Here is a 57,671-nt window from a genome sequence, read left to right on the forward strand (position 1 = left end):
ATAATAACTTTTTCCACTTTCTCATATACCTAGGATAGCGAAACAAGAAGAGGTGGATCAATTGGACAAATTAAAAGAAGCACTTGAATATGAGCAACAATTCTGGCTGCATATCCTTCGCGATCATTGTCAGTTTATTTTGGAGGCACTTGCTCCTAATGAAGAAAAGGAAATAAACAAGGCTCAAAAGTTATATGCATTATTTGATGATTTGTATCAACATCGGCAATATGATTTTGATGCTGTTTATGATGCCGTAAGTAAGTTGAGGAAGTTTAAGCTCCATTTATTAAAACGATTATTGACGGAACAAATCTCCTTTCATCTGACTCCAACTTTTCTCAATCATATGTTAAATGAACTCGAAGAATATATGCGCATACTGGATTGTTTTCAGCAAAACCAACTCCCGCCTAATCTTCATTCTCTGCATCATCACCTCCTATGGCTGCCTGATGCAGCAGGGCACGCTACAGCACTAAATGAAAATACAGATGGTGTGGAGAAAGAATGGCTGGAAAAGACCATTTTTTTTACGGATCGATTTGAGGCTTTTTATTTAAAAGCGATTGAATTAGCTGGCTATTTACGCACTAACTGTATGCAATTTCCTGCTCTTAGCCGTTTTAATCGAGATGTGGAGTTACAGATAAAGATTTTCCAAAATTTTTTGAAAGAAATAGAAGAAATGACTTCAAACAAAACATTACTTGGAACGATTGCCCCGTTAATGGCTGATCATATGTATCGTGAGGAGAAATATTACTTGGATAAATTAGCACAAGTATCAGATGGTAAAGACGTACAAAAGGGTAAAGATAATATAGATGAAAAAAGCAAAGCGACTTGATTTTAAGCCGTTTTGCTTTTTTAAGGAAAAGTGTAAAGTTTAGACGACAGTACTCAATAACAGCGTAAACACCAATCCAGATACAGAGATAATCGTTTCCAGCAATGTCCAAGTGGCAAATGTTTCTTTCATACTCAAACCAAAGTACTCTTTAAACATCCAGAAGCCTGCATCGTTAACATGGGAGGCGATCAAGCTGCCTGCACCTGTAGCAAGTACAACTAGAGCGAGATTGACATCGGTTTGTCCTAACATCGGAATGACAAGTCCTGCGGTGGTTAAAGCAGCAACGGTAGCAGACCCCAGGGAAATCCGTAAGATTGCAGCGATGATCCACGCGAGCAAGATAGGGGAAATCGCAGTGCCTTTAAATAACTCTGCTACATAGTCACCTACGCCGCCATCGATCAGTACTTGTTTGAATGCTCCACCACCACCGATGATCAAGAGCATCATGCCGATTTGGGTAATAGCGGTTGTACAGGAGTCCATCACGGATTTCATCGGAATCTTCCGAGCCAGTCCCATGGTATAAATGGCAACTAATATGGAAATCAGCATGGCAGGAGCTGCACTGCCGATAAAGCGGATACTTGCTAACAATACATTATCTTTTATTCCCATTGTTTCTTGGAGCAAGGTAATAATTGTGGCTATCGCCATTAAAATAACAGGAAGAATAGCAGTGAGTACACTGACTCCAAAACCAGGTGTATCTTCTAATTTAAATACTTTTTGTTCGCCCAAAGAGGCGATGTTACCAGTCTTGTTAAAGGAATCAGGTACGAGTTTTTTAGCGAGTTTGGTGAATAGAGGTCCTGCAATAATGACGGTTGGAATAGCAACGATGAATCCATAAAGTAATACTTGTCCAAGATCGGCTTTAAATTCACCAGCGATAGCTGTTGGGCCTGGATGTGGGGGCAGAAAACCATGTGTGACAGATAGTGCTGTTGCCATCGGTATCCCTAGATACAAAATAGATACTTTTAATTCTTTTGAAATGGCAAATACAATCGGGATTAACAATACAAGTCCAACTTCAAAGAATAAAGCGATACCGATAATAAAAGATGCGAAGACTACTGCCCATTGAATATTTCGTTCGCCAAATTTGTTGACAAGGGTCATCGCAATTCGTTGTGCGCCACCGGAATCTGCTAGTAATTTTCCAAGCATTGCACCAAGCCCAAAGATCAATGCCAAATGGCCAAGTGTGCCGCCTAATCCTTTCTCGATTGAGGCTACTACATCATCCATCGGCATTCCTAGGGTTAAGGCAACACCAAATGACACAATGATGAGGGAAATAAATGTATTTAATTTTAAGCCCATGATCAGTAGTAATAAGACTAAAATTCCAACTGCGACAATGAGTAGTGGCATGATAAGTCCTCCCTATTTCTCTAGTTGTGTAGAAAGCTCCTTTGATATTTTGCGATTTGTGTATAATTTTCTTCTAGTACTCGAGAAAGATGAATGAAGATCGGTAATAGTTGTCGATATTCCTTAACGGCGTTTTCTTGTGGTGTGTGTTGATACGTATTGCCGATCATTTGGGAAACGACTTCAAAGGACTCGATTTTATCGGTGGCATATAGTCCTAAAATGCATGCTCCTAAACAAGAACTTTCGTAGCTTTCCGGTACAACCACAATGGATTCAAATATATCGGACATCATCTGGCGCCAAATATTCGAGCGGGCAAATCCGCCAGTTGCTTTGATGTGGGTCACAGGAGAATCCATGCATTCGATCAATGCTAGAAACACCGTATATAAATTGTAAATAACGCCTTCCAATGCTGCTCGAATCATATGCTCTTTCTTATGTGACATCGTTAGTCCAAAAAAGGAGCCTCGAACGTCTGGATTCCACAATGGGGCACGTTCTCCAGCGAGATAAGGGTGGAATAATAATCCCTCTGCACCTGGTCTAACCCGTTCAGCGATCTTTGTTAAAACATCATAGGGATCAATCCCCAATCTCTTTGCCGTCTCCACTTCAGAAGAAGCGAGCTCATCGCGAATCCAGCGAAGAACCATTCCTCCATTATTCACAGGACCGCCAATCACCCAATGATTTTCTGTTAAGGCATAGCAAAATATCCGACCTTTTTCATCCGTTCGTGGTTGTTCGATAATCGTGCGAATAGCACCGCTTGTCCCGATGGTGACGGCTATTTCTCCTCGGTTTATCGCATTTACTCCTAAATTGGAAAGGACACCATCACTAGCTCCGATAACAAATGGGATAGCAGGGTCAATTCCGATCTGCTCTGCTAAATCAGGACAACAGTTACGATATATTGTGGTTGTCGGTACGAGCTCTGAGAGTTGGTCGGAAGTGATGCCAGCAACTTCTAAAGCCTCTGTATCCCAGTCCAGTGTCTGGAGATTCATCATCCCCATCGCAGAAGCTAGAGAATGGTCGACTACATAGCGATCAAAAAAACGTTTGAAGATATATTCTTTGATGCCAATATATTTTTTTGTCTTGATTGCTATTTCGGGATGTTCGTGTACAAGCCATGCGATTTTGGCGAAGGGGGACATTGGATGAATCGGTGTTCCCGTTCGTCTGTAGATTTCATGACCATGAAACTCATGTTTAATTTTATGCGCCCATTCCTCACTTCGATTGTCTGCCCATGTGATACATGGTGTCAGGGCTTTATCTTTTTCATCGATGGCAATGACACTGTGCATTGCACTACTAAAGGAGAGGAATGCAGGTTTTTTATCTGCATGTTTTCTCGTTATATTGGAAATAACCTGTAACACTGCCTGGAAAATCTCTTCAGGATTTTGCTCCGCTGTGGACATATCTGGTGTATACAAAGGATAGCCAATATTTTCTTTTTGGATCACTTCTCCTTTTTCGGTAAACAAAACAGCTTTTGTACTTGTTGTACCGATATCGATTCCTAACATATAGCTAGTCATTTTCTTGCTCTTCTCCTTTTGCAAGCAATTGCTGTGATCTCCATAAGTCTTCCACTTTACCTTGAACATCATCAAAGTTTTTATGCAGAGACTTTATCATCAGGGCTCTATCTTTTGATTTTATCGCTTCAATATAAAGCTCATGATTTTTTATAATTCGTGTAAAATCGTCGTATTTCTCCTTTATACGGACACGCATCGATAAAAGAATGAAACTTTCCATCACAGGTTTTAAATTATTCCAGATCATGAGCATATAAGAATGGTTAATAGCACGAATAATAGTTTCATGGAATAGGACATCCTGATAGGAAAATTCATCTGCATCTTGATACTTGATCGCTACTTTCATCATTTCTAGTATTTTACTAAGTTCGTTTACTAAAACATGTACATTCATCTGTGCGAGTCTTTCAAAGACAAATGTCTCTATCAATAGGCGGACATCATAAATTTCTTCTATTTCTTTTTCCGTTAAACCGATAACAACTGCACCCATTCTCTCTAAGCGGATGATATTTTCCGCAGCAAGTGTTTTTAACGCCTCACGAACAGGAGAGCGACTCACAGCAAAATCTGCTGCGATTTTATTTTCAGATAGAATGGTACCGCTTTCAATTGTGCCAGAGATAACACGCATTCTAAGCTCACTCGCTACTCGATCACCAGCAGAAGCTTTGGCAAGCCATTTAACAGGGTATAAATGCTCTTTCGTTTCATCCATGTAAGCACCTCCCAACACTCAAGTATACTTGTATACAAGTATTATAACGAAGAATATTCATTATGCAAGCGCTTTCTTTATTTCTTAACCAAACGAATTGTATGTATTTTATGATTATTGCTAAAGCACTTTAGAGATATAAATAATAAAACCTCCATATAAATGAAGGCTCTTAATCTGCGGAATACGGCCGTAGTACAGCTCGAACAGGACTGCCATCCCCGCCGACAATGGGAAGGGGTAAAGCAGAAAGTTCATATTCACCTGCCGGTACTTCTGTTAGAACAACCCTTTCTAATATGTGAATACCTGATTGATGCAAGGCGTGGTGAGCAGGCAGTGTCTCACTGTCGGCAGGATCTACGGAAGGGACATCTACTCCTATGAGTCTTATATCTAGAGATTGCAAATAAGCTGCTGCTTCAGTCTCAAGGTAGGTGAATGTTTTTGGAAAAGAAGTTCTATCTTTCCATGAATCAGTACGAATGAGAAGACGCTGCGTGTGATGCAGATGGAAGAATTGTAAATCTTCTATTGTGATGGACTGCTTTCCAAATAGGTGAATTACTTTACATGGCCCAAAGTACAAAGAGAGGTCTAATTCATGCACCTGTTTTCCGTTATTATCAAAATGATAGGGGGCATCAATATGAGTCCCGGTATGGGTGCTAAAAGAGACCTGTCCAACATTGGCACAGCTGTCACTTCCTATGACAGAAGTGAGTTTAAAGTGGTATGTTTTATCACCAGGCCAGACCGTCATTTCATTATATAAGGGTTCACTAATATCATAGATTTTCATCGTTTTCCTCTTTTTTTTCCTTGTCAAAAAATTCAGGCTGGGTTTCTAGCTCTTGTTGTTTCTGTTCTAATTCATGTAACTTAGCTAAAACCCGGCGCTTTTGATATAACATTTCACCAGCTTCCGCAACATCTTGAATGGTATACCGATTGATAATCGCACCAAAAATCATCCCCAAAACGGGAACCATTTGAAATAGCTTCTTCCAGCCATAATTGTCACGATAGGAAAGAATAACTTCTCTCCAACCTTGGAGCCTTGAAATGGCTTCTTGTTCAGTAGCTGTTTCTGTTAATTCCTTCAATATGGCTTTTTTTCCTACAAAATCCGAATTAGAAAACTGTAGACATTTTACGATGAAAATGCGTTCTTCTTTTTTCCGTGGATCATAACCATATGTGATCGCCATCTCTTGTAAAACTTTTAACGATGTTCCAAGGAGTAGGGGGATATCGATAGCCAAAGTGAAAATTCCACCAAATCCAGTTGTGGCTCCTTGAACAGTTGCAAAATTGGTATGGTTATCTTTGTTATCTTTGGCTACTTGGTTCATGAAAGAAAGAGGGACTTCGGAAACTCTCTCGATCGTAACCTCTGAAGATGATTGTAAAAACAAATGTGGTTTGTATTTTTGTAAGATTTTATCCTGTGCAATCAAGTATTGCCCGCCTGTTTGAATGTAGCTTCCTAGTTCATCCAAGGCGATGCCAATATATTTTTGGATTAGTTTCGGTGTTAACTTGTCGAGGATAGCAAAAGGGATCCGACCAATCTTTTCCCAAAACCAGAGGTCAGATTGATCGTTTTCCCATTTTTTTATTTGTTGTAATGCTTCTTGTAAAGATTCTAAAGTGTCTGCTTGATATGCGTTCAGAATGTTTCACCTCAAATGTTATTCTTACTTAATAAGGCGAAGGTGTTTTCCTTTTCTCGTATTACGATCGATAAATTCTGCTAACGTAATTGGAGACTTTGCCCACTGACGCAATTGTGCTTGGATCTGCCACGCTTTACCAGTAAGTTTTATACTTTTATTCAACTTAATTGTCCTCCATTCGTCGCTTTTCGTCCAGTGTTGCCAGAAAAAAGATATAATAAAAAATATGTTGAACGAGGAGGATACATAACTATGAAAAATTTAGAGGAAAAAACAATCTCAACAGAGCAAATATATGAAGGAAAAATCATTCGTGTTCAATTGGATAAGGTGAATTTACCAAATGGAGGAACATCCAATAGAGAGATTGTGAAACATCCGGGAGCCGTAGCTATCATGGCTATTACTGATGAAAACAAATTGATATTGGTTCGGCAATTTCGTAAGGCTTTAGAAAAAACTATTTATGAGATTCCAGCAGGAAAATTAGATGCAGGTGAAGAAGCTGAAGTTTGTGCTCGCAGGGAACTAAAAGAAGAAACAGGGTATAGTGCAAAAAACTGGGAGAAACTCATAGGATTCTATACATCGCCTGGTTTTGCTGATGAATACATTCATTTGTTTGAAGCTAGTCAGTTGACAGCAGGGGAAACATCTTTTGATGAGGATGAATTTGTGGAATGTGTGGAATTAACATTGATGGAATGCAGGGAGAAGATCGCTTCCGGAGAGATATGTGATGCTAAAACCTTGCACGCTATCACATTATGGCAATTAAAACAGTTGTAGAATTGAAAGTTTTGTGAAAAAACATCTTTTATGGTATAATGGAAGTATTCTGTTTATTACTTCGGGGTGATGGAAGTGACTCAAGAGACACAAAACAGAAACATTTCCCTCACAGCAGCACGCTACACACTTAGGCTATGGGTATTATATGTATTGCCTTTTGTATCAGGATTAATCATTACCAATTTCTTTGAGTGGTCCTATTTATGGCCGATGCTACTACTTCTAACAACATTAATGGTGATTGTCTTTAATCTAGTAGTAGTGTTAAATGATTGGTATCGAAAGCCAATTGCTCGTTATCCCATTATCTTTCAGCTCTATGCTGCTTGTTTTTTTGGGATTATGATACTTGGCAAGGCTTTAGGTGATGCCCTGCTTTACGGATTACTCACCTTTGTATTCCTTGTCAACACACTACTTGGTTATTACTATCGGAGGAATATAACAGCATGCGGGATTGTCTCTCGTATTATATTGGTATTGAATACGATCTTTCCCATTACATATGCCTTGCTGTATCTTTCTTATCACTCTGATATATCCATGTTTTTAGAAGCACCTGGGATGATTAGTTCTATTTGTCTAGGTTTAACGTACTTCTGTGGTGTTATCGTAGAGAGTATATACCGATTTTAATGTATTTTTCATTTACAGGTAGCGGGGTTTTAGCTACTTGTTTTTTTTGTTAATAAAAAAGTAACAATTTTCGTAATTTATATATTGATTTATTTGCAGTTTTCTCGGAAAATAATCGTAGCTATTCAGCATGTATTTTTTTGAAATAATTGCTCTATTTGGAGGTCCAAACATGCAGCGTATTTCTTATATGATCATGGCAGTAACTCTTTTTTTTATTCTCCCGGGTTGTGGTTTGGTAACGTTTCCATCAAAAGAAGTATCACAAGAAAACCAATCGACATCACAGAAAAATAATCAGCCACCTCAGAAGAATATGTTGCGTTTTTCTAATAAATCAACCAACGGGCAGACACAAATGGTCATGAAAAAGGATGATAAGACGTATATTCATCCTATTCAAGAGAGGATTACCACTATAACCAAGAAGGACAAGCCTAGTATACCCATTAAAGTTGACGTTCCTGTAAAAGTTGTCCGAGCATCAGATCCCTCAAAAAATAATCCTCCAACAGATTCTCCAACACCAACACAAGAAGAAACACCGCCAAAAGATGGAGAAGGACAACCAGTTCAACAAGATGAAAAACATCAAGCAGCAGTGAAAAAAGCAGAAGAACTTAAGGGTACGGATCAACAGGTGACGGTTGACCAAGGAAATGTATATGAAAATCCTGATGAGAAATCGAACATCATCCAGCAGGTTATCAAGGGGCAAAAACTGCATATTGACAATACAAAAGTAGATGATGAAGATTCGGATATCTGGTGTTTCGTAAGTGGAAATGATGGACAAAAAGATATTACTGGCTGGGTAACTTATCAAATTATGGAACAAAAATAAAGTTTTTTGTTCTAGTTTCTTCTTTGTTTTCTTCCTATCATATCTGCTCATTTAGATTCATAGAATAGGAGGGAATAGAAAGGCGGGGATTCAAAAATGAAGCGAAAAAAACATTTTGTTCGTATGCTTGCGGAACACATTCTAGCACAGAAATCTATCTATTTGTTTGTAGGTGTACTATTTCTAGTTGGTGTAGTGTTTGGTGCTGTGATTGTTAACACACTGGATGCAAACAAAAAAGGGGAGTTACTGCAATATTTACATTACTTTTTTCGTGGTTTAGCTCAAGATGATATTGCAGACCCAAGTGTGGCATTTCAACATTCTATTGGAGATTACTTGAAAATGCTCGCTTTGATGTGGATCCTTGGACTTTCTGTCATTGGTATTCCTATCATGTTGGTTTATTTATTTTTCAAAGGTTTGGTCACTGGGTTTACAATTGGTTTTTTGATTAATCAACTATCGTGGAAAGGTTTTTGGTTTGCAATTGCTGCAGTGGTTCCCATCAATATAATTGTAATTCCAATTTTACTCGTGCTATCTGTCGCAGGAATTCAGTTTTCTATCACACTTGTTAAAAATCGATTTATCCACAACAGGGGACCAATATATCCTCAATTTGTTCGATATTCTTTACTTGCAACAGCATTGACTATTTGTTTGGTATTGGTTGCAGCAACGGAAGCGTACATTTCTCCATCCTTGATGAAAAATGTTATTCCCTTATAATGATTCTTATTTGATAGTTCTTTTCATTTAGTTTGACTTCCCCCTAATTTCTCACCTATAATAAACATATGGCATAGGGGGTGTGTCTGTGGAAAAACGGGTGAATCAAATAAAACAACAACTATCTGCCCATAACTACAAGTTAACCCCCCAACGGGAAGCAACTGTCCGCGTTCTGATCGAGAATGAAGAAGCACACCTCAGTGCAGAGGATGTCTACCTGTTGGTGAAGGAGAAGGCACCAGAGATTGGATTAGCTACTGTATATCGTACTCTGGAGTTGTTAAGTGACCTCTCTGTCATTCATAAACTTAACTTTGGCGATGGTGTTACTCGATATGAATTTCGGGCTGAAGGGGCAGAACATCATCATCATCACTTGATTTGCTTAAACTGTGGAGAAGTAGACGAAATTATGGAAGATTTGTTGACACCGATTGAAGCGAAAGTAGAAGAAGAATATCAATTTCAGATAGTAGACCATCGACTAACTTTTCATGGTGTCTGTAGACGTTGTAAAGAAGTCGTTGCAGATCCTAAAAAATTAGTAGGTGCACGGGTTACGTGATGAAGAAGAGATCATTAAAAGATCTCTTTTTTTATCGACTAAATTAATTTAAAAAGTGGTAATATATACTTTGTAATGCAAAGGAGGAAAAGTCATGATAGTTGGTATTCCAAAAGAGATTAAAAACAATGAAAACCGTGTTGCCATAACACCTGCCGGTATTGATGCTTTAACGCGTGCTGGTCATAGTATAATCATTGAAACAAACGCCGGCGTTGGAAGCGGTTTCACGGATGAAGAATATGCAGAACATGGGGCAGAAATATTAGGTTCAGCAAAAGAAGTATGGTCGAAAGCAGAAATGATCATGAAAGTAAAAGAGCCCTTAGCCGCTGAATATGAATATTTTCGTGAGAATTTAATTCTCTTTACATATTTACATCTAGCTCCAGAATTGGAGTTAACAAAGGCATTAATGGAGAAAAAAGTAACAGCTATCGCTTATGAGACGATCCAGCTAGATAATGGTGCATTACCTTTGCTTACACCTATGAGTGAAGTCGCAGGGAGAATGTCAGTCCAAATAGGTGCTCAATTTTTGGAGAAGCCACATGGAGGTAAAGGGGTGCTCTTAGGTGGTGTCCCTGGTGTACCAGCAGGTAATGTAGTTATTATCGGTGGAGGAGTAGTAGGAACAAATGCAGCTAAAATGGCGATGGGACTCGGGGCGAATGTAACACTATTAGATGTAAACCCTGAGCGTTTACGTCAATTGGATGATATTTTCGCAGGCCGGCTTAATACAGTTATGTCTAATGCTTACAATATAAGAGAAGCAGTTCGCAAAACGGATTTGCTAATTGGAGCAGTTCTCATACCTGGAAGAAGAGCTCCAAGGCTAGTAACGGAAGATATGGTAGCAGAGATGGAAGCTGGCTCAGTTATTGTTGATGTGGCTATTGATCAAGGAGGATCGATTGAAACCATAGATCGAGTGACAACTCATAGTAATCCAATATATGAAAAATATGGGGTTGTTCATTATTCCGTTGCAAATATGCCAGGTGCAGTTCCGCGTACCTCCACGATTGCGTTGACAAATGTGACGATTCCATATGCAGTTCAGATCGCAACACAAGGTGCCCAAAAGGCGATTGCTTCCAATCGCCCCTTAGCAAAAGGGGTAAATGTAATGAATGGGCATATTACTTATGAAGCTGTTGCTGAGAGTCTTCAACTGTCATACACACCATTAAACGATGTCATGAATCTAGTAATTCTCTAACATATTTTATCACCCTTCTCCATAAAGTGAATTATTAATGGATAAAGGGTGATTTTATGATTCTATCGCTTAGAAAGATAAAGAAAGTTAGTTTGTTTTTTTGTTTATTTTTTTTGTTTCTGTTTATCCTTGTCCAGCTGTTCCAACTATTTTCAAATATATTTCCACTACGATCACCGTATCAAGAGCCATATGGTAATGCAGTAAAAGTATCTACAAATGAAACCATGGAACCGATATTATCTCCTAAAATGAGTTGGCTAGATCGATTAGTTGTTTTTTATGGCATGGGTGAATAAGTTCAAAGCATGGTAACAGGGGATACGGTGCATGCTAAGGCTATGCGTTGAATCCCTTTTTTGATAGATTAGAAAGTGCATGATACATAGAAGAAGGAAGCTTAAAATCTATTTCTGAAAGGAAGAAGCACCAAAGAGGATTTTTTGACTATTGGCTTATAGAGGTGAAAAAAGTGTCCATGTCACGAGTAATACTAATTGTTTTAGATAGTGTTGGAATAGGAGAATTACCAGATGCGGGTAAATTTAATGATGTTGGCTCGCATACATTGCTACATATTTCTCAGCATCAAAACGGGTTACGACTGCCCAATATGCAGGAGATGGGTTTAGGAAACATTGAAGAACTTGTAGGGGTAAAAGCTGTACATCATCCAACAGCCTTTTATGGGAAAATGGTAGAAATATCAAAAGGAAAAGATACGTCTACGGGACACTGGGAGATGATGGGGTTAGAAACAAGTACTCCGTTTCCAAGTTATCCAAATGGGTTTCCTCTTGAACTTATTCAAGCATTAGAAGTAAGAGTTGGTCGTAAAGTCATTGGTAATTGTGTCGCATCCGGTACCCAGATTATTGAAGAACTTGGAGCAGAACATATGGAAACCGGAAATATTATCGTCTACACTTCTGCTGATAGTGTTTTCCAAATTGCTGCCCACGAAGAAGTAGTTCCATTGAAAGAACTGTATCATATCTGTGAAGTTGCCAGAGAGCTTACGTTAGAGGATCGTTGGTCAGTTGTTCGGGTAATTGCCAGACCATTTGTAGGACAACCAGGAAACTTTACAAGAACAGCAAATCGAAAAGATTATAGTGTGAAACCACCATATAAAACAGTTTTAAACTACTTACAAGATGCTGGAATTGAAGTTGTTGCAGTCGGCAAAATATCTGATATCTTTGATGGGGAAGGTATTAGCAAATCTGTCCATACTGAGTCAAACATGGATGGGGTAGATAAACTGTTAACTTGTTGTGATGAAACAAAAGAAGGACTCATTTTTATCAACTTGGTTGATTTTGACGCGAAGTTTGGCCATCGGCGCGATCCAGTAGGATATGGGAAAGCACTCGAAGACTTCGATGCTCGTCTTCCAGAGATTATAGGAAAATTAACCGAGCAAGATTTACTGATTATTACTGCTGACCATGGAAATGATCCGACATTTCATGGAACAGATCATACAAGAGAATATACACCAATATTAGCTTACAATCTAAACCGAACCGATGGGGGAAAAAGTTTAGGAGTTCGTAAAACATTTGCAGATGTCGGTGCTACGATTGCTGATATTTTTCAAGTAAAGTCGCCTCTTGGAGAGAGTTTTTATCAAAAAATAAAGGGATGAGCGAGATGACATCATTACAGGAAGCAGTAGCTTTCATACAGAAAAAGGTGAAGGTTGAGCCAAAAATTGGGTTGATTTTGGGATCAGGATTAGGAATGCTTGCCGATGAAATTCAAGATGCTGTCACCATCACATACGATCAGATTCCCCATTTCCCAGTTTCTACAGTAGAAGGGCATGCTGGAGAATTAGTAGTTGGTGAATTAGAAGGGCAGCAGGTTATTACCATGCGTGGAAGGTTTCATCTCTATGAAGGTCATGCTCTTGACGCGGTTACATTCCCTATTCGGGTGATGAAAGCACTTGGTGTAGAGACTATCTTGGTTACCAATGCTGCCGGAGGAGTAAATACCTCCTTTGAACCTGGTAACTTAATGCTGATTCAAGATCATATCAATCTGATGTACCGCAATCCATTGATTGGGCCAAACGATGCTTCGTTAGGAGAGCGTTTCCCCGATATGTCCACTGCATACGATGTGAAATTACGAGAACTGACAGCCAAATTAGCGGCACAGCAAGGAATAAAGCTTCAATCAGGTGTATATGCAGCTGTCCTTGGTCCATCTTATGAGACTCCAGCAGAAATTCGGATGATTCGGGCAGTTGGGGCAGATGCAGTTGGAATGTCTACCGTGCCGGAAGTAATTGTTGCGCGTCATGCAGGTATTCGGGTATTAGGTATTTCTTGTATCACCAATATGGCGGCAGGTATCTTACCACAACCGCTCAGTCATGCTGAGGTAATGGAGACAGCAGAACGTGTGAAAGGTGACTTTATACAATTGCTTCACAGTATTCTTAAAGAAATACGTTAGGAGTTATAACATGGATAGTTGGAAACAGATAAAAGATGCAGCTGAAGCTATTAAAAGAATAAGTGATATAAAACCGTCAATAGGGTTGATACTTGGGTCAGGGTTAGGAGGTCTAGCAGACCAAATCCAAAATCCTGCTAAGATTACTTATGATCAAATTCCCCATTTCCCCATTTCGACAGTTGAAGGTCATACAGGACAATTGGTCATAGGTGAATTAGAAGGAAAAACAGTAGTAGCCATGCAAGGAAGAATTCATTTTTATGAGGGCTATACCCAACAACAGGTTGTGTTTCCTGTGTTTGTGATGAAATTATTAGGAATTGAAAACCTGATAGTCACCAATGCAGCAGGAGGAATGAATGCAAATTTTCAAGCAGGGGACTTGATGGTGATCACAGATCATCTGAATATGACCGGGTCCAACCCGCTTATTGGAACACATCTCGACGAATTAGGCCCACGCTTTCCAGACATGAGCAGCGCATATACACCTAAACTGATTTCGTTAGCTGAAAAAGTTGCTAAACAGCATGATTTCTTCATTCAAAAAGGAGTATATGCTGGTATTAGTGGACCTACTTATATGACACCAGCTGAACTCATTATGCTTCGTAACTTAGGTGGGGATGCCATAGGGATGTCTACCGTTCCAGAAGTAATCGCAGGAAGTTTTCTTGGATTAGATGTACTTGGAATCTCTTGCATTACAGATATGGCGATTGGAGAAGAATTGGAGCCACTCTCGCATGAACAGGTGATGGAAACAGCCAATCGTACAAAACCTAAGTTTATCAAGTTAGTAAAAGGGATAATAAATGAGGTTTAAGGAATGAAGATAGCGGAAATCATTCGTAAAAACGAATGGGAAGAAGTTAACAATATAGTCGTGGTATGACAATAGAATGATATAGGTTACGAAACAAAACACCAACTGGGCATTGTGAGTCAAGACCTAGTTGGTGTTTTCGTTTATTAGTTTTAGTGAGGTTTTCCAAAGAGAATAACTAAATCAACCGTTATGGTTTTGGAATTTGTGTTTAAAAATTGTTGGAGTTGCATTTCTGTAGCTCTCCAAGACAACGGAGTCATTTGAATGAGCGGTTTTACAAGTGTACTGTTTAATTTTACAGAATATTGTACCTGTTTCACATCTAGAAGTTTAAAATGCTCTCGAAATCGTTGCAAGGTTTTTTGATTTGAATAAATTTGTTTGTCTGTATGTTTGTAAAAAAAGCTTCTCCATTCGTGAAGATAGTTCTTTTCAGGGATTACCTTTATTACCATCCCATCATCCGTTAATATTCTTTTGAATTCTGTATAATTAGATGGCGATAAAATATTCAAAATAAAATGGAATCGATCTTCACCAAATGGAGAATTAGCAATATCAGCAACACACCAGATTAGATTTGTGTAATCTCGTGAAGCTAGATCAATACCTGCTTTGGAAATATCTATGCCTATCCCCAAAAAATCGTTTGTGGTCTGAGCCAAGGTTTTTTCTCGTAGACTGGATAATGTAGATCCTTCCCCACAGCCTGCATCTAAAATAGTCATTCGCTCATTTTTGAAAGGTTCATTTTTGATCTTTACACTAATTTCCTCAATTAATGGTTCAAAAAATCCACCTTTCCAAATCATTCTCCGAGATTCAAACAAAGTTTTTTCGTATTTTGTTTTTTGAGAATGGTTTAAAAAGTTCACATATCCCCTTTTGGATAAATCAAAACAATGATTTTTGGAACATACCAAGCTTTTATTGTAAACCATTTTCATTGGTTGGGAGCATAGTGGGCATTTAAAAATACTTTGATTTCCTAAAAAAAGCTTTTCTTGTAAAGTCTTTTTTTTGTCTGTAGACATAAAGAAACACCTCATCCATTCATAATCAGTATCGGTGAATGAAAAAAGGCACAGAGAAACAAACCCACTCCATTATAAATAAAAAAGGAGTGAGTATTCATTTTCTGTACCTACATTACCGAAATCGAATGAACTGGATGATCATGTCAGTAACCTCTTGATAATAAGATTTCCAAACCTTGTTATTATACCATAAGTTGTTTTCCTTATATCCGCTATTTCATTCTGGCTGGATGATAAAGGAAAATGATTTGATATGTTTTGCACGGTGACATTTTGTACAAGAATATTCTTCCTGTCTGCTGCGCACACTATGGTCGTACGATAGGAGGAATGAAGATAAATGTGGAAAAGATTTAGCATTCTTTTTTCTGTTTTTTGTTTGGGTTTGGCAGGTATTCCTGCGCTCGCTTTTGCAGGTCCAGACAATTCATCTGATTTAGCACCAAACGCTCGATCAGCGGTACTTTTGGATGCTGATACAGGTGCTATCATCTTTGAGAAAAACGGACACGATAAATTACCACCGGCTAGTATTACCAAAGTAATGACCATGCTATTGATCATGGAAACCATCGAACGAGGACAATTGAAGTGGACGGATCAAGTTAGTGTGAGCGAAAATGCAGCTTCTAAAGGTGGTTCACAAATATTTTTGGAACCTGGAGAACAAATGAGTGTTCGTGATATGCTGAAGGGGATCGCAGTAGGTTCTGCAAATGATGCTTCTGCGGCTATGGCGGAAAAATTAGGTGGAACGGAACAACGTTTTGCCCAAATGATGAATGCCCGGGCGAAGGAAATAGGGATGAATGATACGAAATTCCAAAACTCTAATGGACTGCCAATAGCAGATCATTATTCTTCTGCGCATGATATTGCACTTATGTCCCGTGAGTTGTTGAAACATCCGGAAATTACGAAGTTTACAGGTCTATACCAAGATTACTTACGTAAAGGAAGTAAAAAACCATTTTGGTTAGTAAATACTAATAAATTGGTTCGCTTTTATCCTGGTCTCGACGGTCTTAAGACAGGTTTTACGGGTGAAGCACGTTTTTGTCTCACTGCTACTGCAAAACGAGAAAACTTTCGGGTTATAGCGGTTGTCATGGGTGAACCAGATGTAAAAACAAGAAATGCAGAAATATCTCAAATGCTTGACTATGCATTCGCTCAGTTCACCAATCAGGTATTCTACAAAAAAGGTCAAGTAATTGCGAAACTACGGATAGAAAAAGGGGATCCGGAGTATATCTCCATTCGTGCTCGTCATCCAATTAGTATGATGTTAAAAAGAGGAGAAAATCCAAACGGTATACGCAAAGTTATTAAATGGCGCACCTTACAAGTCCCTATCAAAAAGGGACAAGTTTTAGGAACGGTGGAGTTTCATAAAGAGGGAAGAAGAGTTGCCTCACTTGAATTGATAAGTTCGATTGATATCGGAAGAGCTAGTTTTTGGTCTTCTGTCAAACGAGTGTTAGAAGATACATTATTTTAGACAATTTTATAAAGAGTACCCTATTGTGTAGACCCGTAAAAAAATCCTACTCGATAGGGTACTTTTTGTATAAGGAGAGCTGCACATCGGGTTTTTGTTAGCAGGAAATATAAGGGAATAGAGAGAATGTATTCGTTAAAGGATGGAGAGGAGCGTGCTAGGTTTGTCGTTATCTGTAAATATAACTTCCAATCATCGAGTGCTTATTGTTAGACTGAATGGAGATTTGGATCATCATACTGCCTCAGATGTACGAAGAAAAATAGAAGCAGAGTTGGTGAAGGATATCCATACTCATCTTATTTTGAATCTTGAGAACCTTCGATTTATGGATAGTTCAGGTTTAGGGATGATTTTAGGTAGATATAAACAAATGACCAGCAAGGGCGGAAAAATGTATCTCTGTTCTGTTTCAACATCTATTTTTAAATTGATGGAGATGTCAGGATTATTTCAAATTTTGCCTACTTATCAAGATGAGCGTAGTGCTGTTTATGCATGTGAGGTGGCCTCATGAGTAATGCTTATCGAAATGTAATGGAACTTACCTTTTCTAGTCTTTCGGAGAATGAGTCTTTCGCACGAATTGCCGTTGCAGCTTTTGTATCTCAATTAGACCCGAGTTTAGATGAGCTAAATGATATTAAAACGGTAGTTTCTGAAGCAGTAACCAATGCAATCATTCATGGATATGAAGAACATCCGGAAGAACAGGTATATATTCGTGCTGAAATTCAAGGTACCAAAATTTCGATTCAAATCACTGACAAAGGGGTTGGAATTGATGATATAGGGCAGGCTCGTCAGCCGCTCTATACCTCAAAGCCGGAACTTGAAAGATCAGGTATGGGGTTCACCATCATGGAGAATTTCATGGATGAGGTCGCGATTCGTTCAAATCCAGGTCAAGGAACAACCGTTTATCTTGTGAAGCAGTTGAAAAATCATCCTCAAACGATGGCGAATTGAGGGATGGTAAAATGGAAGCTGATGTAAGGAATACAAGGCACCGGTACTTACCAGACAAAGAGGTAAAGCAACTGATTCAAGAAAGCCAGAGTGGAGACAATTCCGCTAGAGATCATTTAATAAAACACAACATTCGATTGGTTTGGTCTGTTGTGCAACGATTTTTAGGTCGAGGTTATGATGCAGAGGATTTGTTTCAAATCGGGTCAATTGGATTACTCAAAGCAATTGATAAATTTGATTTATCCTACGATGTCAAATTTTCTACTTATGCAGTTCCAATGATCATTGGGGAAATTCAGCGTTTTTTGCGTGATGATGGAATGGTAAAAGTGAGTAGATCACTAAAAGAAATAGCTACCAAAGTTAGGAAAAAGAAAGACGAGCTCAGCAAAAAATTAAATAGAATTCCTACACTAAAAGAAGTTGCAGATGAATTAGAGCTGACACCAGAAGAGATCGTATTTGCTCAAGAAGCAAATAGAGCGCCTACTTCTATACATGAAACGGTATATGAAAATGATGGTGATCCAATTACGCTCATGGATCAAATTGCAGATGAATCTGATATAACTTGGTTTGATAAATTAGCTTTAAAGGAAGCGATTGAGCATTTAACAGAGCGAGAAAAATTGATTGTGTATCTGCGTTATTACAAAGATCAGACTCAATCTGATGTGGCGAAAAGGTTAGGGATATCTCAAGTCCAAGTATCAAGGTTGGAGAAGAAAATAATATCGCAAATGAAATCACATCTTTTGTAAGAAAAGAAGACCCCTGTAAGGTCTTCTTTTTTCAATAAAAGGGGATAAAGCCATAACCCATCTAATAAAATGATACGAATAAGAAGAGGGGGAAAAATAGATGGATAAGTGTTATATTTCTCCGTGGGAAGAGCATCAATTCTGGTTAAAAATATTAGATGATCACGCTCATTTTGTTAGAGATTATTTATCCCCAACAGAAAAAGAGTACGTAAGGACTGCAAATCAGTACATTGATCAATTTAGATATTTGAGAAAAAGGCTAACACAAATTGATCCTTATCTAGAAATTTCTTCACCGGAATTGATTCATTTTGCCAGAGAAGTTCATCCTGTAGCATATGGGTATTTTACTTTAGAGTCTAATTTGCAATATTTAAGATTAAGAAATAAGGTAAACCTTAATTTAACTCCTTCTTTTTTAACTGGAACTTTATTGGAAAATCAGGAGTACCTTCGAATTTTAGGTTATTTGTCATGTGGCAAAGAAGCTCCTCCCTTGTCTCTTGTTCAACTACTTGATTTGTGGCTGGAAGATCAAGCGGGACATGCAGAGCTAGTAGCTAACGGACTAGATCCACTGGAAGGGGAGATCATTGCCAAATCACAAGTGTTAGCTAGACAATTTTTATCCTATTTATTTCACAATCGAGTATTAGCACAAATGGAACACTTTACACATGAGGACGTACCCCAACAGGAGAAATTTGTCCATCAAGTAATCGTAGCTGTAAACGAGTTCAACCAATTGGTCATCCGTATTTTGCAGGAATATAAAGATAATCAATTGTTAAATAGATTGACTTACCGGTTTTTGGAGCACCATCTTCCAGAAACGTGTTACTTCTTAAAGAAATTATCTTGTTATGTTCCAAATCAAGCAGATATACCAGATTGTACGCTTGTTCCACCCTATTTTAATGGCTGACACCTGTGTTAATTAAGATTAATTTTGTCCGGATTTTTATTTTTGCTTTGGCGTTTTCGTTAAACCAGTCACCTTTGATTTTTTTCCATTGATCATATTGCATTGCTTTTGCATAAACACCAAAACCAATAGGATCAATCTTCTTTTTTTGTATTTTTTGTACCAGGTTGTTGTATTCTTTATCCAACTGTTCCTCAATGACTTTTTTTAGAAGTGCAGCATGTTTTTCTGCATCTAAAAAGAACATTCTTTCTATCAGGTCTGCATACAACGTTAACTGAACATCAAATTCAAAATGTCCATTCACAAATTTTGTGTTTACTTTTCGTCTGATTTCTTTAATCTGTATACTGATAAGTTTAAGTTCTTTTTTTGCATGAATTTTGTCAGATGTAATCTGTATATTCAAGGGAATTCTTTCGGTAAAGAATTTTTGTATACTTAATACTAATGGGCTATCAGACAAATTCAATGTCATTACATAAAAACCTTTATGAGATAGTAATGCCATACCTGTAATTTTGGGCTCGTTCTTGATTACTTTTATCGCAGGTATCATGGGTGTAAATCTTGTATCTAACTGCTGGGCAACGTACTGTTGTAAATTTGGATTGGCAATTACCCCACTACTAAAAGAGGTGTCTACCATATTTCTTATCACAACAGCAAGACGGCCTTTATCACTCATATTTGCGTTAAAAATATCATCTATAGACCCATCTACCATAACAACTTTGCTATTTAGATCATCTTTCGGATCACGTAATATAACATCTATGAAAGGTAAAACTGCTTTGTTTTGTAAAAGCTTTTTTCCAAGTAAGATAGTCTGAATTTTTCCTTTGACGATTTCTCCTGGACTCAAGGAATCAAACTGATACCTAGCTTCACGTAAACTTTTTGCTTTTACCTTCATCTGACGATCTTTCTTTTTGGCATCCGTACTGAAAACAGGAGTATCTGCATAAAATATCAGTTCATTTTTATCATTCAAATCAATACCAAGTAAAAGGATAATATCCGATCTTTCTAGATACATCTGATCGCCACAACCACTTATGAGCAAGCACAAACTAAAAAAGATGGCTGTAATCCATTTGATTTTCATCCTTTTATCTGCCCCTTTCGTAAAGCCAAAAATACTTTGCTATATAGCCAAAGCAGGACAGGAAATGCGAAGACAAAAATCATACCTAAATTAGCGAACCATTTTTTAAAGTAGATGATAGGTTGAAATCCGATAATCGGAAAATAAAGAATGATAATCCAAAGTAATAATACGGCTATAAGAGATGTTTTTTTTAATGAAGATCGCTGGAAGAGTTGAGAAGTTCCAGATAAAGCCATGTAAAGGTATGGGATAATCGTCATTAATAAGATAATGATATAAGCGGAAATGAAGACAATTTCCAAGCGTTCTAAAAAAGGAAAACGAATTAATTTGATAAGGTCTAATGTTGGCCAGATAGCATAAGAAAGTTCTGCTTCACTTAAGCGTACATAACTTAAAATGGTGACGAGTAATAACACAATAGCTGTCATGGTATTCGCTATAAACATGCCTTTATAGGCTTGTTTTTTATTTTTCAGATGGGGATATATAAGATAGATGAGTTCAAAGCCCAAAAAGGAAAGTGCTGTTGTAGGAGTAGACTTAAAAATAGGCATCCAACCATCTTTTATGATAGGAAGTAAGTTAAACCACAATCCATAACGGGCTGTAATTAAGATGACGGGATACATCCATATCGTAATAAGAAAAGTGAATTCTGCATATCGATTGATCATTGGTAGACCACGTACGGTTAAGATCGGAACAATAAAAAGTAACCCAAGTAGGATCGGATCAGTATTGGGCAAAACCCAGACTTTAATGAGATAAATGGTGTACATAAACACATAACTTGCAGCATACAGCGTGTACATTATCCAGCAAAAAAGCATCCCTTTTCCGAGCCATTTACCAAAATACTTTGGAAGTAAATCATAAAGCGTTTCATTCGGGTGTTTTTCCAAGGTGTTAATAATAAGGAATCCGATAATGATGCTAATGATCCACCCAAAGATAACCGCAATCCATCCATCCATTCCACTAGAGAGAAACAGATCGTGAGGAAGAGTTAACACACCTACTCCAATCTGTGTTTTATAGATAACGAAAATATATTGACCAAAAGATAATGGAGTTTTCTTTTGCATGTTATTCTTTTTCCTCTCCAAGACGTCTAGATTGCTGTGGGTTAACGGAGAAAGGTCTTTGTTTCATCCACTTTAGCGGAACGCGTACAAAAACATCTTTCCAATCCCTTAAATGAATGGGTGAAATGGGACTTCCAAAAGGAACACCAAGTGATTTGAGTGCAATGAGATGAGCGAATAGTACCATTAATCCTACTGATAATCCGACGATTCCAAATAGAGCAGATATGAACATAATGGGAAAACGGATTAATCGGACAGCGCTTGACATGTCATAGTTTGGGATAATAAATCCAGCGATTGCAGTAACGGATACAACAATGACCATGATATTGCTCACAATCCCTGCTTGGACTGCAGCTTCTCCAATTACAATCCCTCCAACAACCCCTACTGTCTGCCCGATTGGACTTGGTAGACGTAATCCTGCTTCGCGGAGCATTTCAATCGCGATTTCCATTAAAATCGCTTCTAATATCGGTGGGAATGGGACTTTAGAACGAGATTCACCTATTGATAACATTAAATCCAGGGGGATTACTTCATAGTGAAAAGAAATAACGGCAATGTACAGGGCTGGCAATATGATGGCTAAAAAAAATGCACCCAATCGCAACAATCGTATAAAAGAAGCGACTATCCATCGAGAGCTGTAGTCGTCTTGACTTTGAAAGAATGCAGCCAATGTCATAGGGGCAACGATAGCGTTAGGGGAGTGATCCATTAGAACTGCTACTCGCCCTTGTAAGAGATTGGAAGCAATATTATCTGGTCGTTCTGAAATCAAAAATTGAGGGAAGACAGTAAGTGGTACATCTTCGATCATTTCTTCTAGCTCACCTAAATCTAATACCGCATCTTTTTTTATATTTTGAATGCGATTTGTCACCTCTTGTACATAATCTGGATTAACTACGTCTTCTATATATAGGATGAACACTTTGGCAGGAGCACGTTTTCCTACGGAATGTTCTTTCACCACTAAGTTATCATCTGTTATGTATCTTCGAACTAACGCAAGATTTATTTCTAGCGATTCTACAAATCCTTGATGTCCGCCTTTTAGAGAGGATTCTATTTGTGGTTCTGTAATAGCACGTTGTGGCCATCCTTGAGTGCAAAATGCCAGTGCATGGGAGATGCTATCGATAAAGAGGACTGACTCTCCTCGGAACATAGCTTTTTCAATGTCAACCCAAGAACTTAACTTTTGAACACTCCCAACGGGAAGTGGTATTTCAGGTTGAAATATATCGCTGATATTGTCCAAATGGAACATTAAGGGTCGTAATATATTTTCATTTATGGAAACTTTATCGATAAGACAACTAAAAAATAATAACGCAACATTTTCTCCGCCTTTTGTTTGGAATGAACGAATCATTAAATCAGGGCTATGAGAGAATCTATTGGAAATGTAATCTATATTCACCATGATGTCACTGGAGATAGGATTGCTGTTTTGTTTGTTGTCCTGTGTGTTATTTGGATTTGTTTCCATCATAAGACCTCGTTTAAACTTCAAAATGAATTAAATATAGTATTAGGAAGTTGTAGTTATTTATACTAAACCCCCAATTGTATCTTGACTAAGCTTTTGGACATACTACCTTTCATATATCACATGATAAGGTGGGGTTTGTCATTGGGATCATTTCTTAGTGCTTTTATTGTCGGAGGACTCATTTGTGTTATTGGACAATTAATGATGGATTTAACTCCACTTACCCCTGCACATGTTTTGAGTATTTTAGTAGTTGCAGGAGCAGTTCTGGATGGGATAGGACTCTATGACCCGTTAATTTCCTTTGCTGGTGCTGGGGCTACTGTTCCGATTGTAAACTTTGGTAATTCTTTGGTACATGGAGCCTTGCAAGCAGTAGAGGAAGAAGGTTTAATCGGAGTGCTTTCGGGTATTTTTCAAATTACAAGCGCCGGAATATCAGCCGCAATCATCTTTGGTCTTTTAACTGCGTTTATTTTTAAACCAAAAGGATAAATCATGGCTAAGCGACAAGTGATATTAGTCACCGATGGAGATCAAATAGCAAAAGATAGTTTGGAGCAGGCAGCAAGAAACATTGGAGGACGGTGTATCTCCTTATCTGCTGGAAATCCTTCACCGCTTACTGGAGATGAATTGGTCTCTTTTATCCAGCAAACACCTTATGATCCAGTGCTTGTGATGTTTGATGATTGCGGATCGAGCAAGATTGGTGCTGGAGAGAACAGTATGTATAATGTTGCGACTCATCCAGATATAGAGGTGCTAGGAGCGATTGTAGTTGCATCTAATTGTATGAGAAGTCGAGGAACACCCGTACATATGTCATTGGATTGTTATGGAAATGTAGTAAGTACAGGTGTGAATAAATTTGGTTATCTTCAACAACAACGCACAGCAAGAATATATGGAGACACGGTAGAAATATTAAATCAGTTATTTATTCCCGTTATTATTGGTATAGGAGATATCGGTAAGATGCACCATCGAGATACTATGTCCATCGGTTCCCCCATAACAACCAAAGCCATACAGCTCATCTTAAATATTCATTATCAAAATGAGTGAAAATAATGCTTTTATCCTCTAACAGACTAGCGTATAGTAGAGTATTATTGGCACAAAGGGGAATAAGGCGAAATGTATTTACATGGGACTGCAAAAATCAATCATGATGGCAATCTAGAAATCGGATCATGCGATACAACACAACTAGTGAAACAGTTTGGTTCTCCGCTGTATGTGATGGATGAAACGAATATTCGTAATCAAATGAGACGGCTAAAATCAGCTTGTGAACAGACATCCATTCCTTATCGTGTTGCGTATGCAAGTAAAGCCTTTAATACGCTTGCTATGTGTCGAATAGTAGAAGAAGAAGGTTATTTATTAGATGTTGTATCTGGAGGGGAATTGTATACAGCAATTCAAGCAGAGTTTCCAGCAGATCGTATTTATTTTCATGGAAATAATAAGTCTATAGAGGAATTGAGAGAAGCGATAAATCACGGAGTAAAGTATATCGTAGTGGATAATATGGTTGAATTGACCATGTTAGAGGATTTAGCAAGTGAAATGGGAAAAATTGTTCCGATTTTGTTTCGGATCACTCCTGGAGTAGAAGCACATACACACAATTTTGTGCAAACTGGACAAGAAGATTCAAAATTTGGATTTGATTTATCAAGTGGGCAAGCAGATCAAGCTGTACGATACGTATTAGGAAGTTCATCCTTATTATTAAAAGGATTTCACTCACATATAGGTTCACAAATTTTTGACGCAGATGCTTTTGCAGTTGCTATCAATCGTTTAGTAGAGCTAATCCATGACTGTCATAGAGAGTATGCTTTCTTTCCTGCAGTACTAAATATTGGTGGTGGTTTTGGGATTCGTTATACAGAACAAGATACGCCAAGGTCGATCGAAGAAATAATTCAAGGAATAACAGCTATTATCGAAAAAGCATTTCCAGAAAGGTACCCTGAAATCTGGTTAGAGCCAGGTAGATGGATCATTGGAGAATCAGGCACAACACTCTATACTGTCGGAACGATGAAAGAGATTCCAGGTATTCGTAAGTATGTAGCAGTAGACGGTGGAATAGCTGACAATCCAAGACCGGCACTATACAATGCAAAATATGAAGCAATGCTGGCCAATCGAGCAAATGAAGAAGCAACTGAATTGGTTTCCATAGCTGGAAAGTGCTGTGAATCTGGGGATATGTTGATTTGGGATGTTCATCTTCCACCTGTAAAAAAAGGAGATATATTAGCTGTTAGTTGCACTGGTGCCTATAATTATTCCATGGCTAGCAATTACAATCGTCTGCCTAAACCGGCTGTTGTATTAGTGCAAAATGGTCGAGCTGAAGTCATCGTGGAACGCGAAACATATGAAGATATTGTCAAAAAAGACAAAATTCCGTCAAGACTTTTAAAACAAACCGTGAAGCCTGTATGAATATTCCCGCCACCTAAAATTTAAGCACTCAATCGGAGTGCTTTTTTTATGAATATTTACCTTTCTGTGATTTTGACATTTTTATGTCTATTCTAAGAATAGGTCTTATCTGTGTTACAATGTGTAATTGGATAGGGAGGGTCTATTCACGTGCATAAACAATATCGATATTTACGTGTTCTCACTTGGCTAACAGTATTTGGGGCTTATCTTATGCTCATCCATGGTTCCATCGTTACCATTACCGAATCTGGACAAGGCTGTGGAAATAGTTGGCCGGTTTGCCAAGGACAACTCATACCAAGTAATGTATCTGTTGCTACTGTCATCGAATATAGTCATCGGATTGTTTCTGGAGGGGTTGGTTTCCTTATTTTATTTCTTACAATCTGGTGCTGGATTTCCTTCTGGAAAGAGAAAAGAATTCGTTGGTTAGCATTTTATAGTTTGTTTTTTGTAGTGTTGCAAGGAGCTCTTGGAGCACTTACCGTTGTTTTTCAAGGAGAATTCGAAAGAAATGCAGCTCTAGCACTTCATTTTGGGTTTTCTTTGGTTTCTTTTGCTAGTGTTGTATTGCTCAATATTGAACTAACTCGACTGATGAAAGAGAATCAACCTACTCGTTTTCCTGTAGGGAAGAAGTTCAGCATATTTCTTTGGCTGTATGTCATCTATACGTATATCGTCGTATATTCTGGTGCTCTAGTGCGTCATGCAGATGCTACAATGGCTTGCGGGTACAATGTTCCTTTATGTGGACCTCAGTTGTTGCCCAGTCTTTCTACACCAGCTGGTATTCAAGTACTCCATCGGTATGCAGCATTTTCATTGTGGATTTTGATGTTGGTATTACTTTTTGTCATTTTGGTAAAATACCAAGATAGAATACAACTCAAGAAGACAGCTTCGTTAGGCTTTATTTTGATAACACTACAAGCAGTATCAGGTATTATTGTGGTTTTAAGTGGTGGACAATTACTTGCAGCGTTGCTGCATACTACCATTATTTCTCTATTTTTCACAGTCCTATTGTATATGGCGACATCGAAAAATTGGGGTTAGCGACTAACTATTGATTAGTACGATATGTTTGTGTTACGATGTCAATAATTTCGAATATAAGATATATATAGTGTCCTTCGGGGTAGGGTGAAATTCCCAACCGGCGGTGAGGTGCCATGAGGCCTAAGCCCGTGACCCGCAGAATCGTTTCGTATTCTGCGGTGGATTTGGTGAAAATCCAAAGCCGACAGTATAGTCTGGATGGGAGAGGGATAGAACGAACCTTTTTTGTTTGAACAAACATAAAGGTTCATTCGGCATGCAAGTTAAACCTCGACCAAAACACTAGTTTGGTCGTTTTTTTGTATAAGTCGTAAATTAGGAGGTATCAGGTGGGAATTCATGAACACTGGATGAATTTGGCTATTCAATTAGCAAAAGCAACGACTGGACAAACTTCACCAAATCCTATGGTAGGTGCAGTTGTAGTAAAAGATAACCGTTTACTTGGAACAGGTGCCCATCTAAAAGCAGGAACTCCACATGCAGAAGTACATGCACTACATATGGCGGCAGATGAAGCGAAAGGAAGTACGATATACGTAACCCTTGAGCCTTGCAATCACTTTGGACGTACACCGCCCTGTACGGAGAAGATTATTGAATGTGGTGTAAAACGTGTAGTCATAGGTTCTGGTGATCCAGATTCATTAGTGGCAGGAAAAGGAATTGCTAGATTAAAAGAAGCAGGAATTGAAGTTTTAGAAGGAGTTAACAAACAAGAATGTTTACAGTTGAATGAAGCTTATTTTCATCATAGAAAAACAGGAAAACCTTTTGTTACACTAAAGACGGCAACGACGTTAGATGGAAAAATTGCTACCAAAAACGGTGATAGTAGATGGATTACTGGTGTAGAATCGAGAGCAATTGTACATCAACTTCGCCACGAGCAAGACGCAATTTTAGTGGGGGCAAACACAGTAATCGCAGATGATCCAGAGCTGACGACTCGACTGCCGGAAGGAAATGGTATCCATCCAGTTCGCATTATTTTAGACAGCACTTTACGAATACCACTTACGGCAAAAATATTAAACACGACGAAAGCTCCTACCTGGATTTTTACGACGGATGCCAAAGATCCTTTTAAAGAGGCTGCTTTTCAAGAAGCTGGTGTTCAAGTATTTTCAACTGGTTCTGATTCAAGAGTAAGTATAGAACAGATGTTAAAGATACTTGGAAGTAAAGGAATACTATCCTTGTTGGTAGAGGGTGGAAGTGAAGTAAATGCTGCCATGTTAAGAGGGAATCATGTAAATAAATTTATTACTTTTCTTGCTCCGAAATTGTTGGGAGGTGTAAAAAGTCCTAGCTCTATAGGAGGAGAGGGACCAGATAAAATGGCAGAGGCAATACCACTCCACCAAGTATCTTGGAAGCAGTATGGCGAGGATTTATGCATCATCGGTTACCCCACTGCTTAAGGAGGAAAGCATTATTTTTACAGGACTTATTGAGGAAGTTGGTCGTGTTGTACAGATTTTGCAGAGTGGGGACGGAATGGAGTTAACTATTTCTTGCTCTAGAGTCCTAGAAAACACCAACATAGGAGACAGTATTGCTGTGAACGGTGTTTGTCTGACTGTAACAGAGATGGGACAAGGATTTTTTGTTGCAGATATAATGGCGGAAACAGTTCGGAAAAGTGGCTTGGCAAACTATCGTTCATCTACTGTAGTGAATTTAGAACGTGCAATGAAGGCTTCAGATCGATTAGGAGGACATATTGTGCAGGGCCATGTAGATGGAGTGGCAACGGTACTGGAACGGTTAGATAATGGAAGTGCTACATATTTTCAATTCCAATCCACTCCAGAAGTTGCTGCACTATTAGTTGAAACTGGTTCTATTGCCATTAATGGGGTAAGTCTAACCTTAACAGAAGTTATCCAAGATACATTTGCTGTATCTCTCATTCCCCACTCCCTTAATCAAACTCAATTTAAAGTGCTCCAAGTTGGAGAATTAGTAAATATAGAATGCGATATTATTGGAAAGTATTTATTTAAATGGAGAAGAACTGAAGAAAAAGAACAAGTATTAGATAAAGAAAAACTAGCAAAGTACGGCTTTTAATCTGGAAGGAGTAGAGAGATGTTTCATACTGTAGAAGAAGCACTTGAAGATTTACGAGCTGGACGCATGGTGATTGTAGTAGATGCACAAGATCGTGAAAATGAAGGAGACCTGATATGTCTTGCTGATAAAGTTACACCTGAGATCATCAATTTTATGGTGACTCATGGACGAGGATTGGTCTGTGCTTCGATTTCCAAAGAAAGAGCAGACGAATTAGAGCTGACACCAATGGTTACATCAAATACAGAGCGACATGGAACAGCATTTACTGTATCAGTAGATGCGGATGAAGTGACAACAGGTATTTCAGCTGCAGAACGAGCAACCACCATTCGTGCGTTGTGTGATCCCACAAAGAAAGCATTTCATTTTCGTAGACCTGGTCATATTTTCCCATTGATTGCTAACCCTGAAGGTGTATTGGGACGCGCAGGTCACACAGAAGCTGCATTGGATTTAGCTAGATTGGCAGGAGGTACACCGGCAGGAGTGATCTGTGAAGTATTGAATGAAGATGGTAGCATGGCAAGATTACCACAGCTCGCTACTTTCTCTCAAAAGCATCAATTAAAAATGATCTCCATTCAAGATTTGATCCAATATCGCCGTGCGGCTGAACCACTAGTAGAACGCGTTGTCTCTATTCAACTGCCCACCGATTATGGAGATTTTAAGATGGTAGGTTATTCGAATACAGTCGATAATAAAGAGCATGTTGCCATTGTAAAAGGCGAAATTAATCCAGATGAGCCTATTTTGGTTCGGATTCACTCAGAGTGTTTAACTGGTGATGTATTTGGTTCTAGAAGATGCGATTGTGGTCCACAACTTCATGCAGCTCTGCATCAAATTGAAGAAACAGGTTCAGGAATTGTTCTCTATATGAGACAAGAGGGAAGAGGAATTGGTCTTCTTAACAAGCTACTGGCTTATAAACTACAAGAAGAAGGATATGACACAGTAGAGGCAAATCTACGCTTGGGATTTGCTGATGATTTAAGGACATATGATTTATGTGCGCAGATGCTTAAAGATTTGAAAGCGACAAAAATCAAATTAATTACCAATAATCCAAGGAAAATCAAAGGATTGGATGAACATGGTATTGAAATAGTGGAAACAGTACCTATCCAGCTTCCAACAGGAGAACATAACAAAAGATATATGGAGACCAAGAAAGAAAAACTTGGACATCTCCTTCATCTATAAAACGTAAAGAGGTAGAAGAAATATGGCTAATTTATTAGAAGGAAAGCTAGTAGCAGAAGGTTTACGGTTTGCTGTTGTTGTCAGTCGTTTTAATGAATTTATTACGCAAAAACTACTCACAGGTGCACAAGATGCACTTTATCGACATGGAGCTGACTCACAGCATATCGATATTGCTTGGGTTCCAGGTGCATTTGAAATCCCACTGATCGCAGAACAGCTAGCTGCAACAGGTCGTTATGATGCTGTGATCACGCTTGGAACAGTAATTCGTGGAGCAACCACTCATTATGATTATGTATGTAAAGAGGTTGCCAAAGGGGTTGCTGCTGCAAGCACAAAGTACCAATTGCCAGTTCTATTTGGGATTTTGACAGTAAATAATATCGAACAGGCAATTGAACGTGCAGGGACAAAAGCTGGAAATAAAGGACATGAAATTGCAGTGAATGCCATTGAGATGGCAAATTTACAAAAGGCAATAAAGGCTGTGATGTAAATTACAACGCTACAAATAAAACTAGATGCTTTTGAAGGTCCTTTTGATCTGTTACTACATTTAATTGATAAAGCAGAAGTAGACATCTATGAGGTGTCTATTTCTACCATTACGGATCAATATCTTACTGTTTTGAATGATGCAAAAGCATGGAATATGGAAATCGCAAGTGAGTTTATGGTGATGGCAGCCACACTATTATCTTTAAAAAGTAGAATGTTGTTACCTCCTACTTTAAAAGAGGAAGAACGAGAGTCTGATACACAGGAATGGTTAGATCCTAGGGAAGAGCTGATTGAACGCTTATTAGTCTATAAACAATTTAAACGACTAGGGGATCAACTAGAGGAGCGAGAGATTGAACAAAATAGGGTTTATTCTCGACAGCCTATGGATTTAACGCCTTATACTCCTACTCAAAACCCACTACAAGGTTTAGATCCTGAAGATTTATGGAAAGCATTATTCGCTTTACTGGAACAACAAAAAGAGGTTGAGCAGCCCTTAACAAAATTGGCAAGAGAAGAAATATCAGTAAGTGATCGGATGGATCAAATTTATCAGGAGTTAATACATAAAGGTGAACTTTGGTTTTCTAAATTAGTAGAGGCAGATAGTATTACTCGTGAAAGATTAATTACTACATTTCTCGCTATCTTAGAGTTGATGAAAACCAAACCGCTAACTTGTATACAAATAGAATTATTTTCGGACATATGTATTCGGCTAGATCAAACAAAGGAGAATGTTTGATGGAAGCAAAAGCATGGAAGAGTATATTGGAAGGGATTATTTTTGCTGCTGGTGTAGATGGAGTAAATATAAAAGAACTAACGCAAATTACAGAACTACCAAAGCAAGAAATACAACTGCTGTTAAATGAGATGCAATTGGAATGGAAACTGGACCATCGAGGGGTACAACTGACACAAGTCGCTGGAACTTACCAAATGAATACTCTTCCAGAACATACACCTTATATTCAAAAAATGGCGCAAGCCCCAACTAGAGCAAGATTATCGCGTGCAGCTATTGAAGTGCTCGCTATCATCGCGTATCGACAACCAGTAACTCGTGTTGAGATTGAAGAGATTCGTGGCGTTAAAAGCGATCGTATCATTCAGCAATTGGAGAGAAAAGAGTTAATTCGACAAGTTGGCAGAGCAGAAGGCCCAGGAAGACCTATCCTCTTTGGTACAAGCCGCCAATTTTTACAGTACTTTGGGTTGAATAAAATTGATGAATTGCCTTCTCCAGAATCGATATTTCATTGGCAAGAATGGGAAGAAGATCGAAAAAATTTATATGATCGATTAGGAGTAGAATCAGAAGTAGAGAGTAATTTAGAATAATTGATTTATGTCAAGGGAACGCGTTTTCTGGCGAAAATTTGGAAAAATAACCAAATAATAGTGGAAATTGTTTCTTGTTTTCGCTATAATCAAACAACAGGTGCGAGAATACGAGGAGGTTCCCATGGTAAACAATAAGGATATCATTTTGAAGGAATTAAGCGCAGTGAAAGAGGCCATTTGTGGAGTAAAAGAAGATATCATTCAGTTAAAACAGAACCAAGAGCGAAATGAGAAGATGATAACACAGTTATTGCAGATTGTTGGTTCTACAAATGCAAAGGTCGGTTCATTCGATGAAAAAATGATAATGCTTAAAGGGTCTTCTTCCGAGTTAGGTCATAATATGGAAATAATTGTGGAAAAGATAACAAAACAGGATGAGATGATGGATATATTAACGAAACGATCTCTTCAGCAAGAAAAAGAAATACTGGATCTAAAAATAAAGTCAGCATGAATATACATAAAACCATGACCCGAAAAAGGGTCTTTTTTTTATTTTTCAGCATACATAATACACAGATAAATAGCCTAATTTTTTCTTTTTTGAAAATGTTGACGAAATGAATATTGCTCGTTACAATTGATAATAAATATCATTATCAATTAATTATAAGGGAATCGATATGATGGAGACATTAGCCTCTTTACAACAAACAAAAACGATACATCTAGATAAATTGTGGAAACTCGATGTTCTTCAAACATTTTTAATGGAAGTAACCTCTATCCTAAAGGCACCTTCTACCATTGTAGCTGCTTCTCAATTTTCAAAACGGTATAGCTCTTATTTATTTTCTTTAAGTCTTAACCAATTGTTAATAAGTGGGGAATTTCCTTCGATTCAAAAAGACCGGGATTTTATTGAATTCAACTATCAGACAAGTGAGTTAGAGCTTATTATCCAAGAAAGTACATTAAGATATCAGGTAAAACATTGTTCCAAAAAACAATTGGATCGTTATATTCAGCATTATTTTGCTGAACACTTGGTTCCATTATGGACTTCTATTTCCAAACTTACGGGCATTAAAATGGATTTACTATGGGAAAATACCTACATTTATATTGCTTGGACCTGTTTGAATAAGATTAAAACACCAGAGGCATATAAGAATTTTATTTATTTAACGAAAGAAGCAGATGGCAGCTTATTTCAATTGTCGGAAAATCCATTTGCAGATTTCTGTGAAGGTGCTGTACGCAATAAATGTTGCTTATATTTTATGTTGCCGAGTGCATCGGATGTCAAATGCAAAAACTGTCCACTTGCTTGTAAGAAATAGATTTGTCACGAAAGAATATTCCTGCCAATTTTTGCCGATCCTAGATATAGGATCTTTTTTTATTTATTTTAAAATTGGTGTGAGATACAAATGGTAATGTTTATTCTGATACTAGTATTGGGATTAGGATTGTTGGTTTATTATTCTAAAATTAAAATTGAGATTTATTACGTGCGAACAGATAAACAAGATAAAGGGGAACTTAAAGTGAAGGCTCTGGGAGGGCTTCTTCGGTATCGTATATCTATTCCAACACTTGATTTCAAAAATATAGATAAGGGTGTGAAAGTAGAAAGTAACAAAGAGACCTCTACAGAAAAAAAAGCAGAAGATACATTCATCAACAAAGAAAAAATTGAGCTCTGGTATGAGAATTATGAAGATTTATTACATCGAGTTAGATATTTTCAAGAGAGTGTAAAGGGCTTTATGAGTCGTGTCCATTGTACGAAATGGGATTGGGAGACAAATGTAGGGACAGGAGATGCAGCAGAGGCTGGTGTATTAACTGGTGTGATATGGGGAGTAAAGACAACAGTACTCGGGTTTATTAGTCATTATATTCAATGGGATAGCAGACCTCAAATAGAAGTAACTCCTTGTTTTCAACAGGCGATGTTAAATACATCATTTGAAGCTGAATTTTCGTTTACGTTTGGAATTGCAGTGCGTTTTCTTTTGCTTTTGCGGTTCAGATTAAAAAAAAGTAATAAAAAATCGCATATCATTTCAACACAGAGAATGAATAATATGTAATGTAAAAGAACCTGCTAGCATATTCATAGTAATATGATTTTGAGTATGGATTCATCCAGTTATGCAGACAAGTGTGCGCAACAAAAAACCACCCGCATAACGGGTGGAGGACAGAAAATCTCTTCCTAAGTTCGAACATAGTATTTAGGCTGAATTGTAACGAAAGGAAGAGAAAAAACGGCAGACAAAGCAAATCACTTATTCTAAATGAAGTGGTTGTGCAATGATTATGTGAACTTTTTTAGGAAATTTAACTAGCACCGCGAGTTATTATATATCTTTGAGACTTTTTTCCCACCCAGTCGACATGTCCTCTAATCCAAGTTTGTAAAAGTCCTACATATTTATTTACATCTTGATCCGTCTTTGTTCCAAGAATAGGTATCTCTTGCTTTAAAACCAAAAACCGTTCTACCATTCTATTTACCCGTTCAATTACTTGGTTAACAGCATCTTCAACAGTGACTTGATTCTGTTGAACAATTTGTAAAACCAAGTTGTGATGAACTTCTTCTTGTAGGATCTCTTTACCATGTGAGAAGAGATCATTACAGAGGGTAATGTGCATGACAGTTAAATCTGTCATTTCACTTAAAATAGGATGATTTTTGATTTCATTGGGGACGTTCATCTTTTCTGTGATATCTCCTAAATCCATGGAAGGATATACGCAACCAGAATAATATCGATTGCGTATATAATCTTCTTGGGAAGGGATAATATGAAACTGGCGATTTCGGGATTCCCAGACACAAGCATCAAAATATCCCTTCATACCATCTATAAATCGTTCTTGCCATTGAATATCTGGTTGATGTTTACAAATCCGACTCCAAAGTTCGCACATTGATTCAGCGATAGGATCTTGTGCTTCTCTCGATAGTATGGTTCGATCTATTAATAGTTGCAATAAATAATCAAAGCGGTGGCGAAGCTTCGTATAGTCTTGTCCGATTTCTGAAGTATCATTCAAATCATCAAGTAAAAAAAGCCATGCATTCCAATCAGAAACAATAAATTGCTCTTCCTTGCCAGCATTTGGATAGGCGTAAACCATTAACCAACTATAGCCATATGATTGAAACTTCCGCTCATCTTCAAAATTATCAAAAAAACCAAAATATCTTACCCAATCATTCATGTGTTTTTCTGCTTCTACTCCAAATTCACATTCTTGAAAATCAAATGGAATGTAAAGCTTTTTAATAATTTCTGGAGTGGGAATAACCATATGTCGATAAATATTCTTCACACCCTTATTCTAATTTAGAAATGATACCGGGTTACAGTATCTTCAACACCTATAAACCAGTGAGATTTTACCCCTAGTGAGTTAAATACAGAAATCAACTCACTACTCCTTTCGTCAGTTATCATAGCCTCGATAGCTTCAGTAGTTGGGAAATAAGCTGTAATACTAAAGAAAATATCATTTCCCAAAGTAACTTGGAACAGCTCTGATTCTACTGGATTAACCTCACAATATTGAATCTTCACAACCCCATTGATCTTAATAGATTCTGGTAAAAACGCTTCCTTATATAATTGGATGAAGTGTTCCTTATCAGTTTTAGGATTAGCTTCACAGAGTATGGTCAATGTTTTCATAGATGTTTTCCTTTCTGTTTCAATGGATATATAGTCTAAAATACTTACATCAAATCAATGGTTCATCCTTACCTATATAATATCAGATTTTTATTAGAGTTTGTTGTGTTAATCTTCGCAATTAAACAGAAAAATACATCATAAAACCGTGGTTATGATGAAAGTACGATCAACACCAATCCACGGAAGCAGATATAATGAGTTTTAGCACAGCTCTCATCAAAAAATCATCCATTATATTACAAAGATGACCAAAAGCATTTTTTAAAACTGATGAACTTGTTTTTTTGAATTACTAGGTAAATATGCGAAAACATTCTTCTCCTGAAGAATTTAAAAGTGAAAGACGAAAACAAAACGCTTACGTTTAAACCAGGATCGAGCGGTTCTTCTTTTACTGTAAAAGGTTTATTCCCGTGACTGTTTGGCAGATATAACCTTTAGCTATACACTAAGAAAGTTCCATGAAACTGTTAGTAGTAAGCTTTCCAACTTAATTATGTACAAAGCAGTAAATATACCCATTTGATAAACTTACCCTTGCAGCGGGTTACCAGATATGAATGAGAAAGTAATATTTCAGTAAACTTTGATGCATTTGATTTTTAATCTTGATGGGATATTGTAACTTTCGATGTTTTGTGTGACTTTATGCTCTCGAAACGTAAAACTAAATCTTATTTTCATTGTTACATTGCTCCCTTGATTGTAATGTATTTGATAAACAAATTATAATCGTTCGAATTAAATTTTTGTACCCATAAATATGAAAATTCATGACTAATTTGCATCTGAATATTCTTTAGCCATTGGGAAATGCTAAGTCTGATTTCATTATAAGGGTAGTTTGATCATGAAGGAGGATATAAAGTGTCAAACGAACATCCTATTCAAGGCTTAATGCAAACAGCGATGGAAAACCTCAGGGATATGGTAGATGTCAATACTATCATAGGTTCACCTGTAGAGACTCCTGATGGAGTAGTAATTCGTAAATGAACCAAATAAATGATAAGCTGTACTAGACCCCTAAAGCCTTAAAATCCTTATATTTAGTGAACTACTGGTTATATTAATTTGATATGATAATACTACTATTTCATAACAATTATAAAAAACTAATTAATCCCTCTATAGTAGTTAAGTTAGAAGAGAGGAAATGCAATGCCAAAAAAAACAGGGAAATATGATGACAATTTTCGCGAGAAGCAGTTAATTAAAATTAAAGAATTGCTATCAGAAGAAGGGTATATTGTTCAGTCAGATGTTTATGTTAACAATCGAACAAAACTCCAAATGAGTTGTCCAAACGGTCATGAATGGTGGGCGACATGGGATAATATTCGTCAAGGGAAGCGATGTAAACAATGTTATCTTGCTGGAGTGGACAAACAAGTATCAGTACAAAAAGCAATTAGAAAAAATAAACCAAGAAAACAACATAGGGAAGAGATGTATGAAAAATTTAAGCAAGCATTAGAATCAGAAGGATATAAAATAGAGGATGACCATTATATTAATAATAGGACGAAAGTCCCTTTGACATGTCCAAGAGGACACAAATGGTCTGCTTCATGGAACCAATTTGATTCTGGGAAGCGGTGTAAAGAATGTTGGATTGAAGATTCAAGACATTCCCATAATGAGATCGCTAAAGAACTAGCTCAGGCAGGTTGTGAGCTATTGAGTGAGTACAAAGGAATATTACATCGGTTTAAGTATAGATGTTCATGTGGAAGAATCTCCTATACCAGATTGAGAACCTTTCGAGAAGGTGGAAGGTGTAAAGCTTGTGGCGGTGAAAAACGAAGAGAAACATTAAAAAAATTGAGAATGGAAAAATTGAAACAAGCTTTCCCAGATTAAATTGATATGTAAAGAGTAATCGGATGATTACTCTTTGTTTCCTTCAGTCTACACTAAAAAAATAACCCATCAGATGTTTATGTCATCGGCAGGATTAAAAGTGGTTTAGTGTTGGCAAGAACTGTTTGTTGTATGTTGGGAAGCGTAATGGACGAACTGTATTATATGAAGCTGTTAAAGAAATTATTCTCAAAATAGTTTCCGACAGATTCCAATTTTAAAGGATTTATCTATATAAACGTATAATAATAGTCCACAGGAATCGACTGTCATGTTTCAATTAATTCAAATAGATTACTCGTTGTTTTATGATTTAGACGATTCCTATCTTATAGATTTAGATAAACGAACAGAAAGTTTTATTCGTTATTTACTCAATTATTTGGAAAAACAAGAGAGATATAAGAGGTTACTATGGCAAGTAGTAGATTTTGTTTGGGAGGCAGAGTGTACAAATCAAAAATGATTGTTCAAATCATGGAAGAACAAGGTTTAGACATGATTTTTGGTAAAGTGGAATCTTCAGAATCTATCCAGTCTCATAATAGATGGTGTCAAATCAGAGATTTGGCAAGAACTCTAAAAGTAGACACAAAAGAAATAATAGAAATGATGAATTACATTATGAATAAAAATGATGATGGATTTAAAGAGGAGGAGATGTTTTTTGGAAGAGGAACTAAATCCATTGACTTCTTTTCTAAAAGGATATAAACCAGCTGTTATTTGTATCGTTGACGAAATATTTTCTAAGGATGTACAAGACCAGTTAAATAAACATCCTCAGATCCTTCATATGGATTTAGGCAGAACGTGTCAACATATATACTTTTTTAATCAGCAAATGAAAGATCATTTTCTAATAAGTATTGAAGATATTGATCGTAGCACACCAGAGTTTGAATATCAGCTAGGTCTTGTACTTGGCTATCCTGAAAAAGCTGCTAGGTTTTATCGAGATCGCGAAACAGATAATTCTTTGACATGGTTTAGGATATGTATTGGATATTGTGGTTTTGAATTTGTTTGCAGTTTCGAAGATATTGTCGAGGTAGTGTATGAACTATGGAGTCTGCCAATTCCTGAATTTGAAAATGATATGATCGAAATTAATTATTATCCAGGAAATCCACCATTAACATACCATATTAGTAAAGAAGAAAATTTACGAAAGGCTCAAGAAGAATTAAGATTGATATCGAATTACCGAAGATTAAAGGAAAATGAGAAGTCCCAATAATGGGACTTTAATTTTGAATGGCTGCTTAGTCAAAGTCGAGGCTTCAATAATTGGAATAAGTTAATGGATCATTCTTTTTACATTTTTACTATACCAACAGATGCAGAATGGTTTGCAACTCAGTTGCCCAATGAAAAATGGATTGCATGGAACAATGAAGGGAAAGCGTCTTATCAATCGATTGAGTTTTCTAAATGGGAAGAGGTTATAAGGTATTTAAGAGAGTTATTTGAAGAGAATGGTTATCCCGAAGAAAATTGGGAGCCTGAAGGATTTGAACCATTTGATGATGTTTTCTCTTTTCCTCCAGATAAAAGTAAACGAATATTTGATTGAATAAAGCGAGGAGTTCTCTCGCTTTTTATTTTTTGGATATTGAGGTCAATTATGTCAAGTTTTTTCCGAATTCAACATGCGCCCACATTCGATTAGTTAGATCGTATCCGCTTGGACAGAGTACTCTTCTAGTAAATTTAGTTGTTCATCTGAAAAGGGAGGTTGGTAGCCAAGAAAGTGCATGCTACTAAATACTTTCCGGATCAGCCAGTCTTTTGTAGTTCAGCATCATTGCAACTACATCAGAAACAAATATATCTTGCTTTATTTTGTCGAAAGTTTCAATTAGTTCATTTGAAAGCTTAATTACTGTGTTTTTCTGTTTATTAAAGATATAGTGAGATTTTTCATTTTCAGGAATAGAATCAAAAGAATACTCCTTATAATCATTCATATATAAGTTTTCTTGCTCTTCCTCAAATTCCTCTTGAATCATTCTTCTATATTCTTCATTACACTCCCTTTTATATGCCTCATCCAGTTCATTATTGAAATCCTCGACCATGCTCATGTGAATAGAACGACTGCGTTCTTTTTCAAAGTCATCTATTTCGAAGTTTCCAAAATCGTCGTTAATTCTCTTAAATACCATGTAGAAAAACCTCCATTGATACAATGATTCTTCATAAGTACAAATTTTCCTTTTTGTTTATTAAGCTTCTAATTATTTCGCTTCAACAACTTTTTTTGATATTATGAATTTATATAAAATTAAAAATAAACATGGTGTAAAGCATGAATTACTGAAATATACATAAATGATAAACCCAGCAGACAATATTATAAACTCAAATGGAGTGTGAGTTAATGTTTCAAAGTATTCATACTTGGATTTTATTAAATGGTTGGGTAAACGTTGAATTGTGGGCAATGTTAGGTCAGTGGTTTAGCGGAATAGTAACTTTGATAACAGTGTGGTTTTTATGGAAACAAACAAAATATTCTCAGCAACAAACAGATGCTAGTTTACAACAAACTCAACTAGCTATAGAGCAAATGGAAGAAGCAAGAAAAAAAGAAGAAGAAGCAAGAAGAAAAGAAAAAGAAGCACTAAAGCCTAAATTGAAAACTAGCGTAAATGTAAATAAAGAAAATCGTATAGATAAAGTATATCTTCATTTTACTAATGTCAAAGCGGTTCAGGTACATATATATAACGTAGAAATTTTAACCATTGATGTATCCGCAGGCTCAAAACCTACAGACATTAGTTCAAACGATATACTCACCTCTACTCCGAAAACTATTTCTTACGGTGAAGTGTTTTCTATTGAAATTCCGATTTATGCTTTTGTTGTATCCATGAAACCATTAAATGTAGCTCTTTTTATGTTTGAAATTTCCACTACCCTTAGTGAGCCTATCTCCGGTTATATTTACGTTAAAGAAGTTAGGGAAAAGTATAATCGTTTTATAACATACCATTTTCACTATTTGGATAAGAAAGCCGAATGGCATAATATATCAGATTCATTAAATGTTGATAATCAAATTTATACTAATTCTTATCATAATATAGAAGAACAAAGGATTAGACATAAGAAAGAGAATTCATATTGATTTATTATGCTCGAATTTTATCCAACATAAGCCCCTTGAAATAAACGACCAAATAAATCGATTTTAATACTAATTAGAAAATCAAAACCTGCTTAATAGAGCAGGTTTGCTACTTGATAAAATCAGCATTTTATCAAGTGGATTTGTATTGATAGTATCCGTGACTTGCTCTGGATATTTTCTCATTGCTTTTTACAGCCTAGTTATAATATTATTTCGGAAATTAGCCATTTTAATATCCGTTTCCAACTTAGAGCAAACTCTTTCGTGAATTTCTTTTAAGACGAGGTTGTCCTGCTTCTTTTAATACCGCTCCTATGACATCAAACGTGAAAAGTCGTGCTATACCAAAAAGATTGGGATTTGTTCAATAAGGAGTTTTAAGAAAAGTTACAGTACAAAATGGAACTTATTGTGATTCGGTAGTGTATGGATTGTTGCGATCAGAATTCAACAATTAGTATGAAATTGGATTGAGTATTTTAGAAAAGGCAGGATCTAACTAATGAAAAAAAGACGATTAGATGTTGTTTATGCGCTTGTTTTTGATCAGGAAACAGAGAAGGTTCTTATAGTGGAAAATGTAAATTCATGGAGTCTAGCAGGTGGTAAAAGAGAGGAAAATGAATCTCTAGTGCATGCAATAATAAGAGAAACAAAAGAGGAGACTGGCTTAGATATTGAAGTAACTGATTTGGTAAATGTAAACGAGCAGATAACAGAAGAAGAACATGTTTTGTTTTTTACATTTCGTGCAAATATTGTGGGTGGAAAAGAAGAAAACAACGATTCAAGCATAAAACAAATTAAATGGTTGAATATTGCTGAAGCTGAACGGTTAATGCCTTGGTATCCAGATATTCGTGTTTTACTCCACGAAAAATCCTCTGGTTATTCACTTGAACTTAAATAAACTTAGAAAGAACGATTATTAATTTGGAGGACATTTAAATGCATAATTCCGTACTGGAATTAATTAATCGTCGCTGTCGGCAAATCCTAATTCATTCTTTTCTGTATTACAGAATGAACACTTCAATAATACCTGATTCTACTTATGACCAATGGGCTAAAGAATTGGCAGAGTTACAGAAAAAAATCCTGAATTAGCATATGAGGGAGTTTATGCTGATGCTTTCAGGGATTTTTCTGAATCAGTTACTGGATTCAATCTTCCCCTTAGCGATCCTTGGGTCATTTCAAGAGGATAACAAATTTTAGATTTGATCCAAAAAAAACAGTCGCAAGGAGTTTAATGTGGAACATGGGAAGCGAAATTATTGATATTTTTTCTGATCAATACGAACATGTTGGACAGGCTTCAAAAGAAGAAACACACAAGGAAAGCTTATGACATCGAGTCTTCACTTGTATTGTAATTAATAGCGAAAACAGGACAATGTTACTACAGAAAAAATCACCCGATCTTTATCCTTTTGACAGACCAAATTATATAGATATAGCAGTTGGAGGAGTCTGCCTTATTCCCAATGATCGTAGTTTTTTAAACGGAACATCAATACCAAGTTCTTCCTTGATCTCTCTAACTCCATCCTCAATACGTTCATCTGCAAATTGGTAGATAACCGATATAAAGATTTTACTGGATTCGAGATTGAACATTCGGAAACAAATTTAAATAATGTAGTCCCCAAAAGTGTATTAGTACTTCAATATGGTAAGCAAGAAAAGTTGAAAAAAGATTTTTACATTTATGTACCAGATACAGAAGTTACTTATAAGGTACGTGTCAGAAAGCAAAATGAAACCAGTCCTTGGCTAGTAACTGTGGGGAAGTATTCCCATGAGTTAACGTATAATGATATAAACAACCAAAATTCAGATAACACAAATAAGTGGAAAGAGGTACCACTTCCCTAACAGACACAAAGAAAGAGCCACATAATGACTCTGTCTTTTTATATATCTCTATCGAATTTATGTAAATCAGGATGTTTAATAACTGTGTCAAGATCATGTTTACAACCAAAATCTCCAATAAGAACGCTTCCCAAATGCCACTCTTCGTCCATTAAATGGTCTGCATCTTGTCCAGATTCTTTAGCTTTGCGGTATTCCTTCTTTAAATTATGCATGCGATGTCTTAAGAGAGACACAAGAAGGAATTTATCTTCCTCATCGAATTCTCCTTCTTTGAATTTCTCGGACAGCATTTCACTCGTTATTTCAAGATATTCGAGCAACATTTTCTTCTGATTCTTTTCTCTGACTTCTGGGATATTTAATCTATTTGGTAAGTATCCAGCTACTGATAGCTCCTGTGTCGGCAGCTCCCATCCATCAGGAAGCATTATATCTTGTATGTTTTTGAAATTCACTTCAATGTTTTTAGGGATATCTTCTCTGGTGTTAGTAATATAAGAATATATTACAGAAAAAATAAACTTGGCAGCTTCAGACAGATTTTTGTCATTATACACTTCAGGGAATCTTTTAGGTAAATCAGGATCGAATTTATCATAAGAAACTGGTTCCATATTTCAAATCCTCCTTCTGAAGCAATTTTACCATATATTTCAACAAAAACTAATAGAGGAGTGTTCAGTATAAGCGGAATTTAATTGTCTAAATATTAAGTTTCATATGGTATCGTGGATTTCCAATGAGAGCATTTTAGTGAATGGTAATACCATTTACATTACCATTTAGATCATCTCTTAGAATCGTTCTAGAAGGCTATTAGGGCCATTTCTGAGTTTGTTTTATCCTAATATTATAGTTTTCCAGAATATAGTTAAAGAACTCATCAAACAGAGGTGAGTTCTCTTTGTTATGGAGCAGGGGGAACAAAGCTCGATTTCGTCGCTATCTGCCCAATAAATGGTATATTTCTTATTATTATGTAATATAGTATAAATATATATATTCGCAATATTTAATTAGGAGACTACTGTGATGAAGATTTTGAAAAAAAAAGCTTTGATTTTTGTAATAATGTTTGTGTTGAGTGTCTCTTTTCTAGGTATGGGTAGTTCGGTTGGGGAAGCAAGTTCTGCTAAAAATGTGTCCATTAAAGATCTCAAAATCGAATCAGTAGACGGTGTAAAATACTCCCCTCAAAAACACAAGAATATCGCTGGAGTGTTCGTTGTCGTAAGTAAACATGGAACGAAAGTGCTTGGTTTTACAACGAAAGAAAAGTTTAATGCGTTTGTAGACCAACAACGTCGTTCTGTCAAGCCAAGGGATGTTCATGCAGAATATGGCGTTAACTCCTTCTTTGAACATGCTGACTTTGAAGGTGCTTCTTATGGCTTGCCTACTGGAGATTCGCAATCCAATGTCGGAAACTTTTGGAATGACCGAATTTCATCTCTGATTGTTGCACCACAGTCTTGGGTAAAGTTGTATGAACACGAGAATTATGGAGGAGCGTTTTTGGGAATTGGCAATATAGACTCCACCCCCTTGTATATTTGGAATATAGGCCTTTATGCAGGTGATTTTTGGAATGACCGAATTTCATCCATTCAAACAGGGAGATTTTAAAAGAGTATAGATTCTTGAGCAATAGTCAGAAGAGATCTCCTCTTCTGATATTTTTTTGGTCTAATTATTACTTTAAGAGGATAGGTAGTTGAGTTTTAAGAATGGTTATTTTCTTGGTGTTGGATGCTTGAAATCTTTTCGAGGTTGACTCAAAGCAAGGCTTACCTTGAGTATACGTAACACAGATTTTTCCATCGACAGTAGAGAGAAGAAGTCTGATTCCATCTATTTTTAATTCACATATATCATCATGGTTGTTGGATGGTTTATCTGTTCTGTGGAGTAACAGGGGAGAAATGTACATAATAATCACCTATACAATTTTAACACTGTGTATAGGTGATGTATTTATTGGATTGTTATTAGATGAACGAAATAGGAGGGGCTTAATTGACTTGTATTATTAAGATATGGGGAGTGCGTCCGACAGGGGTAGGGACACTCCGAGACCTTGCCAAACTTGAACAAGTCAAGTCATAGCCTGATATGATTACAAATTACAAGCCAGATCTCTCACAAGATCGACCCCTAATATTTACTTTTTGAAAGTACCTATCATAATCTGATAAGTAAGAAAAGATAATACGTTAGAAGCACCAATACAAGTTAAAAACCTATCCATGTCACCAGATTCGGAATATTCCGCTGCCTTTTCGTCCTGATCCTTAATCTGATTCGCAAGCCATTCCAATAATTTATCTTCATCTATCACTATTAACACCTCATTTAAAAAATTTTAAAAGGATAAAAACTGCCAATTTCAGTTAGTTGTATAAATTAAAGATAATTATGAAACCATGTTCATCTGAATATTTTTTAATTTGATGTATTTCAGCGAATGTGTTTTCACTCTGTTTTTCCTCTAGGAGTCTAGTTAGTTCATCAGCAAAATCAGGGCCATGAAGGAATCCAGTTAATGTAGCTCCCACATAATAACCATCTCCATTGATAAATTCAATTTGTTGGGACTTTCTTAACTTTGTAATGTCCAAACGATTTCCTCCCCTCATAAAAAAGTTAGTTGTTATATGTTAATTATACACCAAATTCTACCTATTCTGACTAACGTGAAAAGGGAATTGTAATCAGACGTTGAGGGGGTCAAAGGGGGTGGTAGCGTCAACGTAAATTTTCAGAAGCATTGCGGATGAAAATTGGAGCTTGTTAGCACCTCCTTTAAATTTTAATATGGTTATAAATTCTTATAAATAAAGGAGTTAGTGGTGTGCTAACTTTACAATAGCATAAAATAATGGCATATTATATGTTGCAGAAAAGAGAAAAAAGATACAAAAGTTACATATAATAATATATATTGTCTTTTTAATGAATATTAAGAGTAAGTTTTGTATCTTTTTTTATTTGAATTGATATCCAGTAATGAAAGGGGTCGTTTAATGAGTAAAACAATAGAATTTACACGAAAGCACTGTTAAGAAATATTGGTAACCAATCATATCCGTAGTTGGAGTTGTTGAAGACAAAAGGAATGAATATAAATAACCCCAAGATGAACATATCTTTGGGGTTATTTCGGAATGTTTATTAGAACGTGTTTATATAGTGAAATAGTCGGATTTTGCATGCAGATGTTGTTTTTATTTTCATAATACTTTATGAGAGTACATCTTTGATTTCAATAGAGGATGATTCGTTCTTATCTAATAAATCTAAATAAAATGTTGCAAATGTAGCTTCCATATATGGAATAAGCCATATAAAGCCGATTCCTAGGGTAGGAATACATAATAAGCCCCATCCTATAAAAGATAAATTAAGTAAGAAAAATCTCCATTTATGACCATGCATTATATGACGGCTGTGAGTGATTGCTTCATTAACGGACAAGTTTGGATGGTCAATAAGAATATAGTTAGTCATGGCATAAGATAAACCTTTTATAATTCCAGGGACAAGGAGTAAAAGCGACCACAAAACGATATAGATCGTGGGAAGTATCACAGACCAAATGCCTCTAATAAAAAGCTTGACAGATCGAAAATAAGTAAATAAGTCTGAAGTTATGGTTATTTTGTTTCTTACAATTGCTAAAAAAATTTGATTACATCCGAGATATAACCCTCCCCCGACTAATAGAGACCAAATTATATCTATATTATCAATCCATTCACCCCATGATTTTGGATCTTGGATGATGTTTAGTTGGGAAACTAATATACTGAATATCTCGCTGTTTTCATACAACTTTGGCTCTACAATTTGATAAAAATAATAAAATGGTGTAAGTACAAAATCAAAAGGCGAACTTAAAAAATTGTATAACAGTATGGAAACAATTGCTAAGCCCCATTTTCCTGTTAAAGATTGTCTTGCACTATGCTTAAGTTCTCTAAAATTCACCATGTTCACTCCATTTTCGCAGATAAAAGCATTATAATGTATTATTTATAGTAGATAATGTTATATTTTAATTACATTCTTATTACAAAAAATAAAAAAAGTCCTATCTGGAAGAAATAAGACTCTTTTAATCGGAAGATGGTAGATATAGATGTTTTACCTAACGATTTTCATCATACATTTATAGATAGTCATCGCTGTATGCTGTTTTCCGCTCCAAAAACTGTCATAAAGGGAGTCAGATTTGATATAAAACATTTTGTACATTGTGTAATTTGCTTAACAAACTATTTAGTTTGTCTTTGAGATTCTTTTAGCTTCGGAAGGTTCTATTTAGCAAAAAAGCAAAAAATAATGATATAATTAACGAGATGAAATGTTAAATTGGGGGAGATATGTTTGACAATGACGATAAACAGAATGACTCAAATTGCAAACGATTTTCTTCAAGAAGAATATGGATTGCATTTGGATATACCTATCCAGTTAAATGGTAGGTTATCTAGAGCACTTGGGAGAACAATATTTAGAAAAAAGCAATATGAAAGTACAAAAGCTGTTCGAATCGAATTATCAAAAAAACTATTTTTTAATTACACTGAAAATGAAGTAATAGATGTTTTAAAACATGAGTTAGTCCATTATGCTTGTTTTATGATGGAGAAACCATACAATGATGGTGATCCTTATTTTGAGAAAGAATTAAAGAGATTAGGTGTTGTAAAAACAGGAGTCATGAAGCTTAAGGGTAAGGCGCATGTATATGTATGTGAACAATGTCAAAATACAATAGCTGAGAGTGCAAGGAGATTTAAACACAATAGATATCGTACAAGTTGTTGTAAAGCAAATATAATCTACAAGGGAATAAAGATTGTTTGATGGAGGTGGAGCTAATATGAGCAAAGAAATTTACGTGGAGGTTTTATTATTTTTTGCTTTTATGGAAAACTAGTGATGAAGTGAATTTTGGGAGTGAAAAAATTTATGAAAAAAGAAAATAACATTTCTTTATTTAATCCTGAAGTAAAAAATGAATTTCTTAAATCTGTTACAAATAATGAAGGAACAATTAGATATTATTCTAGGATTTTTTATAATACACTTGCTTATGAAGAATCTCTAGGAAAAGATGTAAATAAATTCTCATTAGAGGAATTAGAAAAGATACTGTATGATTTCAAAGCAAACAATCGACATACTATTGAATCCTATGGACGAATAATCTCAAGTTATTTAAATTGGAGTATACAACAAGGGCTTGTAGATAAGAATCCTCTAAGAGAATTAAGTTCGGACGATTTTGATAAGTATATAACTGATAAAGAAGAGTATATAACTGAAAAACAGCTTCGTAAGTATGAAGATCAATGTGCTAATTATCAAGATGCTGTGATTTTTCGTCTACTATTTGAAGGTTTATCTGGAAAACAAGTTTCAGAAATTGGGAATTTGAAGGTTAGTGATTGTGACTTTGAAAAAAATACTCTACTTCTTATTAATAGCCTTGAGGTTGATGAGAATGGATATCCATCGAAGTTTACTGAGAGGACGATCAAAGTAAGTGATCGTGCCATGGAACTTATAAGAGGTGCAATAGATCAAAAGCAATACATGAAAAAGAATGGAAATATGTCGACAGAAGCCTCCAATGTGAGAGATTTTAACGATCTAGTTCAAAATGATTATGTTGTTAGAGCTTCTATTACCAAAAATGGAGAAGATGTAAACAAACCAACAGATAGATTTGTTATTTATAAAAGAATCAAGTTAATCGGAGAGGATTTAGGTATTAAATCTTTTACTGCTAAATTGATACAGCGTAGTGGGATGATACAACTTGCAAGTCAACTTGTGCAAAATGATGAGGATATTACTATCTCTGATTTGAAAATTATTGCTGATCGCTTTAACTTAAAAACATACTTCAACATTAAGGGCTTTCTGACAAAAGATCTTATACACAACATGTATTCAAGATGAGGGGAACATGGATGTTACGTTTTGTAGTTTTTTAAAAATTCCCACAAAACAAGAGAAATCATGCATAACACTGCTCTCTCGTAACTGACAATAATCAATAAATAATAATATAAATGGCTAATTGCTTGTGTGATGAAGACTCGGAACAAACTGATAAGGAAGGAGCATTTTGTTTCGAGTCTGCATATGTTGATAGTTCTGTACAAGCAAATTTATCTCATAAGACAAAAAATATGCCCTTGATTACTTTCAATGTTGGTAGCAACAATAATTTAGAATTGAAGCCATTTCTTTCAATTATAACAAGAGCTAAAAATAATTACATAAACAAAAAAGAAGAATGTCAAAACTAGTGAAGGTGAGTTTGTTAAAAAAATCGATATACAAATTGTTATGCGAGTTAGGCCTTCGAAAAGATTATTTAGTGGATGTATTTAGCTAAGTGCAAATACAAAAAATATAGCCTTCGAAGATGTTTGGGTAGTGGGCTATCTGAATCACATTCAAATAGCTTAGAGATACCATTTTATTCGAATCAGAGTAAGAATATCTGAATACCATAACGATTTATATAAATCCGAATAAGTTTTTGAATGATATTTGTTTGCATGAAATGGACATATTGTCATTAAGGAGTGAGAAAATGGAAGAACAACATGCAAAACCAGAAATAATAGAGACTGATAGATATACATTAATATTAAATAATAGTCCTTCACCGGATGCCTGCAAGACTTTCCTGAGACTAGTACAAGAGATGAAATTCAAACAGATGCAAGAGGAGAGAGAGAATAAATTCAAATAAATAATATTCGCTCAATTACGCCAAATCCCATTGCGATTTGGCTCTTTTTATTGTAATATATCATTATTATACATCGCAGGAGGTTAGTAAATGATCCAAAACGTACATAATGCTGCAGTTTATTTGCGAAAGTCTAGAGGAGATTTAGATTCCGATCTAGATAAGCATAGAGAAGAACTGTCGCATATGTGTAAAGAAAACGATTGGTCATATGTTGAATATGCAGAGATTGGAACCGGTGATAGTATTGCAGTAAGACCTAAAATGCAAGAATTGCTAAAAGATGTTGAGCTACAAATGTATGATGCTGTGTTAGTAGTCCACTATGATCGTCTTGGTAGGGGAGATAAAGTCGACCAAGCAACGATTGAAAAAACTTTTTCTCATTCAGAGACTCTTATTATAACACCACAAAAGGTTTACAATTTAAATGATGAATCGGACATGATGTTGGCTGATTTCCAAGGAATGATAGCTCGACAAGAGTATAAGCAAATTTCTCGTCGTTTGAGACAAGGTAAGGCGAGAGGGGCCAAGGTAGGAAATTGGGTAAATGGAACACCACCTTTTCCTTATATGTATAATCGACAGTCTAAAAAGCTTAAGCCTGACCCAGGAAAAGAGAACATTTATCGTACGATGATGGACTGGGCTTTAACTGGTTGGTCATCAACTGACATAGCATGGGAATTAAATAAGATGTCCATTCCTTCACCAAGAGATGGGTTATGGAGTCCAGCAGTAGTACATCGTCTGTTGCTAGATGAAGTGCATCTAGGAAATATTGTGGTTGGAAAAAAACGAAAATCTGTTTCTACTGGAGCTGTAGTTTTTAAACAGAAGGATGAGTGGATTATCTATAAAAACTGTCATCCAGCAGTAAAAACGGAGACTGAGCATGATAAATTAAAATTTCTATTCCAACGACAAAAAACAACACCCAAAGCAAGTCGGGCTGGAAAGCATGCTTTTTCTGGAATCATTGTATGTGCAAAATGTAGGCATACCATGCAAATTCAAAAAAGACCAGATAGAGCTTATGACAATTTAAAGTCTTGTGTTTACAGAGACCATTTTGGTATGAGATGTATCAATCACGGTGGACAAACTTCATTAATAGAAGAAATTCTAAAACAAGCAATTGTACAGAAAAAGATTGAATTAGAAGAGGCAATACGAAAAGGAATAGATCTAGAAGATAGACGAGTTCTTTATGAAATGTTAGAAAAAAAATTAGAGGAAATTAAAAAAATAGAAAAAAGAATCAGTAATCTTACAGATATGAGAGCTGACGGTGAAGTTTCCAAAGATGAATATGTACTGAAGAAAACAGAATACGAAAAACATTTACAGAAATCTGAAGATGAGTATAATATCATAGCAAAACAAGTCGACCAAACAGAACAAGCAAGAAATGAAGATATGTTAGCTACAGTAAAAGATGTGCTAAATACTTTAGAAAGCGAGAAAGACCCTAAAGTACTTAATCGAGCTTATAAATCAATTATCCATAATGCACTATGGACGAAGGATGAAATTGATGAGAAGCCGAATTTACAAGTAAATTTTCTGTAGGGGTCTAGTATGTAGAACGGTTTTCACACTTTGCTGTCATTTGGATCGTTTACAAACTCCTGATGGACAAGTGATCATTCCAGTTAGTAAAGTCGGATTTGGATTTGCAGCAGGCGGGAGTGAATTTTCAGCTGGAGTGAAGCCAAAATCGAATGGAAATGGCAATGGACATGAACATGAATCTGGGAAACAAGATGGTAAACATTTTCCCTTCGGCGGAGGTAGTGGTGGTGGAGTATCAATCACTCCAGTGGCATTTATTGTAGTCGGAGAACAAGGTATTCGCTTACTCAGTATGGATGGAAATGCGCACTTAATCGATCGAATTTTTGACATGGCACCAAATCTGTTTAGTAAATTTAGTGGGAAAAGAAAAGCGGGGGTTTGTGGTACAGGCGAATCAGCACCGCAAACTCCAATTGATTAATTTTCTATAAACCCGAGGTAATCACTTCTACCTCGGGTTTTCTAGTTGAATTATCGATGGGATAAAACGTAAAATTATATTTTGTCATACATAATAAGGTTTTAATGAGTAATACAATTGAAAAAATATAAAGAGACAAATGTAGTTTTATAGGATAAAAACATATAAGAGTGTGTAAGTGTTACTAACTTCTTAATATATACTAAAATAAATTGTACATGCTTTTCATCACTTACCCATCATCCAGTTAAGTAAAGGGGTTAAACATTATGGGAAAATCAATATTTATAGGCTATGTGGGAACATATACAAATGGAGATAGTCAAGGTATCTATTCATTTGAATTGGATACCAAAGAAGGACAGATTTCGAATCTGAAGGTCGCAGCTGAATTGGATAATCCTACTTATTTGACGATCAGCCCAAATCAACAATATCTTTATTCGGTATTAAAAGAAGGGGATATGGGGGGTGTTGCTGCATTCTCTATGGATGAATTAGGTGAACTCACCTTTATTAATGCCGAGGTATCAGCTGGTTCTCCTCCTTGCCATGTGAGTGTAGACCAAGATCAGCGTTATGTTTTTAGTGCGAATTATCATAAAGGAACAGTAGAATCGCATCCTATCCATTCGAATAATGGAGCTGTTTTTCCACCATCTTCTATTATCCATCATGAAGGTACTGGACCAGATCCCAGACAAGAAAAACCTCATACTCACTTTGCTGCAATGACACCAGATAATAACTATTTAGCTGTTGTAGAACTAGGAAGTGATTATTTGATTACTTATCAAGTAGATGATAATGGACAATTAGAGGAAGTAAGTCGATTGAAAATTCGTCTAGGAAGTGGTCCGAGACATCTTGTTTTCCATCCTGAAGATCACAACATTGCCTATGTAATGACGGAATTTAGTTCTGAAGTCATTGTCCTGTCTTTCAATGACGAAAATGGCAGTTTTGCAGATATTCAAACGGTATCTACTATCCCAAGTGATTTTAATGAAAATAACCAAGGGAGTGCAATCCATATCTCCAGTGATGGCAGATATGTATATGCAGGTAATCGCGGGCATAATAGCATTGCTATCTTTGCTGTCGATACTCAAACCAAAAAATTGACTTTTGTAGCTTGGACATCAACAGAAGGAGATTGGCCAAGGGATTTTGTATTGGATCCAACGGAGAAGTACGTCATCGCCTCCAATCAAAATTCAAATAACCTGGTTTTGTTTGCAAGAGATTTAGAAACAGGAAAATTGAGCCTTTTACATAACGACATTCCGGTTCCTAATCCTGTATGTGTGAAATTTTAATTTGCGTTTTTAGCTCAAATTATAAATAAAACCCGTTTCTAATTATGCAGAAACGGGTTTTATTTGTTATTGCTTACCTGTATATTCATATGCTGCAACCCATGTGATCCAAATGGTTGCTGATGAATTTGGAGCCGCTTGTTCCCCATTTAAAGCACTCTCGGATTGGATGATCCAGGACATAGGTTGATCGGGAACTTTGGAACCTTCAGAAGTTCCTACTTCCTTTCCATCTAGAATAAATCTAACTTTCTCGGGTGACCATTCCGTTTCAGCAGTATGCCAAACACCATATGGTTGTCCAGTGTTAAAGGCATCTTGCTTTTTCCCATCTGGATCTCCATTGTGGTGCATAAAGGCAGATATATTTTCATCTAATTCGAGTTCAGGGAAGTCAATCTCACATCCTTGACAAGAATTATCATCATCTGGCCATTGTAACCAAGCTAGTTTGTAGCCTGGAGTTGTCTCAGCTTTAAAACGAATGACATAACGACCATATTTTGATCCGGCGATTTTTTTGGGTATAACCGCAGCAACTTGATTTTCTCCGCCATTGTTGAACATTTTAATTTTCATGACACCATCTCCATTTGGTAATGGTTCAATGGAGACAGTTTCTTCGGGATTGTAAATACCACCTAATGGATACTTTCGTTGTTTTGCAGTATCGGGCCATCCGTGAGGATATGCCCACCAGTTGCTTTTTTGTGGCTCAGGAAGACCATTGCAATAGGCGTTTTTAGGATCCATCGTGTTATGATCACAATCCGAAAATCTTCCCACCGGAACATATTGACCATTAAAGTTATCTGCAAAAACTTGCTTCCAGCCTGGCAAATCTCCTTTGGGCATAGAATTATCCACGTTTTGACTTATTGTGGTAGATCCATAAGCAGGAAATAAGGTTACAATAAATATCAAACAAATGATCAAAAATTTAAATTTCATGCTTTCACTCCTGTGAAATCAAATTCATTTGAATAATCAATCTACTTACTTGTATAAATGTTAGTATATTTCAAAATGAAAGTAAACGAATATCCTTTCTATTTATTACAGTAATTTGTCCTTATGAATAGGTAAAGTTGTAATCACATCTTTTGAAGTGGTCTATTTTTTTACCTTGTCCGCATAAACTGGTACAAACCCTAGCTGGGCGAGGTGAAACCAGTGAAACGATGGTACTATTTCGTCATAATCGCTGCAATATTGTTTGTCCCTATCTATGTTTATGCAACTCCCCCATTAGCGGGTTCTGCACAAGCTGCAATTTTGATGGATCGAGACTCCGGCAGGATATTATTTTCCAAAAATGCTGATAAAGAGATGAAGATAGCGAGCTTAACCAAAATCATGACTGCATTAGTGGCAATCGAACAATCCAAGTTAGACAGTATTGTCACGGTTGGACCAAATGCAGTAGGAGTAGAGGGGTCTTCGATATATCTGAAAAAAGGGGAGAAAGTTCCTCTTGAACATTTGTTATATGGACTTATGTTACGGTCTGGAAATGATGCAGCTACTGCAATAGCAGAACACGTAGGAGGTTCTGTAGAAGGTTTTGTGTATTTGATGAATCAAAAAGCTAGTTTTCTTGGTTTACAGCATACCCATTTTACAAATCCACATGGATTGGATCAACCCAATCATTATTCATCTGCGAAAGATTTAGCTATCTTAACTAGCTATGCTTTAAAGAATCCCGTCTTTCAACAGATAGTCAAAACGCAAGTAAAAACAACTGATTGGCCTAATTTGGAGTGGGATCAAAAATTTTACAACAAAAATAAATTACTCCGATTGTATCCTTGGGCAGATGGCGTAAAAACAGGTTTTACGAAACAAGCAAGAAGAACACTCGTCACTTCCGCTACAAAAAATGGAAGTCAGCTTGTAGCAGTTACATTAAATGATGGAAATGATTGGAACGATGCAATTGATATGTACAATTATGGATTTGCCAATTATAAAAAAGAAGTAATCGTAAAAAAAGGACAGCTTCTTGCTTTGATGGGTGTAACAAATAGGCAAAACAAAGAACTATATATGATGGCTGGAAAATCATTTTTATATCCATTAACCAAAGATGAGAAGAAGAAATTACGAATTCAAACGGTACAAAGCACGCCAACAGAAACGATACGGACAAACGGTCAAGCAATTGGCATTGCTAAGATTTATTTGGAAGAACAATTAATTGGTTCTGTTCCTATCTTCTCTGCCTACCGTGATAAACCAACCTATTTTCAAAGAGTAGAACAAGTACTGTCTTCTGTTGTTACTAGGGTGGTGGAACCATGATTCATTACATATGGATGTTTTTGCTGCTTAGCGGCGTGGTAGCGGCAGCTGCAAAAGGCCAGATTGATCTAGTCACTTCTGCTGCACTGACGGGTGCAAAAGATGCCATTACCGTTTGTTTCGGCTTAATTAGCATTTTAGTATTTTGGTTGGGGATGATGCAGATTGCTCAAGATGCAGGTCTAGTAAGAAAATTAGCTAAGTTATTAGGGCCGATTGCACGTTTTTTATTTCCTAGTGTTCCAGCAGATCATCCGGCTATGGGATATATTTTGTCAAATATGAGTGCTAATTTATTTGGATTAGGAAGCGCAGCAACTCCTATGGGTTTAAAAGCGATGGAAGAGCTACAGAAATTAAATCCCAATAAACAAACTGCAACACCAGCTATGTGTACACTTCTGGCTATCAATACTTCTGGGTTAACCTTAATTCCTACGACCGTAATTGGTTTGCGTTTAAAATATGATTCGCTTAACCCTACTGAAATTATTGGTCCTACGTTGATTGCAACTTTTATCGCTACTTCGATGGCAGTTCTTATTGATCGGTACTATCAACGAAAATATAACAGAAAGGGATAAATTTATGTTTGAATGTATTACCTTAATATCCAAATGGATGTTGCCGGCTCTCATCGTATTTATCCCTTTATACGCTCTTTTTAAAAAAGTACCTATTTATGAGAGTTTCGTCGAAGGAGCCAAAGAAGGATTTCCTACTGTTATCTCCATTATTCCACATCTCGTAGCGATGATGGTTGCGGTTGCCGTTTTTCGTGATACGGGAGCAATGCAATTTTATTTACATCTTTTGTCTCCTATATCTAATTGGTTTCATATACCGAGCGAAGTAATACCAATCGGTTTATTACGACCTATATCAGGAATAGGAGCACTCGCTTTTGTAGAGAGCATATATCGAGAATTTGGTCCTGATTCTTTTCTAGGAAAACTAGCTTCTACGATTCAAGCGAGTTCTGACACTACTTTATACGTTTTAACAGTATATTTTGGTGCTGTAGGGATTAAGCGCTCACTCTATGCTTTAAAAGTTGGTCTGTGGGCGGATTTTATTGGGTTTGTAGCGTCACTGGTCGTTTGTTCCCTCATGTTTTTGTAACATAATGAAATATACGATGATTATCCTTCGCTAGTAGAAAGCTAGCTTTTTTTTTGTGAAAAAAGTAACATAGAAAACGAGGTGACAAATTGGTGGAACGTTTACAAAAAATATTAGCACAGGCAGGCATCGCTTCACGTCGTCAGGCGGAAGTGTTGATACAAGAAGGAAAAGTTCAAGTAAATGGACAAGTGGTAACAGAATTAGGCACAAAAGTAGATCCAGATAAAGATCGCATTCTAGTAAAAGGCAAGTCCATCCAAAAAGAACAAAAGCGAACTTTTATCTTTTATAAGCCGCTATATGTGATTTCTAGTATGTCAGACCCACAAAAACGAAAAGTGGTGCCAGACTATTTTCGTCACATCGAGGAACGGGTCTATCCAGTTGGACGTTTAGATTTTGATACGGAAGGGTTATTACTAGTTACCAATGATGGCGAACTGGCCAATCATTTGTTGCATCCTCGATTTGAAATTGAAAAACAATACATTGCTACTGTAAAAGGCATCCCTGATGAAAATAGCTTAGAACAATTACGCAAAGGTATTTATTTGGAGGATGGGTTAACAGCGCCTGCAGAGGTAAAGATGATACAAAAACGAGATGAGGATGCCAAAATAAAATTGACGATCCATGAAGGGCGAAATCGACAAGTCCGTCGAATGTGTAAAGCAATTGGACATCCTGTCATGCATCTTATCCGTACAAGATTGGCAAACCTTACGATCAAAGGTTTAAAGCGTGGTGAATTTAGGGAGCTGACTCCTCAGGAAGTGAAAGGTTTGAAAAAGTTACTAAGTGGTGAACGAAATCCGAAATAGAAGAAAATAATTTGACGCTACTTGTATAATAAAATAGTATTGCCGTTTGCAAGCCTTGGAAAGGGTGCAAAGGCTTTGTTATGCACATCAGTCGATTTGCGGACATTGATGTTATCTTCTTTATAGGGATACGTAAAACTCAGCAAAAGAAAGTCCTGTGTAATAAGGTAGAAACTAGGTGCAGAGAATGATTGAAAATACAAAATGTGAATGTGGTCACAATAATCCTCTTGGAACAGTTCTTTGCGAACATTGTGGAAGGCCATTAGATGAGATAAGCGATAGTAAGGAAAAGCTCGATAAAGAAATGAGATACGAAGGGAAAGCACGTCGTTCTCTCACTTATCAATCGTCGATTATCGATCAAGTTTGGAACTTTTTTTCTTCGGTAAAAATTGCAATCGTCTTCATTATTATCACGCTGATCATGTCTGGTATTGGCACGATTTTTCCACAAGAGCAGTTTATTCCTTCTTCATCACCAGATACATACTATGAACAAACATATGGAACGCTTGGAAAGTGGTTTTATCAATTAGGATTTTCTGATATGTATTCTTCTTGGTGGTTTGCTACATTAATGTCGGTGATTGGTATTTCTTTAGTGATTTGTAGTTTGGATCGCGTTATTCCTTTGTATCGAGCTTTAAAGAATCAAAAAGTAGCAAAAAGCACCGTTTTTATCGAACGACAACGCATTTCACTAAAAGAGGACATCCCTGAGGAAGACGCTTCTGCTAAAATAGATGATTTAGCAGATAAATTAGCTGCAAAACGATACCATGTACGAAGAGAAGGCAATACGCTGCTTGCTGAAAAAGGTCGTTTTAGTAGATGGGGACCTTATATTAATCATATCGGGCTTATTATTTTTTTAGTGGGGATTTTATTACGTTATTTACCTGGATGGAATTTAGA

At 36.5% G+C, this 57,671-nt stretch carries 67 protein-coding genes, 2 pseudogenes and 1 riboswitch (1 of these 70 cut by a window edge); of the genes and pseudogenes, 50 read left to right on the forward strand and 19 right to left on the reverse strand.

Features of this window, described 5'->3' with window-relative positions; translation table 11 throughout:
* Positions 1–52: 52 nt before the first annotated feature.
* Positions 53–850, forward strand: a complete 798-nt coding sequence (locus tag AC5WOF_RS09515; RefSeq protein WP_496049726.1) for a DUF2935 domain-containing protein — start codon at positions 53–55, stop codon at positions 848–850.
* Positions 851–889: 39 nt separating this feature from the next.
* Here the strand turns inward: AC5WOF_RS09515 and AC5WOF_RS09520 are convergent, their stop codons facing one another.
* The 6 genes from AC5WOF_RS09520 to mciZ all read right to left on the reverse strand — a co-directional run bounded on the left by AC5WOF_RS09520 (position 890) and on the right by mciZ (position 6,360).
* The gene (locus tag AC5WOF_RS09520) at positions 890–2,236 is read right to left on the reverse strand and encodes a GntP family permease (protein ID WP_496049727.1); all 1,347 of its coding nucleotides are present in this window, start codon (positions 2,234–2,236) and stop codon (positions 890–892) included.
* Positions 2,237–2,256: 20 nt separating this feature from the next.
* A complete protein-coding gene (gene gntK / locus AC5WOF_RS09525) occupies positions 2,257–3,795 on the reverse strand; it encodes a gluconokinase (RefSeq protein ID WP_496049728.1) in 1,539 nt (512 codons plus the stop codon).
* Positions 3,788–4,519, reverse strand: a complete 732-nt coding sequence (locus AC5WOF_RS09530; protein WP_496049729.1) for a GntR family transcriptional regulator — start codon at positions 4,517–4,519, stop codon at positions 3,788–3,790. Before AC5WOF_RS09530 ends, gntK begins: the two co-directional genes overlap by 8 nt.
* Before the next feature lie 172 nt (positions 4,520–4,691).
* Positions 4,692–5,321, reverse strand: a complete 630-nt coding sequence (gene kynB, locus AC5WOF_RS09535) for an arylformamidase (RefSeq protein WP_496049730.1) — start codon at positions 5,319–5,321, stop codon at positions 4,692–4,694.
* Positions 5,308–6,195 (reverse strand): EcsC family protein, encoded by an 888-nt coding sequence (locus AC5WOF_RS09540; RefSeq protein WP_496049959.1) that lies wholly within the window; start codon positions 6,193–6,195, stop codon positions 5,308–5,310. The genes kynB and AC5WOF_RS09540 overlap by 14 nt, the downstream gene beginning before the upstream one ends.
* A 24-nt stretch (positions 6,196–6,219) precedes the next feature.
* Positions 6,220–6,360 (reverse strand): Z-ring formation inhibitor MciZ, encoded by a 141-nt coding sequence (gene mciZ, locus AC5WOF_RS09545; RefSeq protein WP_496049731.1) that lies wholly within the window; start codon positions 6,358–6,360, stop codon positions 6,220–6,222.
* 90 nt (positions 6,361–6,450) lie between these two features.
* Between mciZ and AC5WOF_RS09550 the strand changes: the two genes are divergently transcribed.
* The 10 genes from AC5WOF_RS09550 (at position 6,451) to AC5WOF_RS09595 (ending at position 14,293) form a co-directional block, all read left to right on the forward strand.
* Positions 6,451–6,987 carry an NUDIX domain-containing protein gene (locus AC5WOF_RS09550; protein WP_496049732.1) on the forward strand — a complete coding sequence of 179 codons (537 nt, stop codon included), beginning with the start codon at positions 6,451–6,453 and terminating at the stop codon, positions 6,985–6,987.
* Positions 6,988–7,062: 75 nt separating this feature from the next.
* Entirely contained in the window at positions 7,063–7,626 is a 564-nt protein-coding gene (locus AC5WOF_RS09555) for a hypothetical protein (RefSeq protein ID WP_496049733.1), read from the forward strand.
* Positions 7,627–7,798: 172 nt separating this feature from the next.
* A complete protein-coding gene (locus tag AC5WOF_RS09560; protein ID WP_496049734.1) occupies positions 7,799–8,470 on the forward strand; it encodes an SH3 domain-containing protein in 672 nt (223 codons plus the stop codon).
* A gap of 96 nt (positions 8,471–8,566) precedes the next feature.
* Entirely contained in the window at positions 8,567–9,202 is a 636-nt protein-coding gene (gene spoIIM / locus AC5WOF_RS09565) for a stage II sporulation protein M (protein WP_496049735.1), read from the forward strand.
* Between the two features lie 88 nt (positions 9,203–9,290).
* A complete protein-coding gene (gene fur, locus AC5WOF_RS09570) occupies positions 9,291–9,770 on the forward strand; it encodes a ferric iron uptake transcriptional regulator (RefSeq protein WP_240874083.1) in 480 nt (159 codons plus the stop codon).
* 94 nt (positions 9,771–9,864) lie between these two features.
* Positions 9,865–10,995, forward strand: coding sequence for an alanine dehydrogenase (gene ald, locus AC5WOF_RS09575; RefSeq protein ID WP_496049736.1), 1,131 nt, complete (start codon positions 9,865–9,867; stop codon positions 10,993–10,995).
* Between the two features lie 56 nt (positions 10,996–11,051).
* The gene (locus AC5WOF_RS09580; RefSeq protein WP_496049737.1) at positions 11,052–11,294 is read left to right on the forward strand and encodes a DUF4227 family protein; all 243 of its coding nucleotides are present in this window, start codon (positions 11,052–11,054) and stop codon (positions 11,292–11,294) included.
* A 173-nt stretch (positions 11,295–11,467) separates the two neighbouring features.
* Positions 11,468–12,646 carry a phosphopentomutase gene (locus tag AC5WOF_RS09585; RefSeq protein WP_496049738.1) on the forward strand — a complete coding sequence of 393 codons (1,179 nt, stop codon included), beginning with the start codon at positions 11,468–11,470 and terminating at the stop codon, positions 12,644–12,646.
* A gap of 5 nt (positions 12,647–12,651) precedes the next feature.
* Positions 12,652–13,464, forward strand: coding sequence for a purine-nucleoside phosphorylase (locus AC5WOF_RS09590; protein WP_496049739.1), 813 nt, complete (start codon positions 12,652–12,654; stop codon positions 13,462–13,464).
* 10 nt (positions 13,465–13,474) lie between these two features.
* Complete coding sequence (locus AC5WOF_RS09595; RefSeq protein WP_496049740.1) at positions 13,475–14,293, forward strand: purine-nucleoside phosphorylase; 819 nt, start codon at positions 13,475–13,477, stop codon at positions 14,291–14,293.
* Between the two features lie 152 nt (positions 14,294–14,445).
* On the opposite strand, the gene AC5WOF_RS09600 is transcribed toward AC5WOF_RS09595, so the two are convergent.
* Positions 14,446–15,108, reverse strand: coding sequence for a methyltransferase domain-containing protein (locus AC5WOF_RS09600; RefSeq protein WP_496049960.1), 663 nt, complete (start codon positions 15,106–15,108; stop codon positions 14,446–14,448).
* 48 nt (positions 15,109–15,156) lie between these two features.
* Positions 15,157–15,345, reverse strand: a pseudogene (locus AC5WOF_RS09605) (putative RNA methyltransferase); the annotation flags it as partial.
* Between the two features lie 328 nt (positions 15,346–15,673).
* Between AC5WOF_RS09605 and AC5WOF_RS09610 the strand changes: the two are divergent.
* From AC5WOF_RS09610 to AC5WOF_RS09630, 5 genes are all read left to right on the forward strand, one after another.
* Positions 15,674–16,834, forward strand: coding sequence for a D-alanyl-D-alanine carboxypeptidase family protein (locus AC5WOF_RS09610; RefSeq protein ID WP_496049741.1), 1,161 nt, complete (start codon positions 15,674–15,676; stop codon positions 16,832–16,834).
* Positions 16,835–16,988: 154 nt separating this feature from the next.
* Positions 16,989–17,351, forward strand: a complete 363-nt coding sequence (gene spoIIAA, locus AC5WOF_RS09615; RefSeq protein ID WP_496049742.1) for an anti-sigma F factor antagonist — start codon at positions 16,989–16,991, stop codon at positions 17,349–17,351.
* Complete coding sequence (gene spoIIAB, locus AC5WOF_RS09620; protein ID WP_496049743.1) at positions 17,348–17,803, forward strand: anti-sigma F factor; 456 nt, start codon at positions 17,348–17,350, stop codon at positions 17,801–17,803. The genes spoIIAA and spoIIAB overlap by 4 nt, the downstream gene beginning before the upstream one ends.
* Positions 17,804–17,814: 11 nt before the next feature.
* Positions 17,815–18,567: an RNA polymerase sporulation sigma factor SigF gene (gene sigF / locus AC5WOF_RS09625; RefSeq protein WP_496049744.1), complete on the forward strand. Its 753-nt coding sequence runs from the start codon at positions 17,815–17,817 to the stop codon at positions 18,565–18,567.
* Between the two features lie 100 nt (positions 18,568–18,667).
* A complete protein-coding gene (locus AC5WOF_RS09630; protein WP_496049745.1) occupies positions 18,668–19,495 on the forward strand; it encodes a DUF2935 domain-containing protein in 828 nt (275 codons plus the stop codon).
* On the opposite strand, the gene AC5WOF_RS09635 is transcribed toward AC5WOF_RS09630, so the two are convergent.
* The 3 genes from AC5WOF_RS09635 to AC5WOF_RS09645 are packed head-to-tail and all read right to left on the reverse strand — an operon-like array spanning position 19,485 to position 23,195.
* Positions 19,485–20,603, reverse strand: a complete 1,119-nt coding sequence (locus AC5WOF_RS09635) for a Ger(x)C family spore germination protein (protein WP_496049746.1) — start codon at positions 20,601–20,603, stop codon at positions 19,485–19,487. The two genes, AC5WOF_RS09630 and AC5WOF_RS09635, sit on opposite strands and share 11 nt — an antisense overlap.
* The gene (locus tag AC5WOF_RS09640) at positions 20,600–21,694 is read right to left on the reverse strand and encodes a GerAB/ArcD/ProY family transporter (protein ID WP_496049747.1); all 1,095 of its coding nucleotides are present in this window, start codon (positions 21,692–21,694) and stop codon (positions 20,600–20,602) included. The genes AC5WOF_RS09635 and AC5WOF_RS09640 overlap by 4 nt, the downstream gene beginning before the upstream one ends.
* A gap of 1 nt (position 21,695) precedes the next feature.
* The gene (locus AC5WOF_RS09645) at positions 21,696–23,195 is read right to left on the reverse strand and encodes a spore germination protein (RefSeq protein WP_496049748.1); all 1,500 of its coding nucleotides are present in this window, start codon (positions 23,193–23,195) and stop codon (positions 21,696–21,698) included.
* Positions 23,196–23,318: 123 nt separating this feature from the next.
* Between AC5WOF_RS09645 and spoVAE the strand changes: the two genes are divergently transcribed.
* The 13 genes from spoVAE to AC5WOF_RS09710 all read left to right on the forward strand — a co-directional run bounded on the left by spoVAE (position 23,319) and on the right by AC5WOF_RS09710 (position 33,913).
* Positions 23,319–23,693, forward strand: coding sequence for a stage V sporulation protein AE (gene spoVAE / locus AC5WOF_RS09650; protein WP_496049749.1), 375 nt, complete (start codon positions 23,319–23,321; stop codon positions 23,691–23,693).
* 3 nt (positions 23,694–23,696) lie between these two features.
* A complete protein-coding gene (gene spoVAEA, locus AC5WOF_RS09655) occupies positions 23,697–24,266 on the forward strand; it encodes a stage V sporulation protein SpoVABEA (protein ID WP_496049750.1) in 570 nt (189 codons plus the stop codon).
* A gap of 72 nt (positions 24,267–24,338) precedes the next feature.
* Complete coding sequence (gene lysA / locus AC5WOF_RS09660) at positions 24,339–25,664, forward strand: diaminopimelate decarboxylase (RefSeq protein ID WP_496049751.1); 1,326 nt, start codon at positions 24,339–24,341, stop codon at positions 25,662–25,664.
* 150 nt (positions 25,665–25,814) lie between these two features.
* Positions 25,815–26,726 carry a COX15/CtaA family protein gene (locus AC5WOF_RS09665; protein ID WP_496049752.1) on the forward strand — a complete coding sequence of 304 codons (912 nt, stop codon included), beginning with the start codon at positions 25,815–25,817 and terminating at the stop codon, positions 26,724–26,726.
* 69 nt (positions 26,727–26,795) lie between these two features.
* Positions 26,796–26,943: riboswitch (FMN riboswitch) on the forward strand.
* Between the two features lie 136 nt (positions 26,944–27,079).
* Positions 27,080–28,153 (forward strand): bifunctional diaminohydroxyphosphoribosylaminopyrimidine deaminase/5-amino-6-(5-phosphoribosylamino)uracil reductase RibD, encoded by a 1,074-nt coding sequence (ribD, locus tag AC5WOF_RS09670; RefSeq protein ID WP_496049961.1) that lies wholly within the window; start codon positions 27,080–27,082, stop codon positions 28,151–28,153.
* Positions 28,113–28,805 (forward strand): riboflavin synthase, encoded by a 693-nt coding sequence (locus AC5WOF_RS09675; protein WP_496049753.1) that lies wholly within the window; start codon positions 28,113–28,115, stop codon positions 28,803–28,805. The genes ribD and AC5WOF_RS09675 overlap by 41 nt, the downstream gene beginning before the upstream one ends.
* 18 nt (positions 28,806–28,823) lie before the next feature.
* Positions 28,824–30,017, forward strand: coding sequence for a bifunctional 3,4-dihydroxy-2-butanone-4-phosphate synthase/GTP cyclohydrolase II (locus AC5WOF_RS09680; RefSeq protein ID WP_496049754.1), 1,194 nt, complete (start codon positions 28,824–28,826; stop codon positions 30,015–30,017).
* Between the two features lie 22 nt (positions 30,018–30,039).
* Complete coding sequence (gene ribH, locus AC5WOF_RS09685; RefSeq protein WP_496049755.1) at positions 30,040–30,516, forward strand: 6,7-dimethyl-8-ribityllumazine synthase; 477 nt, start codon at positions 30,040–30,042, stop codon at positions 30,514–30,516.
* Positions 30,517–30,579: 63 nt separating this feature from the next.
* Positions 30,580–31,269, forward strand: coding sequence for a segregation and condensation protein A (locus tag AC5WOF_RS09690; RefSeq protein ID WP_496049962.1), 690 nt, complete (start codon positions 30,580–30,582; stop codon positions 31,267–31,269).
* Complete coding sequence (scpB, locus tag AC5WOF_RS09695) at positions 31,269–31,868, forward strand: SMC-Scp complex subunit ScpB (RefSeq protein ID WP_496049756.1); 600 nt, start codon at positions 31,269–31,271, stop codon at positions 31,866–31,868. Before AC5WOF_RS09690 ends, scpB begins: the two co-directional genes overlap by 1 nt.
* A 124-nt stretch (positions 31,869–31,992) precedes the next feature.
* Complete coding sequence (locus tag AC5WOF_RS09700) at positions 31,993–32,328, forward strand: hypothetical protein (RefSeq protein ID WP_496049757.1); 336 nt, start codon at positions 31,993–31,995, stop codon at positions 32,326–32,328.
* Positions 32,329–32,497: 169 nt separating this feature from the next.
* Positions 32,498–33,157 (forward strand): hypothetical protein, encoded by a 660-nt coding sequence (locus AC5WOF_RS09705; RefSeq protein ID WP_496049758.1) that lies wholly within the window; start codon positions 32,498–32,500, stop codon positions 33,155–33,157.
* Between the two features lie 90 nt (positions 33,158–33,247).
* Complete coding sequence (locus tag AC5WOF_RS09710; RefSeq protein WP_496049759.1) at positions 33,248–33,913, forward strand: DUF2953 domain-containing protein; 666 nt, start codon at positions 33,248–33,250, stop codon at positions 33,911–33,913.
* 250 nt (positions 33,914–34,163) lie between these two features.
* On the opposite strand, the gene AC5WOF_RS09715 is transcribed toward AC5WOF_RS09710, so the two are convergent.
* Positions 34,164–35,165 carry a terpene synthase family protein gene (locus tag AC5WOF_RS09715; RefSeq protein WP_496049760.1) on the reverse strand — a complete coding sequence of 334 codons (1,002 nt, stop codon included), beginning with the start codon at positions 35,163–35,165 and terminating at the stop codon, positions 34,164–34,166.
* A gap of 14 nt (positions 35,166–35,179) precedes the next feature.
* Positions 35,180–35,521: a hypothetical protein gene (locus tag AC5WOF_RS09720; RefSeq protein WP_496049761.1), complete on the reverse strand. Its 342-nt coding sequence runs from the start codon at positions 35,519–35,521 to the stop codon at positions 35,180–35,182.
* Positions 35,522–36,421: 900 nt separating this feature from the next.
* On the opposite strand from AC5WOF_RS09720, the pseudogene AC5WOF_RS09725 reads away from it, so the two are divergent.
* The 6 genes and pseudogenes from AC5WOF_RS09725 to AC5WOF_RS09750 all read left to right on the forward strand — a co-directional run.
* Positions 36,422–36,511, forward strand: a pseudogene (locus AC5WOF_RS09725) (sporulation protein YtfJ); the annotation flags it as partial.
* Positions 36,512–36,685: 174 nt separating this feature from the next.
* Positions 36,686–37,387, forward strand: a complete 702-nt coding sequence (locus AC5WOF_RS09730; RefSeq protein WP_496049762.1) for a hypothetical protein — start codon at positions 36,686–36,688, stop codon at positions 37,385–37,387.
* Positions 37,388–37,658: 271 nt separating this feature from the next.
* Positions 37,659–37,853 (forward strand): hypothetical protein, encoded by a 195-nt coding sequence (locus AC5WOF_RS09735; protein WP_496049763.1) that lies wholly within the window; start codon positions 37,659–37,661, stop codon positions 37,851–37,853.
* Positions 37,835–38,101 carry a hypothetical protein gene (locus AC5WOF_RS09740; protein ID WP_496049764.1) on the forward strand — a complete coding sequence of 89 codons (267 nt, stop codon included), beginning with the start codon at positions 37,835–37,837 and terminating at the stop codon, positions 38,099–38,101. The genes AC5WOF_RS09735 and AC5WOF_RS09740 overlap by 19 nt, the downstream gene beginning before the upstream one ends.
* A complete protein-coding gene (locus AC5WOF_RS09745) occupies positions 38,055–38,627 on the forward strand; it encodes a hypothetical protein (protein ID WP_496049765.1) in 573 nt (190 codons plus the stop codon). Before AC5WOF_RS09740 ends, AC5WOF_RS09745 begins: the two co-directional genes overlap by 47 nt.
* Before the next feature lie 63 nt (positions 38,628–38,690).
* Positions 38,691–38,963 carry a hypothetical protein gene (locus AC5WOF_RS09750; protein ID WP_496049766.1) on the forward strand — a complete coding sequence of 91 codons (273 nt, stop codon included), beginning with the start codon at positions 38,691–38,693 and terminating at the stop codon, positions 38,961–38,963.
* A 187-nt stretch (positions 38,964–39,150) separates the two neighbouring features.
* Here AC5WOF_RS09750 and AC5WOF_RS09755 read toward each other — a convergent pair whose 3' ends face one another.
* Positions 39,151–39,555, reverse strand: coding sequence for a hypothetical protein (locus AC5WOF_RS09755; protein ID WP_496049767.1), 405 nt, complete (start codon positions 39,553–39,555; stop codon positions 39,151–39,153).
* Positions 39,556–39,770: 215 nt separating this feature from the next.
* On the opposite strand from AC5WOF_RS09755, the gene AC5WOF_RS09760 reads away from it, so the two are divergent.
* The 3 genes from AC5WOF_RS09760 (at position 39,771) to AC5WOF_RS09770 (ending at position 41,633) form a co-directional block, all read left to right on the forward strand.
* Positions 39,771–40,523: a hypothetical protein gene (locus AC5WOF_RS09760; RefSeq protein ID WP_496049768.1), complete on the forward strand. Its 753-nt coding sequence runs from the start codon at positions 39,771–39,773 to the stop codon at positions 40,521–40,523.
* 505 nt (positions 40,524–41,028) lie between these two features.
* Positions 41,029–41,436: an NUDIX hydrolase gene (locus AC5WOF_RS09765; protein WP_496049769.1), complete on the forward strand. Its 408-nt coding sequence runs from the start codon at positions 41,029–41,031 to the stop codon at positions 41,434–41,436.
* A gap of 38 nt (positions 41,437–41,474) precedes the next feature.
* Positions 41,475–41,633 (forward strand): DNA ligase LigA-related protein, encoded by a 159-nt coding sequence (locus AC5WOF_RS09770; protein ID WP_496049770.1) that lies wholly within the window; start codon positions 41,475–41,477, stop codon positions 41,631–41,633.
* An 809-nt stretch (positions 41,634–42,442) separates the two neighbouring features.
* On the opposite strand, the gene AC5WOF_RS09775 is transcribed toward AC5WOF_RS09770, so the two are convergent.
* Positions 42,443–43,021: a hypothetical protein gene (locus tag AC5WOF_RS09775; RefSeq protein ID WP_496049771.1), complete on the reverse strand. Its 579-nt coding sequence runs from the start codon at positions 43,019–43,021 to the stop codon at positions 42,443–42,445.
* Between the two features lie 418 nt (positions 43,022–43,439).
* On the opposite strand from AC5WOF_RS09775, the gene AC5WOF_RS09780 reads away from it, so the two are divergent.
* On the forward strand, positions 43,440–44,033 hold the full coding sequence (locus AC5WOF_RS09780; protein ID WP_496049772.1) for a beta/gamma crystallin domain-containing protein: 594 nt from the start codon (positions 43,440–43,442) through the stop codon (positions 44,031–44,033).
* A gap of 535 nt (positions 44,034–44,568) precedes the next feature.
* On the opposite strand, the gene AC5WOF_RS09785 is transcribed toward AC5WOF_RS09780, so the two are convergent.
* The 3 genes from AC5WOF_RS09785 to AC5WOF_RS09795 all read right to left on the reverse strand — a co-directional run bounded on the left by AC5WOF_RS09785 (position 44,569) and on the right by AC5WOF_RS09795 (position 46,394).
* On the reverse strand, positions 44,569–44,745 hold the full coding sequence (locus AC5WOF_RS09785; RefSeq protein ID WP_496049773.1) for a hypothetical protein: 177 nt from the start codon (positions 44,743–44,745) through the stop codon (positions 44,569–44,571).
* Between the two features lie 52 nt (positions 44,746–44,797).
* Positions 44,798–45,025, reverse strand: a complete 228-nt coding sequence (locus tag AC5WOF_RS09790) for a hypothetical protein (RefSeq protein ID WP_496049774.1) — start codon at positions 45,023–45,025, stop codon at positions 44,798–44,800.
* Positions 45,026–45,647: 622 nt separating this feature from the next.
* Positions 45,648–46,394, reverse strand: coding sequence for a DUF975 family protein (locus AC5WOF_RS09795; RefSeq protein ID WP_496049775.1), 747 nt, complete (start codon positions 46,392–46,394; stop codon positions 45,648–45,650).
* A 405-nt stretch (positions 46,395–46,799) separates the two neighbouring features.
* Between AC5WOF_RS09795 and AC5WOF_RS09800 the strand changes: the two genes are divergently transcribed.
* The 6 genes from AC5WOF_RS09800 (at position 46,800) to AC5WOF_RS09825 (ending at position 52,503) form a co-directional block, all read left to right on the forward strand.
* Positions 46,800–47,276, forward strand: coding sequence for a SprT-like domain-containing protein (locus tag AC5WOF_RS09800; RefSeq protein WP_496049963.1), 477 nt, complete (start codon positions 46,800–46,802; stop codon positions 47,274–47,276).
* 105 nt (positions 47,277–47,381) lie between these two features.
* Entirely contained in the window at positions 47,382–48,377 is a 996-nt protein-coding gene (locus AC5WOF_RS09805) for a phage lytic cycle repressor MrpR family protein (RefSeq protein ID WP_496049776.1), read from the forward strand.
* Positions 48,378–49,020: 643 nt separating this feature from the next.
* A complete protein-coding gene (locus AC5WOF_RS09810; RefSeq protein ID WP_496049777.1) occupies positions 49,021–49,182 on the forward strand; it encodes a hypothetical protein in 162 nt (53 codons plus the stop codon).
* Between the two features lie 90 nt (positions 49,183–49,272).
* The gene (locus AC5WOF_RS09815; protein WP_496049778.1) at positions 49,273–50,757 is read left to right on the forward strand and encodes a recombinase family protein; all 1,485 of its coding nucleotides are present in this window, start codon (positions 49,273–49,275) and stop codon (positions 50,755–50,757) included.
* A 40-nt stretch (positions 50,758–50,797) separates the two neighbouring features.
* The gene (locus AC5WOF_RS09820; protein WP_496049779.1) at positions 50,798–51,184 is read left to right on the forward strand and encodes a spore germination protein GerW family protein; all 387 of its coding nucleotides are present in this window, start codon (positions 50,798–50,800) and stop codon (positions 51,182–51,184) included.
* 269 nt (positions 51,185–51,453) lie between these two features.
* A complete protein-coding gene (locus AC5WOF_RS09825; RefSeq protein ID WP_496049780.1) occupies positions 51,454–52,503 on the forward strand; it encodes a lactonase family protein in 1,050 nt (349 codons plus the stop codon).
* Between the two features lie 66 nt (positions 52,504–52,569).
* Here the strand turns inward: AC5WOF_RS09825 and AC5WOF_RS09830 are convergent, their stop codons facing one another.
* A complete protein-coding gene (locus tag AC5WOF_RS09830) occupies positions 52,570–53,454 on the reverse strand; it encodes a glycoside hydrolase family 16 protein (RefSeq protein ID WP_496049781.1) in 885 nt (294 codons plus the stop codon).
* Between the two features lie 222 nt (positions 53,455–53,676).
* Here AC5WOF_RS09830 and AC5WOF_RS09835 point away from each other — a divergent pair, with 222 nt between their 5' ends.
* The 5 genes from AC5WOF_RS09835 to resB form a co-directional block, all read left to right on the forward strand.
* Positions 53,677–54,807: a D-alanyl-D-alanine carboxypeptidase family protein gene (locus tag AC5WOF_RS09835; RefSeq protein WP_496049782.1), complete on the forward strand. Its 1,131-nt coding sequence runs from the start codon at positions 53,677–53,679 to the stop codon at positions 54,805–54,807.
* The gene (locus tag AC5WOF_RS09840) at positions 54,804–55,391 is read left to right on the forward strand and encodes a nucleoside recognition domain-containing protein (RefSeq protein ID WP_496049783.1); all 588 of its coding nucleotides are present in this window, start codon (positions 54,804–54,806) and stop codon (positions 55,389–55,391) included. Before AC5WOF_RS09835 ends, AC5WOF_RS09840 begins: the two co-directional genes overlap by 4 nt.
* Positions 55,392–55,395: 4 nt before the next feature.
* Entirely contained in the window at positions 55,396–55,929 is a 534-nt protein-coding gene (locus AC5WOF_RS09845; protein WP_496049784.1) for a spore maturation protein, read from the forward strand.
* A 92-nt stretch (positions 55,930–56,021) separates the two neighbouring features.
* Complete coding sequence (locus AC5WOF_RS09850; protein ID WP_496049785.1) at positions 56,022–56,753, forward strand: pseudouridine synthase; 732 nt, start codon at positions 56,022–56,024, stop codon at positions 56,751–56,753.
* 187 nt (positions 56,754–56,940) lie between these two features.
* A protein-coding gene (gene resB, locus AC5WOF_RS09855) for a cytochrome c biogenesis protein ResB (RefSeq protein WP_496049964.1) crosses the window boundary here: on the forward strand, positions 56,941–57,671 show its start. It continues 835 nt past the right edge of the window; 731 of the gene's 1,566 nt are visible here — the first part of the coding sequence; it begins with the start codon at positions 56,941–56,943; its stop codon lies off the right edge, out of view.

This window comes from Shimazuella sp. NTD250 (assembly GCF_059510375.1).

Coding starts and splice junctions, on each gene's coding strand:
- AC5WOF_RS09580 (WP_496049737.1), top strand. CDS start 11,052: ATGATTCTATCGCTTAGAAAGATAAAGAAAGTTAGTTTGTTTTTTTGT.
- ribH (WP_496049755.1), top strand. CDS start 30,040: ATGGCTAATTTATTAGAAGGAAAGCTAGTAGCAGAAGGTTTACGGTTT.
- gntK (WP_496049728.1), bottom strand. CDS start 3,795: ATGACTAGCTATATGTTAGGAATCGATATCGGTACAACAAGTACAAAA.
- AC5WOF_RS09700 (WP_496049757.1), top strand. CDS start 31,993: ATGGTAAACAATAAGGATATCATTTTGAAGGAATTAAGCGCAGTGAAA.
- kynB (WP_496049730.1), bottom strand. CDS start 5,321: ATGAAAATCTATGATATTAGTGAACCCTTATATAATGAAATGACGGTC.
- spoVAEA (WP_496049750.1), top strand. CDS start 23,697: ATGGCTAAGCGACAAGTGATATTAGTCACCGATGGAGATCAAATAGCA.
- AC5WOF_RS09840 (WP_496049783.1), top strand. CDS start 54,804: ATGATTCATTACATATGGATGTTTTTGCTGCTTAGCGGCGTGGTAGCG.
- AC5WOF_RS09825 (WP_496049780.1), top strand. CDS start 51,454: ATGGGAAAATCAATATTTATAGGCTATGTGGGAACATATACAAATGGA.
- AC5WOF_RS09805 (WP_496049776.1), top strand. CDS start 47,382: ATGAAAAAAGAAAATAACATTTCTTTATTTAATCCTGAAGTAAAAAAT.
- AC5WOF_RS09530 (WP_496049729.1), bottom strand. CDS start 4,519: ATGGATGAAACGAAAGAGCATTTATACCCTGTTAAATGGCTTGCCAAA.
- AC5WOF_RS09550 (WP_496049732.1), top strand. CDS start 6,451: ATGAAAAATTTAGAGGAAAAAACAATCTCAACAGAGCAAATATATGAA.
- AC5WOF_RS09735 (WP_496049763.1), top strand. CDS start 37,659: ATGTTTCAATTAATTCAAATAGATTACTCGTTGTTTTATGATTTAGAC.
- ribD (WP_496049961.1), top strand. CDS start 27,080: ATGAATTTGGCTATTCAATTAGCAAAAGCAACGACTGGACAAACTTCA.
- AC5WOF_RS09520 (WP_496049727.1), bottom strand. CDS start 2,236: ATGCCACTACTCATTGTCGCAGTTGGAATTTTAGTCTTATTACTACTG.
- AC5WOF_RS09765 (WP_496049769.1), top strand. CDS start 41,029: ATGAAAAAAAGACGATTAGATGTTGTTTATGCGCTTGTTTTTGATCAG.
- AC5WOF_RS09610 (WP_496049741.1), top strand. CDS start 15,674: ATGTGGAAAAGATTTAGCATTCTTTTTTCTGTTTTTTGTTTGGGTTTG.
- spoIIM (WP_496049735.1), top strand. CDS start 8,567: ATGAAGCGAAAAAAACATTTTGTTCGTATGCTTGCGGAACACATTCTA.
- AC5WOF_RS09760 (WP_496049768.1), top strand. CDS start 39,771: ATGTTTCAAAGTATTCATACTTGGATTTTATTAAATGGTTGGGTAAAC.
- AC5WOF_RS09710 (WP_496049759.1), top strand. CDS start 33,248: ATGGTAATGTTTATTCTGATACTAGTATTGGGATTAGGATTGTTGGTT.
- scpB (WP_496049756.1), top strand. CDS start 31,269: ATGGAAGCAAAAGCATGGAAGAGTATATTGGAAGGGATTATTTTTGCT.
- sigF (WP_496049744.1), top strand. CDS start 17,815: ATGGAAGCTGATGTAAGGAATACAAGGCACCGGTACTTACCAGACAAA.
- AC5WOF_RS09770 (WP_496049770.1), top strand. CDS start 41,475: ATGCATAATTCCGTACTGGAATTAATTAATCGTCGCTGTCGGCAAATC.
- AC5WOF_RS09815 (WP_496049778.1), top strand. CDS start 49,273: ATGATCCAAAACGTACATAATGCTGCAGTTTATTTGCGAAAGTCTAGA.
- AC5WOF_RS09645 (WP_496049748.1), bottom strand. CDS start 23,195: ATGGAAACAAATCCAAATAACACACAGGACAACAAACAAAACAGCAAT.
- AC5WOF_RS09600 (WP_496049960.1), bottom strand. CDS start 15,108: ATGATTTGGAAAGGTGGATTTTTTGAACCATTAATTGAGGAAATTAGT.
- spoVAE (WP_496049749.1), top strand. CDS start 23,319: ATGATAAGGTGGGGTTTGTCATTGGGATCATTTCTTAGTGCTTTTATT.
- AC5WOF_RS09730 (WP_496049762.1), top strand. CDS start 36,686: ATGCCAAAAAAAACAGGGAAATATGATGACAATTTTCGCGAGAAGCAG.
- AC5WOF_RS09775 (WP_496049771.1), bottom strand. CDS start 43,021: ATGGAACCAGTTTCTTATGATAAATTCGATCCTGATTTACCTAAAAGA.
- AC5WOF_RS09560 (WP_496049734.1), top strand. CDS start 7,799: ATGCAGCGTATTTCTTATATGATCATGGCAGTAACTCTTTTTTTTATT.
- AC5WOF_RS09830 (WP_496049781.1), bottom strand. CDS start 53,454: ATGAAATTTAAATTTTTGATCATTTGTTTGATATTTATTGTAACCTTA.
- lysA (WP_496049751.1), top strand. CDS start 24,339: ATGTATTTACATGGGACTGCAAAAATCAATCATGATGGCAATCTAGAA.
- spoIIAB (WP_496049743.1), top strand. CDS start 17,348: ATGAGTAATGCTTATCGAAATGTAATGGAACTTACCTTTTCTAGTCTT.
- AC5WOF_RS09720 (WP_496049761.1), bottom strand. CDS start 35,521: ATGAAAACATTGACCATACTCTGTGAAGCTAATCCTAAAACTGATAAG.
- AC5WOF_RS09845 (WP_496049784.1), top strand. CDS start 55,396: ATGTTTGAATGTATTACCTTAATATCCAAATGGATGTTGCCGGCTCTC.
- AC5WOF_RS09680 (WP_496049754.1), top strand. CDS start 28,824: ATGTTTCATACTGTAGAAGAAGCACTTGAAGATTTACGAGCTGGACGC.
- AC5WOF_RS09750 (WP_496049766.1), top strand. CDS start 38,691: ATGGATCATTCTTTTTACATTTTTACTATACCAACAGATGCAGAATGG.
- AC5WOF_RS09705 (WP_496049758.1), top strand. CDS start 32,498: ATGATGGAGACATTAGCCTCTTTACAACAAACAAAAACGATACATCTA.
- AC5WOF_RS09595 (WP_496049740.1), top strand. CDS start 13,475: ATGGATAGTTGGAAACAGATAAAAGATGCAGCTGAAGCTATTAAAAGA.
- ald (WP_496049736.1), top strand. CDS start 9,865: ATGATAGTTGGTATTCCAAAAGAGATTAAAAACAATGAAAACCGTGTT.
- AC5WOF_RS09640 (WP_496049747.1), bottom strand. CDS start 21,694: ATGCAAAAGAAAACTCCATTATCTTTTGGTCAATATATTTTCGTTATC.
- AC5WOF_RS09780 (WP_496049772.1), top strand. CDS start 43,440: ATGAAGATTTTGAAAAAAAAAGCTTTGATTTTTGTAATAATGTTTGTG.
- AC5WOF_RS09630 (WP_496049745.1), top strand. CDS start 18,668: ATGGATAAGTGTTATATTTCTCCGTGGGAAGAGCATCAATTCTGGTTA.
- AC5WOF_RS09635 (WP_496049746.1), bottom strand. CDS start 20,603: ATGAAAATCAAATGGATTACAGCCATCTTTTTTAGTTTGTGCTTGCTC.
- AC5WOF_RS09810 (WP_496049777.1), top strand. CDS start 49,021: ATGGAAGAACAACATGCAAAACCAGAAATAATAGAGACTGATAGATAT.
- AC5WOF_RS09800 (WP_496049963.1), top strand. CDS start 46,800: ATGACGATAAACAGAATGACTCAAATTGCAAACGATTTTCTTCAAGAA.
- AC5WOF_RS09755 (WP_496049767.1), bottom strand. CDS start 39,555: ATGGTATTTAAGAGAATTAACGACGATTTTGGAAACTTCGAAATAGAT.
- AC5WOF_RS09675 (WP_496049753.1), top strand. CDS start 28,113: ATGGCGAGGATTTATGCATCATCGGTTACCCCACTGCTTAAGGAGGAA.
- AC5WOF_RS09590 (WP_496049739.1), top strand. CDS start 12,652: ATGACATCATTACAGGAAGCAGTAGCTTTCATACAGAAAAAGGTGAAG.